A 57671-nucleotide genomic window follows, 5' to 3' on the forward strand; every position below is an offset into this window, starting at 1 on the left:
AAACGCCCGGTTACATTCCGAACCCGGAAGCTAAGCCTTACAGCGCCGATGGTACTGCAGGGGGGACCCTGTGGGAGAGTAGGACGCCGCCGAACGATTATTACGGGAAACCCCGCACCATATGGTGCGGGGTTTTCTGCGTTTAGGGCAGGGAGAATCGCCTCCGGCATCCTCGCCGATCAGAGGCGTCCTGCCGACTTCAAGGACAGGTACGTGTCCGCCAGTGCCGGTGCCAGCTCGTCGGGGGTCGCGTCCACGACCGTGACGCCATGACGACGGAGTTGCTCCGCCGTCCGCGCGCGTTCCGTGTGGGCCTGAGCGGCTGCCGCCGCCTCGTAGACCGCGTCGACGTTTCCGCGTGCCTTGGCCATGCCGGCGATGTACGGGTCCGCCACCGAGGCCAGCAGGACCGTGTGCCGCTGGGTGAGTCGTCCCAGGACGGGAAGCAGGCCCTCCTCGATGGGGGCCGTGTCCAGGGTGGTGAGGAGGACGATCAACGAGCGGCGGGGGGCCGCCCGGAGGGCCGTCGCGGCGAGGCCCCGGGCGTCGGTTTCGACGAGTTCCGGTTCCAGCGTGGCCATGGCGTTGACCAGGGACGGCAGCACGTCGCCCGCCGTGCGGCCCTGGACGAGGGTGCGGACCCGGCGGTCGTAGGCGAGGAGGTCGACGCGGTCGCCGGCGCGGGAGGCCAGGGCGGCCAGGAGCAGGGCCGCGTCCATGGAGGCGTCGAGGCGGGGGGCGTCGCCGACGCGGCCCGCGGAGGTGCGGCCGGTGTCGAGCACCAGGAGGATGTGCCGGTCGCGTTCCGGACGCCAGGTGCGTACCGCCACCGCGGACTGGCGGGCCGTCGCACGCCAGTCGATGGAGCGGGTGTCGTCCCCCGGGACGTATTCCCGCAGGCTGTCGAACTCCGTGCCCTGACCCCGGGTGAGCACGCTGGTGCGGCCGTCCAGTTCGCGCAGGCGGGCCAGCTTGGAGGGCAGGTGCTTGCGGCTGGTGAACGGGGGCAGGACGCGGACCGTCCACGGGACGTTGTGCGTTCCCTGGCGGGCGAACAGGCCGAGTGGGCCGTAGGAGCGGATGGTGACGCGGTCGGCGTGGCGGTCGCCCCGACGTGTGGGGCGCAGGAGAGTCGTGATGCGCCGGCGTTCGCCCGGGGGCACGGTCAGTCGGTGACGGGAGGCCGCGACCTCCGTGCCGGGCTGCCAGCTGCTCGGGGGCCAGGCGTCGCGGACGCGGGCGCGCAGCGGACGTCGAGACGGATTGGTGAGCGTCAGCGTCACGTCCGCGGCGTCGCCGAGGCGTACGGAGGTGTCGCCGGAGCGGATGAGGCCGAGCCGGCGGACGGGAGCGGCCAGGGCGTAGTCGCATGCGCAGGCGAGGGCCAGGGGAGCGTTGACCGCGAGGATGCCCGTCCAGCCGGGTTCCCAGATGCCGACGGGGAGGGAGCCGAGGGCCGCGAGCAGGGCGGCGCGTCCGGTGGGTGCCATCAGCGGGGGACCGGGACGTGGGCGAGGATCGCGTTGATGACCGAGTCGGTCGTGACGCCTTCCATCTCGGCCTCCGGGCGGAGCTGGACGCGGTGGCGCAGTGTGGGCAGGGCGAGCGCCTTGACGTCGTCGGGGATGACGTAGTCCCGGCCGGTCAGCCAGGCCCAGGCGCGGGCCGTGGCGAGCAGGGCGGTGGCTCCGCGGGGGGAGACGCCGAGGGTGAGGGACGGCGACTCGCGGGTGGCACGGCAGATGTCCACGACGTAGGCGGTGATCTCGGGGGAGACGGTCGTCTCTGCGACCGCGCGGCGGGCCGCTTCCAGGTCGGCGGCGTTCGCGACGGGGCGTACGCCGGCGGCGCGCAGGTCGCGCGGGTTGAAGCCCCCGGCATGACGGGTGAGGACGTCGATCTCGTCCTGCCGGGAGGGCAGCGGGATGGTGAGCTTCAGGAGGAAGCGGTCCAGCTGTGCCTCGGGGAGGGGGTAGGTGCCCTCGTACTCGACCGGGTTCTGCGTCGCGGCGACCAGGAAGGGGTCAGGCAGGGGGCGGGGGGTGCCGTCGACCGTGACCTGGCGTTCCTCCATGGCCTCGAGGAGGGACGACTGGGTCTTGGGGGGTGTGCGGTTGATCTCGTCCGCGAGGAGGAGGTTGGTGAAGACCGGGCCGGGCTGGAAGGAGAACTCGGCGGTGCGGGTGTCGTAGACGAGGGAGCCGGTGACGTCGCTCGGCATCAGGTCCGGGGTGAACTGGACGCGCTTGGTGTCGAGCTCCAGGGCGGCGGCGAGGGCGCGGACGAGGAGCGTCTTGGCGACGCCGGGGACGCCTTCGAGGAGGACGTGGCCGCGGCAGAGCAGGGCGACGACGAGGCCGGTCACCGCCGGGTCCTGGCCGACCACGGCCTTGGCGATCTCGGCGCGCAGGGCTTCCAGGGAGGCCCGGGCGGCGGCCGGGTCCCCGGTGTGCGCGGCGTTGTCAGTGGTCGGGTCCATCATGGACGGCGTACCTCTCTTTCGAGGGCGTCGAGTCGGTCGGCGAGGGTGATCAGGCCTGCGTCGTCGCCGGGCGGCGGGCCGAACAGGAGAGCGTGCAGGGACCGCCTGCCGCCGTGCAGGTGGGCGGAGAGTGCGGGGAGCAGGGCCTCGGGCGCGTGCGCCTGGGTGACGGGGACGCCGACGAGGGGGGCGAGGCGCGTGCGGGTGGCGGAGCGGAGAGCGGCGGCGGCGCGGTCGCGGGCGTTCGCCCTGCGGTAGAGGCGGGCGCGGCCTTCGACGGTCTCGGAGGCGCGGATCGCCACGGGGAGTCCTTCGGGCACGAGGGGGCCGAGCCGGCGTGCCCGCCACAGGGCGGCGACGCCGGCCGCGACGAAGAGTTGCAGGGTGCCCCAGAGCCAGCCGGAGGGGAGCAGGTCGAACAGGCCGCGCTCGCCCTCTTCGGCGGCGGAGGTGTCGGCGAGCGAGGGGAGGTACCAGACGAGATGGGGGCGGGAGCCGAGGAGTTGCAGGGCGAGCGAGGCGTTGCCGTGCTCGTCGAGGCGGTCGTTGAAGAGGATGTCGGGAGCGCCGAGGACGACGGTGTCGCCGCTGCCGGTGGGCGCCGGGAAGCGCACCAGGGTCGCGAGGCGTTCGCTGGGGTAGCACTCGTCCGCGTCGACGTGGGTGGTGGTGTAGCGCAGGCCGCCCGTGTCGGCGGTGCCCGCGCGGCGGGCTGCGGGCAGCTCGCAGCCGGGGGAGAGTGTGGAGTCGAGGCTGGTGGCCGGGGCGGCGGTGACCCCGGGGGCGAGCCGTTCGACGGATGCGCTGCCGGACGCGACCAGGACGGTGCGGCCGCCGGAGTCGACGAACGCCGAGTGGAGACCGGACTGCTGACGGGGGGTCAGGCGGTCGGGGCTGGAGACCAGGAGGGTGGTGTCGGGGCCGACGGCGGCCGCCACCTCCTCCAGGGTGGTGACCACGCGCGTGTCCACTCCGCGGTCGGCGAGGAGTTCGGCGACGGCGCGGCTGCCGTAGGGGTCGGCGGAGCGCGGGTCGAGTTCGCCGTGGCGGGCGTCGGAGCGGACGACGGCGATCACGACCGCCGCCACGAGCAGCAGCAGCACCGCCAGGGCGACGCCTCGCGCGCGGGTCCACGCCTGGCGGGCGGTGGGCGAGGCCGACGTGGACGGGAGTGTGGCCTCGGTCGTCATCCGGTGGCTCCCCCGGGGGTGTTGTGGCCCGTGCCGCCGGTGCCGCTGCTCGCGAGCTGCGGTCTGCTGCGTTCCAGGTCGCGGTCGAGTTCGGCGATCAGCAGGTACGCGTGTTCCGTCGCGGCCCGGCCGCCGTATGTGACGTCGTCGAAGCCGCGGGCCGCGGTGTGCAGCCGGGTGGTGTGGTCCGGCAGGACGCGGCCGGCTTCCGCGGCGGCCTCGTCGGCGGTGCGGCCGGGGCGGAGGTCGAGCAGGGCGCGCTCCTCCAGGGCGCGGACGATGGCCCGCATGCGCTCCTGGACGGCCTGGTTCCAGTGGCCCTGGGCTGCGTGCGCCTCGGCCGCGGCGCGGTGGTCGGCGGCGCTGCGCGGGCGGTCGTCGAACAGGGCGGCGGAGGAGGTGGGCCGACGGCGCGGGGTGCCCAGCCGCCACCACAGGGCCGCCAGGACGGCGATCACGGCCGCGATGACGACGACCAGTCCCAAGGTGCCGCCGGGGGCCGCCGTGGAGGCGGTGTCGAGCAGATCGCCGACCCACCTCCAGAAGGCGTTGAGGGCCCGCTGGAACCAACTGGGGTCGTTCTCGTGGTACAGGTTCCTGGACAGTTCGCGCCGGGCCGCCTCCCGTGCGGGGTCGCGCGGGGTGGTGAGGGGCGGCTCGTCGTCGCCCAGCAGCGTGTGCAGGGTCCTGCCGGCGGCCCCGGGCAGTGCCTGTACCGATGTGGTGAGAACTCCCCCCGTGGTGTTCACCGCATCAGCTCCCCGGGGTGGTGCCGGTGCCGTAGCCCTGGATGCCGGCGGCGCGGGCCAGTTCGAGGTCGAGGGCCTCGCGGCGGATGCGCTGGTCGATGTACAGCAGCACGGTGACGCCGGCCGTGATCGGGAACGTGATCATGGAGCCGATCACCGAGCCGATACCGCTGACGACGAGGAACGTCCAGCCGAGGTCGCCGCCGGCGCTGTTGAGGAAGCCGGTGACGCCGTCCCCGCTGAGGGCCGAGGCGAGGAAGGTGAACGGGATGACGATGATCGACGCGACGACGTTCGCGATGATCGTCGCGAGCAGTTGGATGCCGAACACCCGCCACCAGGAGCCGCGCACGAGCTTCGCGGAGCGGCTCATCGCCTTCAGGATGCCCTGCTTCTCGAGCATGAGCGTGGGCGAGGCCAGGGTGAAGCGGACCATCAGCCACACGGCGAGGACACCCGCGCCGATGATGCCCAGGGCGGTCAGCGCGACGCCCGCCTCGGGGCCGGCCGCCGCGGTCACGAGGATGCCGGGCAGCGCGCCGGCGACGACGATGCCGACGGCGATGAGCAGCAGCAGGCAGATCAGGCCGAACAGCTTCAGGACCTGGGGACGGGCGTCGCGCCAGGCCTCGCCCGTCGTGACCGACCTGCCGAGCACCGCGCGGCTGGTGACGGTCGTGAGCAGGGCGGTGGCGGCGACGGTGCCGACCAGGGTGACCAGGAAGACGACCCCGGAGTTGAGCAGGGCCTCGCCCAGGGCGCGGGTCAGCTCGCCGAGGGTGGCGCTGGGGTCGTCGAGGGCCTCGCTGCTGGAGGTGTCCAGCAAGAGCCCCTGCAACAGGACGACCACGATCTCGGTGAGGACCGCGACGGTCAGCGAGATGCCGAGGACCGTGCGCCAGTGGGTGCGCATGGTGGAGACGGCGCCGTCGAGGATCTCGCCCACGCCCAGCGGTCGCAGCGGGATCACACCGGGCTTGGCGGCGGGCGGCGGGCCGCCCCAGCCGCCTCCCCAGGCACCGTGTCCGCCGGGGCTGCCGTAGGCGCCGCCCCAACCGCCGGGGGCGCCCGGGCCACCGGGGGGCTGGGCGCCCCAGCCGGGGCCGGGAGGCGGGGGCGGGGGCGCCTGGCCGGGGCCCGGCGGGGCCGCCGGACCGGTGGGCGCGGACCACTGGCTGGGCGGCGGCTGTTCCTTGGACCACTTCACGCCCGGGTCCTGTGGGGCCCGGCCCTGGTCGCCCTGCTGCTCCGGCTGCTGCGGCCGGTCGGCGGGCTGGTCGGGATCCGGGCGGTCGGCGGGCTGGTCGGGCCTCGGGCGGTCGGCGGGCACGGCAGGGCCGGACGTGCCCGGCTCCTGTCGGTCGGACGGGGCGGATCCGGGCGAGGCCCAGCCCGGAGTGTCGTTCATCGTCGCTCCTTCACGGTGCCCGTCCGCGGTCGCGGCGGCAGGTTGGCTGCCATCGTGCCATGGGGTGGTCTTGGGGGGACGTGCCGAGGTAAGGGCTGCGTACCTTCAATTGTCCGCTCGATAAGGGGCAGACTGACCGCATGGCTGATCAGTACGCGCACAGCGGCGACAACAAGCGGCCGACCGAGATCCCGGCGATCCGCTGGGAAGAGCCGCCGGAGGGCCCCGTCCTGGTCGTGCTCGACCAGACGAGGCTGCCGGCCGAGGAGGTGGAGCTGGTCTGTACGGATGCGTCCGCGCTGGTGGAGGCGATCCGTTCGCTCGCCGTGCGCGGTGCGCCGCTCCTGGGCATCGCGGGGGCGTACGGTGTCGCGCTCGCCGCCGTGCGGGGCTTCGAGGTGGACGACGCCGCGGACGCGTTGGAGAGCGCCCGGCCCACCGCGGTGAACCTCGCCGTCGGGGTGCGCAGGGCGCGCTCCGCCTACCATGTCGCGCTCGCCCGCGGCGGTGACCCGCGGCAGGCGGCCGGGGCTGCGCTGGCCGCGGCGCGGCAGCTGCACCGGGAGGACGCCGAGGCCAGCGCCCGCATGGCGGAGCACGGGCTGGCGCTGCTGGACGAGCTGCTGCCGGGCGGCGGGCATCGGATCCTCACGCACTGCAACACCGGTTCGCTGGTGTCGGGCGGGGAGGGCACGGCGTTCGCGGTGGCACTGGCGGCGCACCGCTCGGGGCGGCTGCGGCGCCTGTGGGTGGACGAGACGCGTCCGCTGTTCCAGGGCGCCCGTCTGACGGCGTGGGAGGCGGCCCGCAGCGGCATGGCGTACACCCTGCTCACCGACAACGCGGCGGGATCGCTGTTCGCGGCGGGCGAGGTGGACGCGGTGCTGATCGGGGCGGACCGCATCGCGGCCGACGGGGCGGTGGCGAACAAGGTCGGCAGCTATCCGCTCGCGGTGCTCGCGCGGTACCACCATGTGCCGTTCATCGTGGTGGCCCCGGTCACGACGGTGGACCCGGAGACTCCGGACGGGGCGTCCATCGAGGTCGAGCAGCGTCCCGGCCACGAGGTCACGGAGGTCACGGCACCCCAGGTCCCGGCTGCCGGGACGGAGGCGGGAGGCGGCATCCCGGTGGCCCCGCTGGGGACGCAGGCGTACAACCCGGCGTTCGACGTGACACCGCCCGAGCTGGTGACGGCGATCGTCACCGAGGAGGGTGCCGTCTCGCCCGTGACGGCTCAGGCCCTGGCCGAGCTGTGCGCCCGGTCGCGCGCGGTGACGAGCGGTTGAGGACGCCGTACCAGTCCTTCCGGGCGGCCTTCGGGTCCGCGGGAGCGGGCGCCGGTGCCCTCCGGCGGGCGGGGCTGCGGGCGAGGGCAGACAGTGACACCCTCGTACGACTATGGTCACGAGGCAGTGACGTGCCTCACCTGCGTCTTCGCCGCTGTTATGAGAATGGGATGATGTCGTTTATGAAGGGACGAGTCCTTGTCGTCGACGACGACTCCGCACTGGCCGAGATGCTCGGCATCGTGCTGCGCGGTGAGGGTTTTGAGCCGTCTTTCGTAGCCGACGGCGACAAGGCGCTGGCCGCCTTCCGTGACACCAAGCCCGATCTGGTGCTGCTGGACCTGATGCTGCCCGGCCGGGACGGCATCGAGGTGTGCCGCCTGATCAGGGGGGAGTCCGGGGTGCCGATCGTGATGCTCACGGCCAAGAGCGACACCGTCGATGTCGTGGTCGGACTGGAGTCCGGCGCCGACGACTACATCGTGAAGCCGTTCAAGCCCAAGGAACTGGTCGCCCGGATCCGGGCGCGGCTGCGCAGGTCGGAGGAGCCTGCCCCCGAGCAGCTCGCCATCGGCGACCTCGTCATCGACGTGGCCGGGCACTCCGTGAAGCGGGACGGGCAGTCCATCGCGCTGACCCCGCTGGAGTTCGACCTGCTGGTCGCGCTGGCCCGCAAGCCCTGGCAGGTGTTCACCCGCGAGGTGCTGCTCGAGCAGGTCTGGGGCTACCGCCACGCCGCCGACACCCGCCTGGTGAACGTGCATGTGCAGCGGCTGCGCTCCAAGGTCGAGAAGGACCCGGAGAAGCCGGAGATCGTGGTGACCGTTCGAGGCGTCGGTTACAAGGCAGGGCCGAGCTGACATGTCCGGGGACAGTGCCGCTTCGGCGCCCGGCCGTTCCGGGGGCCGTCCGAAGCGGCCTGTCGGCCGGAGGACGGCGGGCTCCCGCTGGGGCCGTCTGCTCGAGGACGGACTGCTCCAGGGCGGGGTCCAGGGCAGCCCGGTCATCCGTCTGTTCGTGCGCTGGGTGCGCCGGCCACTGCTGCCCGTCATGCGGCTGTGGCGGCGCAACATCCAGCTCAAGGTCGTCGTCACCACCCTGCTGATGTCGCTGGGCGTTGTCCTGCTGCTGGGCCTGGTTGTCATCACGCAGATGCGCAACGGCCTGCTGGACGCCAAGGTGAAGGCGTCGCAGAGCCAGGCCACGGGCGGGTTCGCGGTGGCCGAGCAGAAGGCCGACGAGGCCGCCAGCGTGACCGGCACCGACGGCACCACCGCGGACGGGCGGCCCTCGCAGAGCGTCATCCAGTGGATGAGCGACCTCGTCGAGTCGCTCTCCAGCGGTGGCCAGGGCGCCTTCGACGTGGTCACGCTGCCCGTGGGCGGCGAGAGCGGCAGCGGGCGCGGCCCCCGCGCCTCGGGACACGTCGATCCGTCGCAGAGCGTGCCGAGCGCCCTGCGCGAGCGGGTCGACACCGACACCGCGGCGGCACAGAGCTACACGCGGATCGTCTACAGCAACGGCCAGGCGTCCCAGCCCGGACTGGTCATCGGCAAGCAGGTCAGCGACCCCAACGGCGACCCGTACCAGCTGTACTACCTCTTCCCGCTCACCCAGGAGGAGAAGTCGCTGAGCCTGGTCAAGGGCACCCTGGCGACGGCCGGGCTGTTCGTCGTGGTCCTCCTCGGGGCGATCGCCTGGCTCGTGGTGCGGCAGGTGGTGACGCCGGTACGGATGGCGGCGGGGGTGGCCGAGCGGCTGTCCGCGGGCCGACTCCAGGAACGTATGAAGGTCACCGGCGAGGACGACATCGCGCGGCTCGGCGAGGCGTTCAACAAGATGGCGCAGAACCTCCAGCTGAAGATCAGTCAGCTGGAGGACCTGTCGCGGATGCAGCGCCGCTTCGTGTCGGACGTGTCGCACGAGCTGCGGACGCCGCTGACCACCGTGCGGATGGCGGCCGACGTCATCCACGAGGCGCGCGAGGACTTCGATCCGGTGACCGCGCGGTCCGCCGAACTGCTCGCCGACCAGTTGGACAGGTTCGAGTCGCTCCTCGCCGATCTGCTGGAGATCAGCCGCTTCGACGCGGGTGCGGCGGCCCTGGAGGCGGAGCCGATCGACCTGCGGGAGGTCGTGCGGCGGGTGGTCAGCGGGGCGGAGCCGCTCGCGGAGCGCAAGGGATCGCACATCAGGGTCGTCGGCGACCAGCAGCCCGTGGTCGCCGAGGCGGACGCGCGGCGCGTGGAGCGGGTGCTGCGCAACCTGGTGGTCAACGCCGTGGAGCACGGAGAGGGCAACGACGTCGTCGTCAAGCTCGCCGCGGCGGGCGGCGCGGTCGCGGTCGCGGTGCGGGACTACGGCGTGGGGCTCAAGCCGGGAGAGGCGACGCGGGTCTTCAGCCGCTTCTGGCGGGCCGACCCGGCACGCGCGCGTACCACCGGTGGGACGGGCCTCGGGCTGTCCATCGCCCTGGAGGACGCGCGGCTGCACGGCGGCTGGCTCCAGGCGTGGGGCGAGCCGGGTGGCGGCTCGCAGTTCCGGCTGACGCTGCCGCGGACCGCGGACGAGCCGCTGAGGGGGTCCCCGATACCGCTGGAGCCCAAGGACTCGCGGCGCAACCGCGGACTCGACGACGCCGGTCTACAGCGCGGCGGCAGCGACGGCGACAAGCGCGCGACGGTACCGGCCCAGCCGGCGGACACGGACACCTCCGCCCGCGCGGCGCGCGACCCGCTGGCCGCGCGGCCGGGGACGGTGCCTCCCACGGCCGATCCGACGGCGCTGCCCGGGAACGGGGCGCGGGTCGTGGCCCGGCCGGGTGCCGACGGACGCGCGGAGTCGTCCCTGGGAACCGGTGCCGGTGCCTCGGGGTTCTCCGGGGCGCCTGCGGCTTCCGGAGCCTCGGGGGCCGCCTCCGGGGCGGGCACGCCCGGCACCGCGCGGGACTCCGGAAGCGGCGGGGCACCCCTGGCCGACGGAGGTGCCGGGCCGAAGAGGGCCGACGAGGCGAACCGGGGTGACGAGGCGAAGTGGGACGAGCGATCCGCTTCGGGGCCGGCACGTGCGCCGCGGGAGCGCCGGGCGGGCGAGGCGGACAGGGAAGGTGAGACGTCGCGTGGGCGGTGAGCGGGTGAGGCGCGGTCGGGGGACGCCGCCCCGGGCGGTGGCGTACGCCACCGCGGGGGCCGTACTGCTGGCCGGGTGCGCCTCCATGCCCGACAACGGGGACCTGCGGAGAGTCGAATCCACGCCGCGCCAGGACGCGCAGGTGCGGGTGTTCGCCATGCCGCCGAGCCAGGACGCGACGCCCACGGAGATCGTGCAGGGCTTTCTCGAGGCGCTGACCAGTGACGATCCCCGTTACAGGACGGCGCGCCAGTATCTGACCCCCCAGGCCGCGAAGACCTGGCGGCCCGAGCTGTCCACCACGGTGCTGGCGGACGGGCCGGGCGCCCAGGCCGGCAGTCCGGGCCGGGAGGAGAGCCACGAGGTGTCCTTCACGCTGACCGGCACGAAGGTCGCCATGGTGGACGCGGAGCAGTCGTACGCGCCCGCCTCCGGGCCGTACAACAAGCTGGTGCACCTCACACAGGACCCGAAGAGCGGGCAGTGGCGCATCGACGGGGTGCCGCAGGGCGTTGTCATGGGCCAGTCGGACTTCCAGCGCAACTACATGTCCGTCAACAAGTACTACTTCGCCTCGAACACGGGGTCGGCGAGCACGGGCGGGCCGCCGACCGCGGTGGCCGATCCGGTCTACGTACGCAGCCATGTGGACCCGACGACCCAGATGGTGCGTTCGCTGCTGAACGGGCCCACCACCTGGCTGGCCCCCGCCGTCCGGTCCGGTTTCCCCGCGGGCACGGCGCTGCGCAAGGGCACCGGGACGCTGACGCCCGACGAGCGGGGCAGGCTGACCGTTCCGCTCAACGACCGGGCGGCCGACGTCGGCACCGACCGGTGCGAGGAGATGGCTGCGCAGCTGCTGTTCACACTGCGTACTCTCAGCCCGGCGGTCGAAGAGGTCGACCTGCGGGCCGACGGCAGGCAGCTGTGCTCGCTCAGCCGCGGCGGCGCCGAGACGGTGGCCTCGCGGGGCTCGATGCACCGCCCGGAGTATCTGTACTTCGTTGATGACAGGGACCGGGTGGTGCGGATCGCCGCGGGCAGCAGCGGCACCGAGCCGGACCCGGTGCCGGGGGCGCTGGGCGACGGCGACAAGGCGCTGCGGTCGGTGGCGGTCGCGCGCGACGAGCGCACCGCGGCCGGGGTCGGCATCGACGGCAGGCTCCTGTACGTCGGGGCTCTGGTGTCGGGCGGCTCGCTCGGGGAGCCCGTGCTGCAGAGCCGGGGCAAGACCGAGGAGGACCGTCTGACCGCGCCCAGTTGGGACGCGCAGGGCGGCCTGTGGGTGGCCGACCGCGATCCCGCCGCTCCCCGGCTGCTCCTCCTCGAGGAGGGTGCGGACGAACCGCTGACCGTGCGGACGCCGGGGCTGGACGGGCGGATCCAGTCCGTCCGGGTGGCTGCCGACGGGGTGCGGATCGCGCTCGTCGTGGAGCAGGGCGACAAGCGCTCGCTGCTGGTCGGGCGCATCGAACGCGGTGGCCCGGACGGGAAGACGGGTGGACGGCCGGCGGTCACCGTGCGCGAACTGCATTCGCCGACTCCGGAGTTGGAGCAGGTGACGGCCATGTCGTGGGCCGGGGACAGCCGGCTCGTGGTGGTCGGGCGCGAAGAGGGGGGCGTGGAGCAGATGCGGTACGTCGAGGTCGACGGCTCCACGCCGGACGTCCCGGCGCCCGCCGCCCTGACCGGCGTGAAGGAGGTCACCGCCGCGGAGCACGACAGCCTGCCGCTGGTGGCCTACTCGGTGGACGGGATCGTGCGGCTGCCCTCGGGCGACCAGTGGCAGAAGCTGACGAAGGGGACGGCGCCGGTGTATCCGGGCTGAGGCCGCGGCCTCACCCCGGCCTCGGTCCCGGCTGCCATACCGGCCTTGGTGGCCTCGGTCCCGGCACCGGTGCCGGGACCGGTCCGGTCCGCGGTCCCCTTCCCCGGTTCTGTCTCCGGCCCTCTCTCGTGCCCGGGTTCCGGCCGGCCCTCTCTCGCCTGCCCGGCCACGGCACCGGTTCCGTGGCCCGTCACGCGTATGAACGGGTTGTCCACAGGGGTTTTCCACAGGGCTGGCCGGGCCGGGCGTGCGCGGGCAGAGTGGGGCCATGCGCGGGTGGTGGCAGGACTTCGGCGACCTGGTGCTGCCGGCCGAGTGCGGTGGGTGCGGCAGACCCCGGACCGTGCTCTGCCCACGTTGCCGTACGGCGCTGGGCGGGGCCGTGCCGCGCCGGGTGCGGCCGGAGCCGGCGCCGGCCGGGCTGCCGGTCGTGCACGCCGCGGCGCGGTACGCGGACGAGGTACGTGCGGTGCTGCTCGCCCACAAGGAACGCGGTGCCCTGGCCCTCTCCGGCCCGCTCGGCGAGGCACTGGCGGGCGCGGTGCGGGCGGGCCTGCGGGAGGCCGGCCGTCTCGGCGCCGGTCCCGCCGGCCCCCGCGGCGCCGTGCTGCTCGTGCCCGTGCCCTCCGCGCGGCGGGCCGTACGGGCGCGCGGGCATGATCCGGGGCGGCGGATCGCCCTGGCCGCGGCCGGTGAACTCCGGCGCTGCGGGGTACCCGCTCGAGTGCTTCCCGCGGTGCGGCAGCGGCGGCGGGTGGCCGACCAGTCGGGGCTCGACTCCCGGCAGCGGCTGGCCAATCTCGCCGGTGCCCTGGCGGTGGCCCCCGGCTGCGGCCGACTGCTCCGCGCGGGCCCGGTGGTGATCGTCGACGACCTGATGACCACGGGGGCCTCGCTGGCCGAGGCCGCGCGGGCGGTGCGGGCGGCGCTGCGGGCCCCGGGGCCGGAAGTGAGCGGTGGTTCGAGCAATTCGGTGCCCGCGCCCGTGTACACGGGTGAGACATGGGAAGGCAGAGGGGAACAGCGGCCGGGGCCAGGGCAGGAGAGGACGGGGCGGCATGCCGGCCGGGCGGGGACGGCGGACGCGTGCGGCGCCGACGAGGGGCCGTTGTGCGCGGCGGTCGTCGCGGCACCGCCGGACACTTTCGAAATAAACGGGCACTGACCGAGAACTTGCGTAGTTGCAGGTAATGAGAGGACCAATTCACCTGAATGGAGGTACGGCGCAGTAGAGGGTGACGCCATCCGTCCGGGCGAGATATGTTCGGTTGTGAGGGAAAGCCGCAGGCCACACCTCTCCAATGCGGATGCCGTGCCGTGGGGTTTTCGCTATCACCCGCGCCGGTGGAGTGGAGATCTCGCCCACGGGGGAGGAGGTGGAAGTCACCGAGTCCGAGGTTCCGGGACTCACCGGAGCCTGGTGCAAAAGGGAGATGCTCCGCCACGAGGCGGAGCGATCCGGGAACGGAGTTCTGCGTGGACATCGTCGTCAAGGGCCGCAAGACCGAGGTGCCCGAGCGGTTCCGGAAGCACGTGGCCGAGAAGCTGAAGCTGGAGAAGATCCAGAAGCTCGATGGCAAGGTGATCAGCCTCGACGTCGAGGTGTCCAAGGAGCCCAACCCCCGACAGGCCGACCGCTCCGACCGAGTGGAGATCACGCTCCGCTCCCGCGGTCCGGTGATCAGGGCGGAGGCGGCGGCGAGCGACCCCTACGCGGCGCTCGACCTGGCAGCGGAAAAGCTGGAAGCCCGGCTGCGCAAGCAGCACGACAAGCGTTTCTCAAGGCGCGGGGCACGGAGGATCTCGGCCGCTGAGGTCCCCGACCACGTCCCCGGCGCGGCGACACTCAACGGCACTGGCGCCCTCTCACTCGAGGAAGAGCGGGATGCAGTCCCCACCAGGAAGATCGGCTCGCTGGAGGTACAGGGTGACGGCCCCCTCGTCGTCCGCGAGAAGACCCATGTGGCCGCTCCCATGACCCTCGACCAGGCGCTTTACGAGATGGAGCTGGTCGGGCACGACTTCTACCTCTTCGTCGACTCCGAGACCAAGGAACCGAGCGTCGTCTACCGACGGCACGCCTACGACTACGGCGTGATCCACCTCAGGACCGACACGATGGTCGCCCAGACGCATTCCCCCGAGGCGGGCGGGACGCTCGGCGGCTGACCGGCCTGCCGGGCGAGAGCTGATCCGGTGCCCCTGGTGCGCGTGTGCGCCCCCAGGGGCACCGGTGTGCGACCCCTTCGCCCCGCAGCTGTCACCCCGGTGACGTCCGGGCATGGAATCATGGCGGCAACGGCTCAATCGGTGGGCCGTTGCCTTGGGTTGGCGATGGCTCAGGACCGCGGGCCGCAGCCTTCAGGGGGAGGAACGATGGCGGACAGCTTGGGACCGATGCGTGACGAGGATGCCGACGGCGGCGTCGTCGGCATGGGCCCGGACGCGGACTCTCCACGCAAGGAGCCGATCAGAGTCCTTGTGGTGGACGATCACGCCCTGTTCCGTCGTGGACTGGAGATCGTGCTCGCGGCCGAGGAGGACATCCAGGTCGTCGGAGAGGCCGGCGACGGCGCCGAGGCCGTGGAGAAGGCGGCCGACCTGCTGCCCGACATCATCCTGATGGACGTGCGGATGCCCAAGCGGGGTGGTATCGAGGCGTGCACCTCCATCAAGGAGGTCGCCCCCAGCGCCAAGATCATCATGCTGACGATCAGCGACGAGGAGGCCGACCTCTACGACGCGATCAAGGCGGGGGCGACCGGTTACCTCCTCAAGGAGATCTCCACGGACGAGGTGGCCACCGCCATTCGCGCGGTGGCCGACGGCCAGTCACAGATCAGCCCGTCCATGGCGTCCAAGCTGCTGACCGAGTTCAAGTCGATGATCCAGCGCACCGACGAGCGCCGTCTGGTGCCCGCTCCCCGGCTGACCGACCGCGAACTCGAAGTCCTCAAGCTGGTGGCCACGGGCATGAACAACCGTGACATCGCCAAGGAGCTGTTCATCTCCGAGAACACCGTGAAGAACCACGTGCGCAACATCCTGGAGAAGCTGCAACTGCACTCCAGGATGGAGGCGGTGGTCTACGCGATGCGGGAGAAGATCCTCGAGATCCGGTGACGGCCCGGTGCTCATGCGAGGGCGCGGGCGAGCTCCAGGACCAGCGGCTCGCGCAGCTCCGGGGCCTCCACCCGCTCCACGCGCACGTTCGTGCAGTCCACCCAGCCCGCCGCCTCCACCAGAGCCCGGGCCACCGCCGGGACCGCCTTCCGGTCGTCCAGTGTGACCTGCCTGGCCACCAGGGTGCGGCCCTCGCGGGCCGGGTCGACCCGGCCCACCAGCCGGCCACCGGCCAGTACGGGCATCGCGAAGTAGCCGTACACCCGCTTCGGTTTGGGGACGTAGGCCTCCAGGCGGTGGGTGAAGCCGAAGATCCGCTCCGTACGGGCCCGTTCCCAGATCAAGGAGTCGAACGGGGAGAGCAGGGTCGTACGGTGACGCCCGCGCGGGGGTGTCGCCAGGGCCGCCGGGTCGGCCCAGGCCGGTTTGGCCCAGCCCGCCACGCCGACCGGGACGAGGCCCGAGTCGGCGATCACCGCGTCGACCTGCTCGCCCTTGAGGCGGTGGTAGTCGGCGATGTCCGCGCGGGTGCCGATGCCGAGTGACTGGCCGGCCAGGCGCACCAGGCGGCGCAGGCACTCGGTGTCGTCCAGCTCGTCGTGCAGCAGCTCAGCCGGGATCGCGCGCTCGGCCAGGTCGTAGACCCGCTTCCAGCCGCGGCGCTCGACGCACACCACCTCGCCGTGCATCAGGGCGCGCTCGACGGCGACCTTGGCACCCGACCAGTCCCACCAGTCACTGGTGCGCTTGGCGCCGCCCAACTCGGTCGCGGTCAGCGGGCCTTCCGCCCGCAGCTGCTTGACGACCTGCTCGTAGACGCCGTCCGGGAGCTCGTGGCCCCACTGCGGGCGGTTGCGGTAGGCGCGCCGGCGGAACGCGAAGTGGGGCCACTCCTCGACGGGGAGGATGCAGGCCGCGTGCGACCAGTACTCGAAGGCGTGCGGCGGCTGGGAGCCGGTCTTCCAGTACGCCTCCTCGACCGTCCTGCGGCCCACGGCGCCGAGGCGGGCGTAGGGGACGAGCTCGTGGGAGCGGGCGAGGACGGAGATGGTGTCGAGCTGCACCGCCCCGAGGTGGCGCAGCACGCCCCGCACGCCCGAGCGGCGGTCGGGGGCGCCGAGGAAGCCCTGGGCCCGCAGGGCGATGCGGCGGGCCTCGTCCGCCGAGAGTTCCGTGTCCGGGCGCGGGAGGGTCGTCATACGTCCGCACGATAGAGGGCGGCACTGACAACGGCGGTCGGGGCGGTGGCCCCCCGGGCCGTCCGGTGGCGGGGTCGCGCACCAGCGGCACGCCACCGCCGCCGCAGACGACGACGGTGTCCTCGCCGAGCAGGGCACGCGGACGTCACGTCCGCGCCGGTACGTACGGTGCCGTCGACGGCAGACCCAGGTCGGACGGGAGCAGGGAGCCGATCCAGCAGTCCCGCAGCACGCCCTTGTTGTTGATCGCGGAGCGCAGGGTGCCCTCGATGGTGAAGCCCGCGCGCTCCGCCACCGCGCGGGAGGCGCGGTTGCCCACCTCCGCGCGCCACTCCACGCGGTCGAGCGACATCGTGGTGAAGGCCCAGCGGACGGCGAGGACGGCGGCCTCGGTGGTGTAGCCGTGGCCGCGGTGCTCCTTGGCGCCCCAGAACCCGATCTCCCCCGCGCCCGGGGACCGCATGGTGATGCCGAGCATGCCCGCGAGCTCCCCGGAGGCGAGGAAGACGCCGAAGGTGAACATCGAACCGTTCGCCCAGCCGTCGGGCACCATCTGCTCGGTGAAGCCCCGCGCGTGCTCGGGCAGGTAGGGAGCGGGGATCGTGGTCCACCGCTGGATGTCCGGATCCTGGCAGGCGGCGAGGACGGCGGCGGTGTCCTGCGAGCCGACCGCGCGCAGCACGAGACGGTCGCCGGTGAGCGTGACGGGTTCCATCGGCCGATTCTGCTCACGGGGTGGGCGACGGCGCCATTCGTTTCGCCGCCCGTGAAGGGACGATCACCCTTCGCGCAATCAACCGGCCGGTCCCGGCACCAACCGAAGGGCCCGGACGTTGGACTCTTCGAAACAGGTGTGGAACAGAAACGCGGCAGCGGACGGTCGCGGTCCCGGCAGGTCTCCCGGCGTGGTGGGGTCCTCGCATACGATGGCCGTTGCTCTGTCTGTGAAATGGCAACCGACCGTCCCAGGCCCGACCGGCAAGGAGACCAACCCCCGTGTCCGTCCTCTCGAAGATCATGCGTGCAGGCGAAGGCAAGATCCTGCGCAAGCTGCACCGCATCGCGGACCAGGTCAACTCCATCGAAGAGGACTTCGCAGACCTCTCCGACGCCGAGCTGCGGGCCCTCACCGATGAGTACAAGCAGCGGTACGCCGACGGTGAGAGCCTGGACGACCTGCTCCCCGAGGCGTACGCCACTGTGCGTGAGGCCGCCAAGCGCGTGCTGGGCCAGCGGCACTACGACGTCCAGATCATGGGTGGCGCCGCGCTGCACATGGGGTACGTGGCCGAGATGAAGACCGGTGAGGGAAAGACCCTCGTCGGCACGCTCCCCGCGTACCTGAACGCCCTGTCCGGTGAGGGCGTCCACATCATCACGGTCAACGACTACCTGGCCGAGCGCGACTCCGAGATGATGGGCCGCGTCCACCGCTTCCTGGGGTTGAGCGTCGGCTGCATCCTCGCCAGCATGACCCCGGCCCAGCGCCGCGAACAGTACGCCTGCGACATCACGTACGGCACGAACAACGAGTTCGGCTTCGACTACCTGCGCGACAACATGGCGTGGTCGAAGGAGGAACTCGTCCAGCGCGGCCACAACTTCGCGATCGTGGACGAGGTCGACTCCATCCTCATCGACGAGGCCCGTACGCCGCTGATCATCTCCGGCCCGGCCGACCAGGCCACCAAGTGGTACGGCGACTTCGCCAAGCTGGTCAAGCGCCTCAAGCGCGGTGAGCCCGGCCAGCCGCTCAAGGGCATCGAGGAGACCGGCGACTACGACGTCGACGAGAAGAAGCGCACCGTCGCCATCCACGAGTCCGGTGTCGCCAAGGTCGAGGACTGGCTGGGCATCGACAACCTCTACGAGTCCGTCAACACCCCGCTCGTGGGCTACCTGAACAACGCCATCAAGGCCAAGGAGCTCTTCAAGCGCGACAAGGACTACGTGATCATCGACGACGAGGTCATGATCGTCGACGAGCACACCGGCCGTATCCTCGCGGGCCGCCGCTACAACGAGGGCATGCACCAGGCGATCGAGGCGAAGGAAGAGGTGCCGATCAAGGACGAGAACCAGACGCTCGCCACGATCACGCTCCAGAACTTCTTCCGCCTCTACAAGCGCCACGACCACGACGGCAAGGAAATGCCGGGCCTGTCCGGCATGACCGGTACGGCGATGACCGAGGCGGCCGAGTTCCACCAGATCTACAAGCTCGGCGTGGTCCCCATTCCGACCAACCGGCCGATGGTCCGCAAGGACCAGTCGGACCTCATCTACCGCACCGAGGTCGCCAAGTTCGAGGCGGTCGTCGACGACATCGAGGAGAAGCACCGCAAGGGCCAGCCGATCCTCGTCGGCACCACCTCGGTGGAGAAGTCCGAGTACCTCTCGCAGCAGCTCAGCAAGCGCGGCATCCAGCACGAGGTGCTGAACGCCAAGCAGCACGAGCGCGAGGCGCAGATCGTCGCCCAGGCCGGCCGCAAGGGCGCCGTCACCGTGGCCACGAACATGGCCGGCCGTGGTACGGACATCAAGCTCGGCGGCAACCCCGAGGACCTCGCCGAGGCGGAGCTGCGTCAGCGCGGCCTCGACCCCGAGGAGCACATCCAGGAGTGGGCGCACGCCCTGCCCGAGGCGCTGGAGCGCGCCGAGGCGGCGGTCAAGGCCGAGAAGGATGAGGTCGAGCGGCTCGGCGGCCTCTACGTGCTCGGCACCGAGCGGCACGAGTCGCGGCGCATCGACAACCAGCTCCGCGGTCGTTCCGGCCGTCAGGGCGACCCGGGCGAGTCCCGCTTCTACCTCTCGCTCGGCGACGACCTGATGCGTCTGTTCAAGGCCCAGATGGTCGAGCGCGTGATGTCGATGGCGAACGTCCCGGACGACGTGCCGATCGAGAACAAGATGGTCACCCGCGCGATCGCCTCCGCGCAGTCGCAGGTCGAGACGCAGAACTTCGAGACCCGTAAGAACGTCCTGAAGTACGACGAGGTCCTCAACCGCCAGCGCGAGGTCATCTACGGCGAGCGGCGCCGCGTCCTGGAGGGCGAGGACCTGCACGAGCAGATCCAGCACTTCATGGACGACACGATCGACGCCTATGTGCAGGCGGAGACCGCCGAAGGCTTCCCCGAGGACTGGGACCTGGACCGGCTGTGGGGCGCGTTCAAACAGCTCTACCCGTGCAAGGTCGGCATCGAGGAGCTGGAGGAGGCGGCCGGCGACCGCGCCGGGCTGACCGCCGAGTTCATCTCCGAGTCCATCAAGGACGACATCCGCGAGCAGTACCAGACGCGTGAGGGGCAGCTCGGCTCCGAGATCATGCGTGAGCTGGAGCGCCGGGTCGTGCTGTCGGTGCTGGACCGCAAGTGGCGCGAGCACCTCTACGAGATGGACTACCTCCAGGAGGGCATCGGCCTGCGCGCCATGGCCCAGAAGGACCCGCTGGTCGAGTACCAGCGCGAGGGCTTCGACATGTTCACCGCGATGATGGACGGCATCAAGGAGGAGTCCGTCGGCTACCTGTTCAACCTGGAGGTCCAGGTCGAGCAGCAGGTCGAGGAGGTCCCGGTCGAGGACGCCAAGCCGGTGGCCGACCTGGAGAAGCAGGACGCGGTGCCCGCGCAGGCGGGTGCGCGCCCGGAGATCCGTGCGAAGGGGCTCGACGTCCCGCAGCGGCGGAACCTGCACTTCTCCGCGCCTACCGTGGACGGCGAGGGCGGCACCATCGAGGGCGAATTCGCCGGTGACGAGGAGCCGGTGCGCTCGGAGGCCGACGGCCTGACGCGCGCGGAGCGCCGCAAGCAGGCGCGGGGTGGGCGTCGCCGCAAGAAGTGAGTCGCTCCGGGAGGAGCGCGACAGCGACGGCCGGGGGCCGGGCACCGTGGGGTGCCCGGCCCCCGGCCGTGTGGCGGCACGTCTCCCGGCTGGGTGCCGGGGGCCGACGGGTCTTCGGGGGACAGGGCGGCCAGGGACTCCGCGCGTGGTGTCAGCGGGGTGGGCCGGCGTGTGGGGCGGGGGTGCCCAGTTCCACGGCGGTGCAGCGCCAGCGCAGGTCCCTGCCGCGTTCCAGGCGGAAGGCCATGGCCCGCAGCCGGTCGCCGGCGCCGATGCGGGCGAACACCTCGATGGCGCCCTCGCGGGGAACGTAGTAGCCGATGTCCCGCACGACCGGGCGGGCGCCCCGGGTGCGCAGGGGCCGGAACTCGGCGAGCCGGACCAACTCGTCGTAGGCCCGGCCGGCCGTGTGCCGCAGCATCGCGTGCACGGGCCGCTGACCGCTCAGGACGGCGAGCAGCAGCTCGGCGAAGTGATCGGTGGGCCGGAAGGGCGGGACGGGACGGCAGGGGGCCGGGGCGGGGGGACGCGGGGCGGCGGCGGGCGCGGTTCCCGCGGTCTGCCCGCCGGTGCTCGACGTGGGGGTACGGGCGGCGTCCCGGCCGGCGCGGGTCGGGATGGCCCGGGAGGCCCGTACGGACGCCCGCTCGGTGGCCGCCGGCGCGGGGGCCTGGGGGCGCCGTGGTGGCGTGGTGCCGCCCGGGCGGCGGGGGTCCCGGCGGGCGGGGGGCCGGGTGGTGGCGCGGTGCTGTGTCCTGGTCATGACCTTGTGCATGGGGACCCCGTTCGACGGGCCCGGGAGTCGTCGCCGGCCGCGAGGGCCAGGGATACCGGGCGGTAACTTCGTGGTTGGGGACCTTGTACGGGGCCGGGCGGAGCGACGGCAAGCAGGGCGGGAGCGCGTCGGTGCCGCCGCAGGATTCACTTATCCGGGTGATCGGCGCGCCCGCGAGCCCGTACCGGCGGGGGCGCACCGGGTGAATCACGGGCCGGCAGTGGACGCGGCGGAGGGGGTGGACGGGAACTCGATGGGGGACCCCCGCACGTATCCTGAAGGCGCTCCGGGTCCGGATCGGTCCAGCAGCCGGCACCGGGAGCGGCGGCACCCGGTGGAGAACCCGAAGGTCCTGAAGACCCCCGAGATCACGAAAGCGGCCGACATGCGCGTCTACGTCCCCCTGACCCTTCCCGGTCTCGCCGCGGCGTACGAGTCGGGCGAGCTGGGGGACGGGCCGTTCCTCGCGTACGCCGTGACGCCCGCGCTGCGCGAGTGGTACCTCTCCGACGACATCGAGGAGCTGGAGTACGCCGCGCTGAGCCGGGCCGCGTTCGCCTCCCTGCGACTGCTGGCGGCGGATGCCGACGCGCCGCGGCGCCGGGTCGTGGTCGCCGCGGACGTGCCCGACAGGGCGGCCTCCGCCGACCCCGGCCGGGGGCTCGACCCGGCCGGGGTCGGTGAAGTGCGGGTGGCCGGGCCCGTACCGCTGGTCAGGGCGGCCGCGGTGCACGTGGACGCGGCGGACGCGGAGACGGACGTTTCGGCGGCGGCCCGGGCGCTGCCCGCGGCGGACGGCGGGGACGACGACGGGCAGTTCGTCGTGGACGGCGCGGAGGACCACGAGCTGCTGTGGTACGCGACCCAGGAGATCCCCAACCTGGTGGGCCGGGAGGGCTGAGCGCGGTCCGGTCGGTCCGGGAGAGCGGTGACGGCGGCCCGTCCCTCTCCTCGATGTCGTCGGCGACGGGTACTTTTCATGGGCATGGGGATGCAGAAGGACGCGCACATCGTCTGGGACTGGAACGGAACGCTGTTCCACGACCTGGACGCGATCATCGGGGCGACGAACGAGGCGTTCGCCGAGCTGGGGCTGGAGCCGATCACGCTGGAGCGGTACCGGGAGCTGTACTGCGTGCCGGTGCCGAAGTTCTACGAGCGGCTGATGGGGCGGCTGCCCAGCGACGCCGAGTGGGAGCTCATGGACGCGACCTTCCACCGGTACTACACCGAGCACCGGGTGCGGTGCGGGCTGGCCGAGGGTGTGGTGGAGCTGCTGGCGCAGTGGTCCTCGGCGGGGCGCAGCCAGTCGATCCTGAGCATGTACGGGCACGACGACCTGGTTCCGCTGGTGCGCGGCTTCGGCATCGAGACGCACTTCGTCCGGGTCGACGGGCGTACCGGGCCCTCCGGGGGGAGCAAGGCGGAGCACATGGTGCGTCACCTCGGCGCGCTGACCGGCGTGGACCCGGCGCGCACGGTGGTGATCGGCGACGCCGCGGACGACGCGCTGGCCGCGCGGCACGTGGGGGCGCAGGCCGTCCTCTACACCGGCGGCTCGCACAGCCGCGGCAGCCTGGAGGCGGTGGGCGTGCCGGTCGTCGACACCCTGGAGGAAGCCGTCGCGGAGGCGGCCCGCCTGGCGGCGTGAGCCGGGCCGGCCCCGGGCCTTCGCCCGTCGGTGTGCCCCGCCCCCAGCGGCAGCGGCATGGGCACTGTGCAGAACGTCAAACTTCCCGCCCCGGTTTTGTACACATACGGCTCATGACGGCGCCCCTGTAAGGAGCGATAGCCTGGTGGCGTGATCAGCGCGATATTTCGCGGGGACATCGGCGTCCCCGTTGTGCGCCCGGAGAGCACGGACGACATCCGTGACCGGGCGGCGGTCGCTGATTTTCGCGGGCGGGACGGGGACCCGAGGGTACCCGGGACGCGGAACACTCACCGGACACACGCGCCGCAGAAGGCGGTGTCGCAGCATCCGGGCGCGTCGACATTGGCCGAGAAGCCCCCGCTCCTCTCCCTTCGCGGCATAGCGTCGGAACGAACCGGACACCCCGCGTCGTGTCACCACACCGCAAGGGAAGAGACCGAACTTCCTTCTACGTCACGCAACGGCGCGCGACAGGAGCCAGAGGACAATGCAGACCAAGCTGGACGAAGCCAAGGCCGAGCTGCTCGAGAGGGCCGCCCGGGTTGCTGAGAACAGCCCGGCCGGGGGGAAACTACCGACCGGGACGACGGACGAGAGCGCCCCCGACCGGGACTCCGTGCTCGCGTTCCTCCAGCGCTACTACCTGCACACCGCCCCGGAGGACCTCACCGACCGTGACCCGGTCGACGTCTTCGGAGCCGCTGTTTCCCACTACCGGCTGGCCGAGAACCGCCCCCAGGGCACGGCCAACGTCCGGGTGCACACCCCGACGGTCGAGGAGAACGGCTGGATGTGCAGCCACTCCGTCGTCGAGGTGGTCACCGACGACATGCCCTTCCTCGTCGACTCCGTCACCAACGAGCTGACCCGTCAGGGCCGCGGCATCCACGTGGTCATCCACCCCCAGTTCGTGGTGCGCCGGGACGTCACCGGAAAACTGATCGAGGTGCTCGCCACCCCGGCCGGCGGCGACCTCCCGCACGACGCCCGCAACCTGCCGCACGACGCGCACGTCGAGTCGTGGATCCACGTCGAGATCGACCGCGAGACCGACCGCGGCGACCTCAAGCAGATCACCGCCGATCTGCTGCGCGTGCTGTCCGACGTCCGCGAGGCCGTCGAGGACTGGGGCAAGATGCGGCAGGCGGCGACCCGGCTGGCCGAGGGGCTGTCCGACGAGCCCGTCCCCGGCGACCTGCCCCTGCAGCAGGTGGAGGAGGCCCGCGAGCTGCTGCACTGGCTGGCCGACGACCACTTCACCTTCCTCGGCTACCGCGAGTACCAGCTGCGTGACGACGACTCCCTGGCCGCCGTCCCCGGCACCGGTCTCGGCATACTGCGCTCCGACCCGCACCACGCCACCGACGAGGGCCACCCGGTCAGCCCGTCCTTCGAGCGGCTGCCCGCCGACGCCCGCGCCAAGGCGCGCGAGCACAAGCTGCTGGTGCTGACCAAGGCCAACAGCCGCGCCACCGTGCACCGGCCGTCGTACCTGGACTACATCGGCGTCAAGAAGTTCGACGCGGACGGCAACGTCATCGGGGAGCGCCGCTTCCTCGGCCTGTTCTCGTCCGCCGCCTACACCGAGTCCGTCCGCCGTGTGCCGGTGATCCGGCGCAAGGTCGAGGAGGTCCTGGAGCGCGCCGGCTTCTCGCCGCACAGCCACGACGGGCGCGACCTGCTCCAAATCCTGGAGACCTATCCGCGCGACGAGCTGTTCCAGACCCCGGCCGGTGAGCTCCAGGCCATCGTCACCTCGGTGCTCTACCTCCAGGAACGCCGCCGGCTGCGGCTGTACCTGCGCCAGGACGAGTACGGGCGCTACTACTCCGCCCTCGTCTACCTCCCGCGCGACCGCTACACGACGGGCGTCCGCCTGCGGATCATCGACATCCTCAAGGAGGAGCTCGGCGGCATCAGCGTCGACTTCACCGCCTGGAACACCGAGTCGATCCTCTCCCGGCTGCACTTCGTGGTGCGCGTCCCGCAGGGCACCGTGCTGCCCGAGCTGTCCGACGCCGACAAGGAGCGCATCGAGGCCCGGCTGGTCGAGGCCACCCGCTCCTGGGCCGACGGGTTCGCCGAGGCACTCAACGCCGAGTTCGGTGAGGAGCGCGCCGCGGAACTGCTGCGCCGCTACAACAACGCCTTCCCCGAGGGGTACAAGGCCGACCACACGCCGCGCGGCGCGGTCGCCGACCTGGTGCGCCTGGAGGAGCTCGGGGAGGAGCGGTCCTTCGCCCTCAGCCTGTACGAGCCGGTGGGCGCGGCCCCCGAGGAGCGCCGCTTCAAGATCTTCCGCAAGGGCGAGGCGGTCTCGCTGTCCGCCGTGCTGCCCGTGCTCCAGCGGCTCGGCGTCGAGGTCGTCGACGAGCGGCCGTACGAGCTGCGCTGCGCGGACCGCAGCGTGGCCTGGATCTACGACTTCGGCCTGCGGATGCCGCGGACGCCGGGCGGCGGCGTGGACTACCTGGGCGACGACGCCCGCGAGCGGTTCCAGGACGCCTTCGCCGCGACCTGGACCGGCAAGGCGGAGAACGACGGCTTCAACGCCCTCGTGCTGAGCGCCGGGCTGACCTGGCGGCAGGCCACCGTGCTGCGCGCGTACGCCAAGTACCTGCGCCAGGCGGGCTCCACCTTCAGCCAGGACTACATGGAGGACACCCTCCGCAACAACGTCCACACCACCCGGCTGCTCGTCTCGCTGTTCGAGGCGCGGATGTCGCCGGACCGGCAGCGCGCCGGGTACGAACTGGTGGACGCCCTGCTGGAGGAGGTCGACGCGGCCCTCGACCAGGTGGCGTCGCTGGACGAGGACCGCATCCTGCGTTCCTTCCTGACCGTGATCAAGGCGACGCTGCGCACGAACTTCTTCCAGGAGACGAGCGGCGGCGAGCCGCACGACTACGTCTCCATGAAGTTCGACCCGCAGGCCATCCCGGACCTCCCGGCGCCGCGCCCGGCGTTCGAGATCTGGGTGTACTCGCCGCGCGTCGAGGGTGTGCACCTGCGCTTCGGCAAGGTCGCCCGCGGCGGTCTGCGCTGGTCCGACCGGCGTGAGGACTTCCGCACCGAGATCCTCGGCCTGGTCAAGGCGCAGATGGTGAAGAACACCGTCATCGTGCCGGTCGGCGCCAAGGGCGGGTTCGTCGCCAAGCAGCTCCCGGACCCGTCCGTGGACCGGGACGCGTGGATGGCGGAGGGCATCGCCGCCTACCGGACGTTCATCTCGGCGCTGCTCGACATCACCGACAACATGGTGGCGGGCGAGGTCGTGCCTCCGGCGGACGTCGTCCGGCACGACGAGGACGACACCTACCTGGTGGTCGCCGCCGACAAGGGCACCGCGACCTTCTCCGACATCGCCAACGAGGTCGCCCAGTCGTACAACTTCTGGCTCGGGGACGCCTTCGCCTCCGGCGGCTCGGCCGGTTACGACCACAAGGGCATGGGCATCACCGCCCGCGGCGCCTGGGAGTCCGTCAAGCGGCACTTCCGCGAGCTGGGTGTGGACACCCAGAGCGAGGACTTCACGGTCGTCGGCATCGGCGACATGTCCGGTGACGTGTTCGGCAACGGCATGCTGCTCAGCGAGCACATCCGCCTGGTCGCCGCCTTCGACCACCGGCACATCTTCATCGACCCGAACCCGGACGCGGCCGTCTCCTACGCCGAGCGCCGCCGGCTGTTCGAGCTGCCCCGCAGCTCCTGGGCCGACTACGACACCGCACTGCTGTCGGCCGGCGGCGGGGTGTTTCCGCGCACCGCCAAGGCCATCACCGTCAATTCCCAGATCCGCGAGGCCCTCGGCATCGAGCCCGGCGTCACCAAGATGACCCCGGCCGACCTGATGAAGGCGATCCTCAGGGCACCGGTGGACCTGCTGTGGAACGGCGGCATCGGCACGTACGTCAAGGCGTCCACCGAGTCCCAAGGCGACGTCGGCGACAAGTCCAACGACGCCATCCGCGTCGACGGCAAGGACCTGCGCGTCAAGGTCGTCGGCGAGGGCGGCAACCTTGGTCTGACCCAGCTCGGCCGGATCGAGTTCGCGCTGCACGGCGGGCGGATCAACACCGACGCCATCGACAACAGCGCCGGCGTGGACACCTCCGACCACGAGGTGAACATCAAGATCCTGCTGAACGGTCTGGTCACGGACGGCGACATGACGGTCAAGCAGCGCAACAAGCTGCTCGCCGAGATGACCGACGAGGTCGGCCGTCTGGTGCTGCGCAACAACTACGCGCAGAACACCGCCATCGCCAATGCCCTCGCCCAGTCCAAGGACATGCTCCACGCCCAGCAGCGCTTCATGAAGCACCTGGTGCGCGAGGGCAGCCTCGACCGGGCGCTGGAGTTCCTGCCGACCGACCGCCAGATCCGCGAACGGCTCGCCTCCGGTCAGGGCCTGACCGGCCCGGAGACGGCCGTGCTGCTGGCGTACACGAAGATCACGGTCGCCGAGGAGCTGCTGCACACCTCGCTGCCCGACGACCCGTACCTGAAGGTGCTGCTGCACGCCTACTTCCCGACGGCGCTGCGCGAGCAGTTCACCGAGCAGATCGACCACCACCCGCTGCGCCGTGAGATCACCACGACCGTGCTGGTCAACGACACGGTCAACACGGGCGGTACGACCTATCTGCACCGGATGCGCGAGGAGACCGGAGCGTCGCTGGAGGAGATCGTCCGGGCGCAGACCGCGGCCCGCGCGATCTTCCGCTCCTCGGTGGTGTGGGACGGCGTCGAGGCCCTCGACAACAAGGTCGCCGCGGACGTCCAGACCCGGATCCGGCTGCACTCGCGCCGGCTGGTGGAGCGCGGCACGCGCTGGCTGCTCAACAACCGGCCGCAGCCGCTGGAGCTGGCCGAGACGGTGGCGTTCTTCGCGGAGCGGGTCGAGCAGGTCTGGTCGCAGCTGCCCAAGCTGCTGCGCGGCGCGGACCTGGACTGGTACCAGCAGATCTACGACGAGCTGACCGGCGCCGGGGTCCCGGACGAGCCGGCCACCCGCGTGGCCGGGTTCTCCTCCGCCTTCCCGACGCTGGACATCGTCTCGGTGGCCGACCACATGGGCAAGGAGCCGCTGGACGTCGCCGAGGTGTACTACGACCTCGCCGACCGGCTCGGCATCACCCAGCTGATGGACCGCATCAGCGAGCTGCCCCGCGCCGACCGCTGGCAGTCCATGGCCCGTGCGGCGATCCGTGAGGACCTGTACGCGGCGCACGCGGCGGTCACCGCGGACGTGCTGGCCGTGGGCAACGGCACCTCGACGCCGCAGCAGCGGTTCAAGGTGTGGGAGCAGAAGAACGCGGCGATCCTCGGCCGGGCCCGTGTCACGCTGGAGGAGATCCAGAGCTCGGACACCTTCGATCTGGCCAACCTGTCGGTCGCGATGCGGACGATGCGCACGCTGCTGCGCACGCACTCGTAGCCGGCAGGGAGCCCGCACGCACACGGGGGCGCCCCGGGCAGGGAGCCCGGGGCGCCCCCGCGTCGCCCGTCCCCCGTTGTGGTGCCTCGGGTGGAACTTCCCGGGGAAGGAGTGGCGGACCCGGCATTTCGGGCTAAGGCTGTGATATGGCCGCCCGCTCCTCGACCGCCGCACCCGCGAGGCCCGGTACCCGACCCGCCGCGCCCCGGCCGTCCGCCGTCGCGGGGGCCGTCGCCGGGCTCGTCGCGGGGCTGGTCCTGGTACTGCTGCTCGTGGTGATCGTCCGCCTTCCGTGGGCCGGTGACCTCGGCATGCACGCGGCGACCCTGCAGCGGCTGCGGCACGACCTGCTCGACCCCGGCGATCCGCTGGTCGACGCGGACACCCCGAGCCCGTACTACTCGCCGTGGACGGTGCTGCTGGGCGCCGTCGCCCGGGTGAGCGGTCTGTCGGTGTTCGTCGTGCTGCGGCTGGCCGCGGTGGTCTCGCTGGGGCTGCTGGTGACGGGCGTGTGGCGGTACACGCGGACGCTGGGCGGGCACCGGGCGGCGCCCGCGCCCGCCCTGCTGAGCCTGCTGTTCCTGTGGGGCACGGCCCGGTTCCTGTGGAGCGGGTTCCTGGGGCTGCACTCGCTCGCGCTGACGGTGTCGTATCCGAGCACCTTCACCCTCGGCCTCGCCTTCCACCTCTGGGCCTGGCTGACGGGGGCGCTGCGGCGGCCGGACGCGGGACGGTGGCAGTGGCTCGGGATGGGGGCGCTGTGGGCGGTGATCCTGCTCTGCCACCAGTTCTCGGGCGTCGTGGCCTCGGTGGGCGCGGTGGCCACGGTGCTCGCCGCGCGGCCCTCCCGGGCGGTGTGGCCGCGGCTGTGCGCCGGGCTGCTGTTGGGTACGGCGGTGCTGTGGGCGTGGCCGTACTACGACTTCTTCGCGCTGCTCGGAGCCGGGAACGACCTGGAGATCGTGCACCGGGTGCTCTACGAGGACCTGTTCGCGCGGTTCGGGCTGGCGCTGCTCGGGGTGGCGGCCCTGGCCGCGCGGTGGTGGCGGGACCGGTGGGACCCGCTGGTGGCGTTCTTCGCGCTGGGCCTGCTGGTCGTCGTGGCCGGGTGGCTGACCGGCCACTACTCGTGGGGGCGCGCCCTGCCCGCCGTGCTCGTCCCGGCGCAGCTGGCGGCGGCCCTGGAGGTGTTCGAGGCGGGGCGGCGGGGGCTGCGCGCCGCGTGGGCGGTGGCCCTCGCCGGGGCGCTGGCGGTGGGGGCGTGGACACAGGCCGGTGCGGTCGGGTACGTGGTCCCGCGCGAGGCGCTGCCGGCGGCGGTCGCCGCCGAGTACCGGCAGCCGTGGACGGGCTACTACTGGATCACGCCGTGGGTGCGGTACGGGGACGTGGTCATGGCCGAGAAACACCCGGCCCGGCAAATCCCCGCGTACGGCCCCTATACGGTCGCCCCCGGCTACCCCGACGTCTTCCTGCCGGACGAGCGGCGCCGGCTGGCGGCCACGCGGGAGTACTTCGCCAAGGGGACACCGGGGAGCGTGCGGCGGGCGGTCGAGCGGCGGTACGGGGTGCGGTGGGTGGTGGACGAGCGGGGCGCGCTGCCCGCCGCCGGCCTGCGGCCGGTGGCCCGGGGGCCGCACGGGCAGGTGCTCTACGCGGTGCCCGGAGGACCGGGGGAGCCGGGATCCCGGGTGCCGTAGCGGTCGTGGGCGGTGTGGCCGGCGCCCGCCGGGGAGCTCAGCGCAGGATGCCGGCCGCCAGGCGGACCGCGCGGCGCACGCGGGGGCGGGCCAGCCGCCGTACCGCAGGGCGGACCAGGTGTGCCGTCACGCCCGCCGGCTCCCAGCGGACCTGGAGACGGCCCGGGCCGTGGCCCTCCGGTTCGACGCTGACGCGGTGCGGGGCGGCGCCGGAGCGGTAGGGGACACGGGCGGTCAGCGCGCGGAAGGACAGCGGCGCCAGCAGCAGTCCCGTGTGGGACAGGCCCTGGTGGGTCAGGCGCAGCAGGGGGTGGCGTGTGCCCTCGAAGCCGTGCAGCGGGAGGCGTGCGGCCGCCAGGTCGAGGCGGACGCGGCCCTCGTGGACGCCGGGGCGGACGGGGGAGAGGCGGAAGGGCACCGTGAGGCGCCTCCGGCCGGGGGCGAGGAGGAGGGTCGCGCGCTGCGGGCCCACCGGCAGCCGCAGGGCCGGGTCGTAGGTGCGCACGGTCAGGTCGAGCGAGGCGCCGGGGCCCCGGGTGATCTCCGTGATCTCGTGCCGGAACTGGGCGCTGAAGAACGGCCGGGTGTCCAGCTCCAGGTCCGACAGGTCCAGTTCGCGGCGGGCGGCGGCGGACTCCGGGACCTGGTCGCCCCAGTGGGGGCGGCCCTGCGCGTCCCGCGTCACCTGCCGTGGGGCCACCCCGTGGCCCAGCCCCCGCGCGGCCAGCCGCGCCTCGTCCAGGCGGCGGTCGCGGACCAGCTGGAGGACGACCCGCTCGGCGCGCGGCAGCCGGGCGTAGGCGCCGGGGGCCAGGGTCTCCAGGTAGGGGTTCACCAGGTCGGCGAAGGCGGTCAGCCAGGCGTCGTCCCGGTGGGGCAGGTCGCCCGCGTACATCCGGAAGTCGTGCTTGAGGAACTTGTGGTCCTTGTCCTCGCGCAGCGACTCGTGCCCGCTGTCGGCCAGGAAGGCGTCGATGAGGCGCTGCACGTGGATGCGGTCGCGGACGTTGTCGAGCTTGTGCCGCTGGTTGGAGATGGACGCCGCGTCCTGGTCCGCGTACGGGGCGACGTACCAGGTGTAGACCGGATCCGGGACGATCGTGAACGTCTTGGCCAGGCAGTACGCCTGGGCCGAGAAGAGCTGGTCCTCGTAGTGGATGCCTTCGGGGAAGCGCAGCTCGTGCCGGTCGAGGAAGGCGCGGGCGTACATCTTGCTCGTCGACAGGTGCTCGAAGAACAGCCTCGGGTCGGCCTCGATGCCGTCGAGCGTGCGGCGCTCCCGCACCAGGTGCGGCATCCAGGTCGACTGCCGGCCGCTGTCCACGCGGACGCGCCGCACCGCGCCCATCGCGAAGTCGATGTCCCGCTCGCGGTGTGCGGCGAGCAGCGAGGCGACCGCGTTCTCGGGGAGCTCGTCGTCGCTGTCGAGGAACATCAGGTACGGGGCCCGTGCGATCTCCATGGCGCGGTTGCGGGGGGCGCTGCACCCGCCGCTGTTGCGCGGCAGGCGCAGACAGCGGATGCGGCTGTCCTGCGCGGCCAGCCGCCGTACCACCTCGGGGGTGCCGTCCGTGGAATGGTCGTCGCTGATGACGATCTCCAGGTTGCGGTGGGTCTGACGGCGCACGCTCTCCACCGCGCGGGGCAGGCGTTCGGCGTCGTTGAAGACGATGACCGTCACGGTGACGTCGGGCGTGCGCCTGCTCATGACGGGATCGCCTCCTGGGGGGTCGGGGCCGGGGTGCGTTCCTCCGGCGGCAGTACCGCAGGCAGCGACGCCTCGTCCTGGCCGAGGAAGACCCGGCGCACCACGCGTTCGGCGGCGCGGCCGTCGTCGTACTCGCAGAACCGGCGCCGGAAGGCGGCCCGTGCCTTCGCCGCGCCCTCGTCGTGCCAGGCGTCGGTGGTGAGGATCTCGGTCAGTTCGTCCTGGGTGCGGGCCACCGGGCCCGGCGCCTCGGCCATCAGGTCGAAGTAGACGCCGCGGGTGGTGCGGTACGTCTCCCAGTCGTCGGCGTGGATCACGATCGGGCGGTCGAGGTTGGCGTAGTCGAACATGATCGACGAGTAGTCCGTGACCAGCGCGTCGGCGGCCAGGCACAGGTCCTCGACCGGGTCGTAGGAGGAGACGTCCACGAGGCGGCCGGTGCGGCGCAGGCCGGTCAGCGGGGAGGCGGCGCCGTCGTAGAAGTAGTGGCCGCGCACCAGCAGCACCGTGTCGTCGCCGAGGCGGTCGGCGAGTGCCGCGAGGTCCAGCCGGGGGGTCCAGCCGGCCTCGTAGTCGCGGTGCGTCGGAGCGTACAGGATCGCCCGGCGGCCCGGGCCGATGCCGAGCCGTTCGCGGACCGCGCGGACGTCGTCGGCACCGGCCGTGTAGTAGACGTCGTTGCGCGGGTAGCCGTGGTCCAGCGAGACGTAGCCGGACGGATAGGCCCGCTCCCACATGCGGGTGGTGTGGCTGTTGGCGGAGACGCTGTAGTCCCACTTGTCGACGCGTTCCAGCAGCGCCTGGAAGTCCAGGCCCTGGGCGGCCGCCGGGTACGCCATCTGGTCCAGGCCCATGCGCTTGAGCGGGGTGCCGTGGTGGGTCTGGACGTGGACCGCGTCCGGGCGTTTGACCACCGCGTTGGGGAAGTTGACGTTGTTGACGAGGTAGGTGGCGGTGGCGAGGACCTCCCAGTAACGGCGGGTGCCGGGCACCACGTGGTCGGTGCCGGGTGGCAGCAGGGCCGCGTTCTCTGCGGTCACCACCCACACCGGACGGACGTGCGGGGCGAGTCGGGCGAGCTTCGCGGCGATCGCGGCCGGATTGCAGGCGACCCCGCGGTTCCAGTAGGCGGCGAACACCGCCAGCTCGGGGTCGACCGGGCTGCGCAGGGCGGCGCGGTACTGACGGTCACGGACCAGGGCGCCGAGCTGCCGCCCGCGGGTGACGGCGGCGGACCTGACGGCGCGGCGGGTGCGGTTGGCTGCCTGGAAGGCGCGGTACTTGGTGTACGCGCCCTCCTCGAGCAGCGAGCGGCGGACCCCGTCGAGGCCGGCGGGGCGCCGGTGGTCCTCGGGGCGGTGCCGTACGGCGGCCAGTGAGGCCCGGCGGAAGAACTCCCGGGCCACCTCCTCCGGCATGCCGCCGCGGGCGAACACCCGCAGGCAGTCGCGGACCATCACCTCGTAGAGCACGGTGTGGGCGGCCCGGCGCTCCCGGGTGAGGCCGAGCAGGTTCTCGTAGCGCTCGACGAGGGCGTAGTGCTGGTCGGGGGTGGGCGGGGGCAGGCTCTCGGGGCGCAGCCGGCGGTCCTCGTAGGCGATGAGCGGCAGGCAGGCGATGCGGTCGGCGAGGAGGAGGGCGGCGAGGGCGGCGTACGGCTCGTCGCCGGAGGTGAGCCGCTCCTCGTGGGTCCGCCAGAAGTCGGCGCGCAGGACACGGGTGCCGAGCAGCGGGGTGGTGCGCAGCAGGGCGCTGCTGTCGTCGAGGGCGAGGTCGGTGCGGCCCGCGCGGGCGAGCAGGGGGCCCTCGGCGGACGGCAGCCCCGAGGTGCGCCAGGTGCTGCGGACGTGGTCCACGAGCAGGACGTCCACGGCGTCGGGGAGTTCGGCGACGCGTTCGGCGACCGTGCGGGGGCCGCCGGGCGGCAGGCCGTCCTTGGCGCGGACGAAGTGCAGCCAGCGGCCCGTGGCACGCGCCGCCCCCGCCGCCCGGGCCGCCGCGTCGGACGTGCCGTCGGGCAGGGGCAGCACCTGGACGAAGGGGACGTGCCGCTCGGCGGTCTCCCGGGCCCAGTCGCCGACGGCGGCGACGACGACCTCGGTGTCCGGGAGGGGACGGGCGGCCAGGGAGTCGAGGAGGCCGGTCAGATGGTCCTGGGTGTTCGGTCCGTGGACGATGACACTGAGCTCGGGCATCACAGGGCTCCTTCGTCTCGTCGTCGCTCCGGGCAACCCTCACCGCCGTGGTGGCATCCCTGGCCATAGTGGCATCAAAACGGATGAAAGGATTGTCGGGCGCGCGAATCCGGCGCCCATCGGGTCACTTCGCCGTGAACTTCTCGTACTCCTTGAGCACGTCGTCCGTCGGCCCGTCCATGCGCAGTTCGCCGCGCTCCAGCCACAGCACCCGGTCGCAGGTGTCGCGGATGGACTTGTTGTTGTGGCTGACCAGGAACACCGTGCCCGCGTGCTTGCGCAGTTCGCGGATGCGTTCCTCGGAGCGCTTCTGGAACCTGCGGTCGCCGGTGGCCAGCGCCTCGTCGATGAGGAGGACGTCGTGGTCCTTGGCGGCGGCGATGGAGAAGCGCAGCCGGGCCGCCATGCCGGAGGAATAGGTGCGCATCGGCAGGCTGATGAAGTCGCCCTTGTCGTTGATGCCCGAGAAGTCGACGATCTCCTGGTACCGCTCCTTGATCTGCTCGCGGGACATCCCCATCGCGAGCCCGCCGAGGTGGACGTTGCGCTCGCCGGTCAGGTCGTTCATCAGGGCGGCGTTGACGCCGAGCAGGGACGGCTGGCCGTCGGTGAGGATGCGGCCGTTCTCCACCGGGAGCAGCCCGGCCACCGCCTTCAGCAGGGTCGACTTGCCCGAGCCGTTCGTGCCGATGAGCCCGATGGCCTCACCCCGGTGGGCGATGAAGGACACGTTGCGCACTGCGTGCACCCGGCGCACGCCGGCCGCCTTCTCGGCCTGCTTGCGGCGCAGGATGCGGTTGAGGGCGGCGGTGGCGGAGCCGCGGCCGGCGCCGGTGCCGTTGACCCGGTACACGATGTCGACGCGGTCGGCGATGACGGTGGGGGTCTTCTCGTCGGTGGTGTCAGCCACGGCCGTAGGTCTCCTCAGCCTTCCAGAAGTAGATGAAGCCGCCGACTCCGGCGAGCAGGGCCCAGCCCGTCGCGATCAGCCAGACATGGGCCGGGAGCCGACTCGCGTCGAAGCTGTCGATCAGGGCGAAGCGCATCAGGTCGATGTGAACGGCCGCCGGGTTGACCTGGAGCAGCGGCCCCACCCAGGACGGCAGGCCGTCGTGCCCGCCGAGGGTCTGGTCGATGCTCCACATCACGCCGGACGCGTACATCCAGGTGCGCAGCACGAACGGCATCAGCTGGGCGATGTCGGGGGTCGCGGCGCCCAGCCGGGCCAGGGCCATCGAGACACCGGCGTTGAAGGTGAACTGGAGCACCAGGGCCGGGACCGCCAGCAGCCAGGACGGCGCCACCGGCACGCCGAAGACGAGCAGGATCACGACCAGGGCGGCCATGGAGAACAGCAGTTGCTGGAGCTGCTGGAGGCAGAACGACAGCGGGAGCGCGGCCCGCGGGAAGTGCAGGGCGCGGACCAGGCCGAGGTTCCCGGAGATCGCGCGGGTGCCGGCCATCAGCGAACTCTGCGTGAACGTCCACACGAACACGCCCGTGACCAGGAACGGGACGTAGTCCGGGACGCCGTCCTTGGTCTGGAGCAGCACGCCGAAGATGAAGTAGTACACCGCCGCGTTGAGCAGAGGCGTCATCACCTGCCAGAGCTGGCCCAGCTTGGCCTGGCTGTACTGGGCCGTGAGCTTGGCGGTGGCGAAGGCGGTGATGAAGTGCCGGCGCGCCCACAACTGGCGGACGTAGGCGGGCAGCGAGGGGCGGGCGCCGCTGACCGAGAGGCCGTGGCGGGCGGCGAGGACCGTGAGGTCGTCCTCGGCCGGGCGGACCGGTGCGGGGGGCGGTGTGTGGAGGACCTGACTCACATCCGCTGCTTTCGCTAGGTGGAGGGGTGGCGGGTGCGGGCACGGCCCGCCGTCGGCGCGCGTGCGCACGCTGCACGCGGACTCACCGCACCGCGCCGCCGCCGCGTGCCGCCGGCCGCGAGCCACGAGAGACCGCACGACGCCACATACGTCGGGACGGGACCGTATCGTCGCAACGTGAGCGTAGGTCGAACTACGACGGAACGCAACCGTTCCGTCGTAACGGCCTGGCCGCCTATGCTGGGGCGCATGACGACGAACGCCGACGAGCCCCGGCCGCGTCCGCGGCGCCGGGCCCCCGCCGGGGCCGCCGTACTGCGCGAGGACGTGACGGAGGCGATCCGGGCGGCCGTCTTCGAGGAACTCGCGGCCGTCGGGTACGCGCGGATGTCCATCGAGGGGATCGCGCGCCGTGCGGGGGTCGGCAAGACCGCGGTGTACCGGCGCTGGCGGTCCAAGCTGCACCTCGTGCTCGACCTGGTCTCCGCCCTCGCCGTGCAGGGCCTGCCCACGCCGGACACCGGCTCCCTGGAGGGCGACCTGCGGCTGCTCTACGAGGTCAGCTCACGCGCCCTGCGCCACCCCGTCGCCTCCCAGGTCCTGCCCGACCTCCAGGCCGAGGCGGCCCGCAACCCCGACATCGCCGAGGCCCTGCAGAAGGCACTGCGGGAGGGGCAGGACTCCGTCGCCAAGGGCATCGTCGCCGCGGCCGAACAGCGGGGCGAGCTGCGCGCCGGCATCGACCACGACCTGGCCCTCGACCTGGTGTCGGGCCCGTTGTACTGGCGTTCCGTGGTGATCCGCAGCCCGAAACTGCCCCAGGGCTACCTGGCCGCCCTGACGAAGGCCACGGCGGGGGCGCTCAGGGCGCTGTGAGCCCCAGGCTCCGGTCCTTCTCCCCCTAGTCGGCCAACCGCCGTGCCCGGTACGTCAGTTCCCCGGCGTCCAGCACCCGGTCCCCGTGTCCCGGCAGGGGCACGTGCAGGGCGTCCGTCCAGCGCTCCGGTACCGCCGAGGCCCCGTACACCGCTCCCGCCGGTCCTCCCGTCACCGCCCCCACCGTGTCGGTGTCGCCGCCGAGGTCGACGGCGCGCGCACGGCGTCCCTCGTAACCGGTCGTGGTGCGCAGGGGCCCAGAGGGCGGAGCCCGGACAGGGCCAGACCGCACCGTTGAACTCCGTGGCGCGGTCGGGGTGCCAGGACGGGGCGAGCACGGTCGCGTAGCGCTCGCGGTGGCCGGGGTGCACCGCCCGTAGGGCGTCCTCGACGGCGGCGAGGGGGTCGTCCCCGGCCAGGGCCACGCGCAGCAGTTCGTGGTGGACGGCGGTGCCCTCCCAGTCGCGCGGTCGCCGTGGGTGAGCGCTGCCAGGCGGCGGGCGGCGTCCATGGTGGCCGCCCGGCCCCGGGGCGCGAAGTACCCGGCGGACGTGGCGTCCCGCGTCAACGCCCCTTCGCCCGCCGCCCGTCGGTCGGCCCGGAAGGGCAGCGCGGCGGCCACGTCCACGGGTCGCCGCGCTGCTCGGCACGGCTTCCGTCTGCAGGCCGATGTCCTTCGGGTCGGCCGCGGCCCAGCGCTGGAACCGGCGGAACGCGTCGGCGGGTTCGAGGCGGCCGCACGCCGGCAGCGACTCGGCGACCAGGACCGCCACCTGCGTGTCGTCGGTCGCCTCGCCCGGCTCCCAGCCGCCGCCCCCGCACATCTCACCGCCCCTGCCCGGCCGCGGGAACCGTGCCGAGAAGGCTCCCTCGGATCCGAACTCGAGGGGCGCGCCGAGCGCGTCGCCCACGGCCGACCCGACGACGGCGCCCACGGCCCGCTCAGCACCACCCGGGGAATGCGCATCATGCGCACTCATGCGCCCACGGTAGCCACGCGCCGCCTCCGGCCGTGCCGGAGCAGGCGCCGGACCCTCGCGCCGAGCACCGAGACGGCGCCGCGCGGGCCGGGCGCCACGCGCAGGGCCAGGGCGCCGGAGTGGGTGGCGTAGGGCCGGACGAGGACCACGCCGTGGCGCCGGCTGGGCACGGCACGGCGGCGCAGCAGGCCCGGGCCGGAGAGCGCGTGGGCGGTGACCTCGCTCCGGCTGCCGTCCCGGAAGGTCAGCCGCAGCCGCAGGTCCCAGGTGGCCGTGCCGAGCGCGGCCAGGCGGTCCGGCGGCACGGTCGTGACGGCCTGCCAGGAGCCCGCACCGGAGGGGGTCAGGGGCACGGTGCGGCGCAGGACGGTGCCGTGACCGTCCCGCCCCGCCCGCACCGCGCCGGGGCTGCCGTCCCGCCCCGCGGTCACCGCGCCGCCGTCCCGGAGCCGCCACTCCACCGTCACGCCGTCGGGGCCCGCCTCCGCCACCCGGCCGTACAGCTCATGCAGGCGCAGGTGCAGCCGGGTGCCCCCCGCGCGGGGGTGCAGCCGCGCGTCGACGGCGAGCGGGAGCAGCGGGACCGGGCGGGTCAGCAGGGGCTCCAGGGTGACGCCGGGAAGGTCCGCCGACCAGACCGGAGTGCCGTCCGCCGCGCGGGCGTACGGCGGGCTCAGCCGCGCCGGACGCGCCGCGAGCTCCTGGAGGCGGGCCAGGTCGCGCGGCTCGGGCGAGGACAGCACGACCCGTCCGATCAGCGCACCGGGGGCGACCGGGTCGCGCTCCCAGTCGGCCGCGTCGTACGCGCCGAGGAACTGCCGGGTGTGTGCCCACCACGCGCGCCGGTAGCCCTCGTCGCGCAGGCGCAGCTCGCGGGCGTACATCCGCAGCTCGTGGTCGAGGAACTTGCCGCGTGCCTCCCGCGCCAGCCGTTTCCGCCCGGCGGTCAGCAGGATGTCGTGGGCCGTCCGGCACGCATGGGTGCGGGCGCGCCAGTTGGCGACGTCCGCGCGGTCCAGCGAGATCGACAGCCGCTCGGCGGACCGGCGCACGTGCCAGACGTAGACCCGGTCCGGGACCAGCGCGACGCGCGGGGACGCCGCCCACACGCGTGCGGTGAAGACGAGGTCCTCGTAGGGGAAGCGGCCGTCGGGGAAGCGGATGCCGTGCTCGCGCAGGAACCCGGTGCGGTACAGCTTGTTCACGCAGACCGTGTCGTACACCAGGCGCGGACACCGCTCCGGGCGGTCGAACACGGCGTATGCGGCGTACAGGTCGCCCTCCCATGGCACCTCGCGTCCCGACGGCAGCTCGCGCCGCACGCACAGACCGCCCGTGACGTGGGCGTCCGCGCCGACCGCGGCCGTGAGCAGCGCGTCCACCGCACCGGGCGGGAGCACGTCGTCGCTGTCCAGGAACATCACGTACGGCGCGGTCACCGCGTCGAGCCCGGTGTTGCGCGGGGTGCCGCAGCCGCCGCTGTTCACCGGCCGCCGGATCACCCTCAGGCGCGGCTCGGTCGCGGCGAGCCGGTCGAGCAGGCCGGGGCTGCCGTCCGCCGAGCAGTCGTCGACGGCGACGACCTCGCGCACGGCGGGGCCCTGGGCGAGCGCCGAGCGCACGGCGTCGGTCACGTGCGCGGCGTCGTCGTGGCCGATGACGACGACGGCGACCTGGGCGGGGGAAGCGTTCATGGCCGTCCCTGCACGGGGTTCGCGGCGGCTGGGGGAGCATCGTAATCCGGGTGAATGACGCGGACCTGTTGACACACCATCAAATGGCACGATCCTACGATCAACGCCACAGAATCAAATGTGTGATCATCGGACGGATGAAGCGGGTGGGCGCGGCGCGGGCCCGCGGGGTGGCCGTGGGGGTTCCCGTCGTCGTGATGCTCGCCGTGGGGCTGTGGGGGCTCGACCGGGGCGGCATGTGGGGCGACGAGAGCGTCACCTTCCTGGTCGCGCAGCGCACGGTGCCGCAGATCTGGCGGCTGCTGCACGAGGTGGACGCGGTGCACGGCTTCTACTACCTCCTCATGCGCCCGGTCCTCGCCGTCCACCCAGGCGAGGTCGCCCTGCGGCTGCCCTCGGTGGGCGCGGCCTGCGCGACGACCGGCCTGGTGGCGGCGCTCGGTGTGCGGCTGGCCGGGCCCCGGGTCGGCCTGTGGGCCGGTCTCCTGTACGCCGTCACCCCGCTGACCGGCCACTACGCCCAGGAAGGGCGCTCGTACGCGCTCGTGGCGGCGGGGGCGGCCGGGGCGACGCTGGTGCTGGTCCGGGCGGTCGACCGGACGGTGACGCGGTCGCGGTGGTGGCTGTACGGGGGTGTCGTCACCACGACGTGTCTGCTGCACGAACTGGCGGTGCTGCTGCTGTGCGCCCACGCGGTGACGCTGGCGGCCCTGCGGGCGCCGCGGCCGGTGTGGGCCGGCTGGGGGCGGGCCGCGGCGGTGGCGGTGCTCCTCCTGCTGCCGCTGGTGTGGGTGTCGCACGGGCAGGCGGCGCAGGTGGGGTGGCTGGCGGAGCCGGGGTGGGACAGTGCGCGGCGGCTGGCGCACCGTCTCTTCGTGGGTCCGGCCGGGGCGGTCCTGTGGGTGTCGGTGCTGCTGACGGCGCTCGCACTGACGCGCCGACGGGTCGCGGCGGTCGCGCTCCCGCTGCTGGTGCTGCCGCCCGGCCTCCTGATGGCCGTCTCCCAGGTCCGGCCGCTTTACCACGACCGCTACGTCCTGTACGCCGTCGCGGGCGCACCGCTGCTGGTGGCGGCGGGGGCCGGCGTGGTGGCCGACGCGGTGGGGCGGCTGGGGGCACGGCGGGTGGCCGGCGGGAGGGGAGAGCGGTGTGCGGGCGCGGGGCAGCCGTGTGTGGGTGGGGCGCCGGGGGATCGGTGCGGCGGTGGTCCGGTCGGCGCGCACGGGTGGCGAGCGGGCGGCCCCGCTGACATGCGGCCCGGCGGAGCGGGAGCCGGTTGGCGCCCCGGGGAGCCGGTGCGGGACCGATGCGCGCAGGCGGGGGAGCCGTGCGACGGCGGGGCGTCGGGGCGGCGGCGGAGGGCGGCTCCTGCGGTGCGGCGCCGCGCCGGCGGGCGCCCGCGCGGCGGGCGACGGCCTCTCTCCCCACCCGTCGGCGCCCTCCTCGCCCTCCTCGGCGTCCTGGGGATCGCGCTGGCCTTCCTGCACCACCTCCCCCTCCACCGTCAGGACCGCTCCCCGGCCCACCGCCCCGACGACCTGGCCGCCGTCGCCGCGCTCGCCGGGCGGCAGATCCGGCCCGGTGACCCCGTGCTGTTCCTCCCGTCGGCCGGGCGGCTGGCGGCGCTGGCCTATCCGCGGGGTTTCCGGTCGGGGCGGGACATCGCGCTGGGGGAGTCCGGGCCGCGGTCGGGCACCCTGTGGGGTCGTGAGACGGCCCCCACCGAGCTGCGGCGCCGGCTCGCCTCCGTGGACCGCGTCTGGGTGGTGGCCGAGCCGTACGCGCTGCGGCCGGGCTGGTCGCCGAGCGATCCGGCCGAACGCGCCAAGCTCGCGGTGCTGCACCGGCAGTTCGTCCCCGCGGAGCAGCACTCCGGCCGCGGTGTCGTCCTGCGGCTCTACGTCCGCGGTACGGCCGCTACGGGTGGGCCGGATCCTGCGCCGACCGTGCGGCAGCGTCCAGCGCGGTGGTGAGCTCGTCCAGGCGGGTCCGCAGCTCCCGGATCCCGTCGAGGTCGAAGCCGGTCGCGGTGGTGATCCGGCGCGGCACCTGGCGGGCCCGCTCGCGCAGGGCGGCGCCCTCGTCGGTCAGGCGCACCTCCACCGAGCGCTCGTCGCGCGCACTGCGCTCCCGGCGCACCAGCCCGGCCGCCTCGAGCCGCTTGAGCAGCGGGGACAGCGTGCCCGAGTCGAGCCGCAGCTGCTCGCCGAGCCTCTTCACGGGCAGCGTGCCCCGCTCCCACAGCACCAGCATCACCAGGTACTGCGGGTAGGTGAGCCCGAGGTCCTTGAGGAGGACGCGGTAGACACCGTTGAAGGCGCGGGACGCGGCGTGCAGCGAGAAGCAGATCTGCTGGTCCAGCCGGAGCCAGTCGTCGCCGGACCCCTGCGGCGGGGCGGGGACGGGGGTCGGGGTCGGAGTCATGTTCCCAGGGTAGCTCTTGTGAGCCATTTGGTTGTACACAATTTAATTGTGTGCTCTACTGGTGGGTGTCGGCGGCCGGATCACGGGGCCGGCCGCCCGGTCACGACTCGAGAGGGAAGGTTTTCCATGGACGCGCTCTACACCGCTGTCGCCACCGCCACCCACGGCCGCGAGGGCCGCGCCGTCACCTCCGACGGCAAGCTGGACGTCGCCCTCGCCGCACCCGCGGAACTCGGCGGCAGCGGCCGGGGCACCAACCCGGAGCAGCTCTTCGCCGCCGGTTACGCGGCCTGCTTCGGCAGCGCGCTCGGCCTGGTCGGCCGCGCCGCGAAGGTCGACGTCAGCGACGCCGCCGTGACCGCCGAGGTCGGCATAGGCAAGGAGGGCGAGGGCTTCGGGCTCGCGGTCACGCTGCGCGTGGAGCTGCCCGACACCGTGGACGGGGCGACCGGCCGCAAGCTGATCGAGCAGGCCCACCAGGTCTGCCCCTACTCCAACGCCACCCGCGGCAACATCCCGGTCGACATCGTCGTCGAGTAAGCCCTGCGGCCCGCCTGGCCGCCTCATCTCCCGACCCGCGCCAGCACCTCCCCCGTCTCCCTGCTCCACGCCACCACCACCGCCTCCTCGGGGACCGGATGCCAGCGTGTGAGCAGTAGCCAGCGCACGTCGTAGCGGCGGACGACGGCGGCACGCTCGGCGCGGGTCGAACCGGGCGCGAGATACGCGCGCACGTCGGCGACCCGGCGCGCCCGCCGCCGCTCGTCGAGCGCCGGGTCCGGCCAGATCGGCGCGGCGAGGTTCGGCCCGTACCCGGCGAGGGCGTGACCGGCGAAGTAGCCGTCGGTGATGACCACCTCGCCGCGGCCGATGTACCGCGCCGCCCAGTCGTACGCCGGCCAGCGCGTCGGCTGTCGGAAACCCACCGGGTCCACCGACGGCGGCACCACCGCCCCGGCGTGCACGGTGAGGAACCCCGCGCACGCCCCGGCCGCCGCCGCCCCGCCCAGCACCCGGCGCGCCCGCCGCCACGGCCGGGGCGCCGCCAGTTCCACCGCGAGCGCGAACTGGGCCGGCACCAGCACGGCCCACAGTGCCCTGCCGTAGGTGTAGTGGCCGCTGATCCAGCCGTACGCCACCACCAGGCACTCCAGGACGAACATCAGCACCAGCGGATCGCGCGCCGACCGCCGGGCCCTGATCACCAGCGCCGGCACCCCGAGCAGCAATCCCAGCCAGGAGTTCTCCCCCATCCCCTCGTACAGCCGCCGGTGCATCGCGTCCATGCCGCTGTCGCCCACCAGCGTCAGGACGTCGTAGTACGGCCACGGCAGCGCCACCGCCGCCGCGCACGCCCCGGTGAGCGCCCACCGGGCCGCGACCGGCCCGCACCAGCTGCGCTGCCGCGCGGCCACGAGCGCCACCGCCCCCGTCAGGGCGGACGCGGCCGTCACCGGATGGGTGAGCAGGATCAGCGCGTACAGCACCCCCAGCCCCGCGTACCCCCACCAGCCGGACAGCCCGCTCGGCCCGACGAACCGGACCGGCGCTCCCGCCGCGCCCTGCGGGGAAGCACCCGCGAGGGCGAGGGTCCACGCCCAGGCCAGCAACGTCAGCCCGATCGCGAGCGTGGACGGGTAGCCGAGGCTCGTGGTGAGCGACAGCAGCCCCGGGTAACCGCTCCAGATGATCCGCGCGGTGCCCCACAGCAGCGTCATGGAGAACAGCGCCGGCACCGGCGCCCACGGGCGCGGGGTGAGCACCCGGACGAAGCGGCCGACGCCGATCAGCAGCAGGAGCAGGTGCACGGGCCCGGCGAGGGTCAGGACCTCCCAGCCGGACAGCCCCGTCAGCCGGGCCAGGGCGCCCTGGAGGACGGCGTAGGGGCCGTAGTACGGGCTGCCCGTGCCCGGCAGGTCCGCCATCGTGTGGGCCGGGTGCAGCAGATCGTCCTTGAGGCGTTCGACGACCGCCGCGTGCTGCCCCGCGTCGCAGCACAGCGGTCTGCGCCAGTACGTCAGCGTCAGCACCAGCCAGAACAGGCTGCCGAGGACCAGGTAGGGGCCGGCCCGCCGGGCACGGCGGCCGCGCAGTGCCGTCGCACCGCGTGCGGCGCGCCGGACGAGGAGCCCGGCGCTCACAGGACTGCGGAAGGAGGGAACGTTCTGGGCATGAGGTCACTGGTTCCCGCCCACGACGGCACCGTGACGGCGCGTCACCTCAACGGGCGAGCCGGCACCTCGACCGAGCCGGGCACCTCGACGGCCGAGCCGGCACCTCGACCGGTGAACTGGTCACCCGCGCCCCCGCACAGCTCCCGCTGCGCCTCGGGCGGCCAGCGCGGGAAGCGGAACCGGGTGCGCTCGACGGCGCCCGTCAGATTCCGCCAGAACCGCCCGGGAGTGAGGGGCGCGCGGACCGACTCCCGCAGTTCGGCCAGCCGCCCGCACTCCAGGGCCGCGCGGGCCGCCGAGAGTGCCTCCGGTGAGGTCCGCGCCCGCGCCAGGTCGGCGGCGGACGGCTTGCGCACCGCCCAGTCCGCGAACACCCAGTGGTTGCGCAGGAACTTCTCGTGGCCGGGCCAGCTCCAGCGCTCCAGCTCCAGGTGCGCGCCCACCGGGCTCGCCAGCCCCCAGGCGTCGTTGACGTAGGCGTCCAGCGGCGCCGCCGCCCCCGTCACGCCGAGATGCCGGCCCACGATCACCACGTGGTACGGGGCGTCCGCGCGCACCGGCGCCGCGTGCAGCCGCCGCCGCCCGTCGAAGTACAGCAGCGTGGGCCGCGGCCCGTGCACCGCCCCGTCCAGCATGCGGCGCCCCTCGGGCAGCGCGGGCCAGTTGTTCACCCAGGTGGAGGTGCGCACCGGGTTGTGGTCGCCGAGTCCCTGCACGTCGGAGCCGCGCACGTTGAACGACATCGGCGTGCTGCGCACGTCGAACGGCACCCTGAGCGGGCTCACCACCGTGCCCAGCCACACCAGCAGCAGGGCGCCCGCCGCCGCGGTCACCCGGGTCGCCGGGACGACCAGGACCGGCAGCAGCACCAGCAGCAGCGCGGGCAGGACCATGCGCGCGTGCATGTAGTCACCGCCGACCCGCATCACGTAGGCCGCCAGCAGCAGACCCGCCGCCACGGGCGCCGCCAGCACCGCGAGCGAGGCCCGCTCGGGGACCCGCTCCGCCCGCAGCCGACGGGTGCGCCGCACCACGAGGACGAAAAGCGCCGTCAGCACGGCGAGCGCCGGCCACACCCAGTACGGGCCCAGCGTCTCCTGCACATAGCCCGCCCCCCGGCCCCAGTCGCTCGCGCCCGCCTCCTTGGCGATGGCGGGCAGCGGCACCAGCACCCCGTAGTAACCCGCCCGGAACACCTCGTACCCGAGGGGCAGCGCACCCGCCGAGACGAGCAGAACGGCGGCGTGCCGGCGCGCGGGGCGCAGCACGTACCCCTGGGCGGCCAGGAAGCACACCGCGGCCACCGCCAGGTCGGGCCGGACCAGCGGGCCCAGCCCGAACACGAACGCCGCCGCGCACGCCGCACCCACACCCTGCCCGCGCCGGACGCCGGTCAGCAGCCACCACGACAGACCGGTCCAGAATGTGCCGAGCCCGCTCTCCAGCCCGGAGGTCATGTACGACCAGAACGGCGGCACGGCCAGCAGCACGCACACCCCCGCCGGCACCGGCAGCCGCGCCCCCCGGTGCAGCCGGCAGGCGCCGTGCAGGGCGAACGCGAACCCGGCCGTGCTCAGCAGCAGTCCCACCCCGACCGCGAGGAACGCCGGGTCCTCCCCCGTGACGCCGGTGACCAGCGCCAGCAGCCACTGCCACAGCGTCCCGGTCGAACTCTCCGCCCGTTCCCCGACGTTGAACACCGGCCCGTTGCCCGCCAGGATCTGCCGCACCGGGCGCAGATAGATCAGCCCGTCGTCGCAGATCCACCGGCGCCGGTACCCCAGTACGAACAGCGCCGCCGTGGGCGCGGCGACCAGCGCCGCCCGCCACAGCCGCGGCGGGCCGGGCAGCCGCCGAGCGGTCCGCGGAAGCCCGGCGAGCGGACCGCGCTGACCTGGGACGGAGCGGACCGCGCCGGGGGTCGTGGGTGTCGTCATCGCTCGATCAGCGCCTTCACCCCGTCGGCGGTGTCCGGCGCCCGGCGGGCGGCGGACAGCAGGGTGCCGCCGAGCTCGCCGAGCATCAGCAGCCGCACCACCCGCTCGGCGGCGTGCCCGTCGTCGAACTCGCAGAACCGTTCCCGGAACGCCGACCGCAACCGGGCCGACTCCTCGTCCCGCCACGTCCCGGAGGCGAACAGCCCCGCCAGTTCCCGGTAGGAGCGCGAGACGTGGCCCGGCGCCTCGGCGGTGATGTCGAAGTAGGCGCCCCGGCTCGCGGCGAACGCGCCCCAGTCGTCGGCGTGGACCACGATCGGCCGGTCGAGGTTGGCGTAGTCGAACATCAGGGCCGAGTAGTCGGTGACCAGCGCGTCGGAGGCCAGCATCAGGTCCGCCACGTGCGGTTCGTCCGTCGCGTCCACCAGCACGCCCCGGCGGTGCAGATCGGACAGGCCCAGCCCGCGCGCGATGCCCGCGGCCAGCGAGGGGTGCAGCCGGACCACCAGGGTGTGGCCCGCGCCCAGGTCCGCGGCGAACCGGGCCAGGTCGATCCGGTCCACATGACCGCCCCGGCGGTAGTCGCGGCGGGTGGGCGCGTAGAGCACCACGGTGTCACCGGCGGGGATGCCGAGCCGCTCGCGGACCGCCGCGCCGCGGGCCGGGTCCGCGCCGACCAGCACGTCGTTGCGGGGGCTGCCGGTGCGCAGCGAGGTGAAGTGGCACGGGTAGGCGCGGCTCCACACCAGCTCGGAGTGGCGGTTGGCGACCAGGCTGTAGTCCCATCGGTCGGCGCGGCGCAGCATCTGCGGCACGCTGAACCCGTACCGGGCCCCGGGCTTGTCACGCAGGTCCGCCCCCATGTACTTGAGCGGGGTGCCCTGGTGGGTGTGGACGTGGACGCTGCCGGGCCGCTTGACCAGGGTGCCCGGCCAGTTGACGTCGTTCACCCAGTACGTGGCCCGGGCCATCACGGCGTGGTAGCGCGCCGACCCCGGGGTCACATGGTCGGTGCCGGGCGGCAGGGAGCCCACCGCGTCCGGCCGGACCACCCACACGCCGTGGATGTGCGGGGCGAGTTCCCGGGCCTTGGCGTAGACGGCGGCCGGGTCCCCGGTCATGCCGCCGTGATGGGCCGCGGAGTAGACGGCCAGACGGGGGTCGAGCGGACGCCGGGACTGGGCGGTGTACCAGGCGCGCCGCGCGCCCCGCGCCGCCTTCCCCAGCAGGCGCCGCCCCCCGTCCGCACCGCTCCCGCCCGCCGCGCGCAGGCCACGCAGGGCCGCGTACGACGCGTAGGGCGCCGTGGCCGGCAGCCGCATCTCGGTGCCCCTGCGGCCCTGCGGCGGGGTGAAGCCCGCGGGTACGCGGCGGCGGTGGAAGGCGCGGATCTCCCGGTAGAACTCCGGGCGGTCCGCGGGGCTCACCCGGTCCTCCTGCTCGAGCACGAACAGCATGTGGTCCAGGGCCCGCTCGAACAGCAGCGGGCGCGCCCAGTCGAGGTCGGCGCGCCCCTCGAGGAAGGCGAACAGCCCCTCGTACTGCGGGAAGATGTCGAAGTGCCGGCGCCCCGGTGTCCGGGTGATCGCCCCCTGCCGGCGCTGCCGGTACTCCACGCCGATCCGGTCCAGGCAGGCGATGCGGTCCGCCAGCACCATCGACCGGTAGGTGACCGGCGCGTCCTCGTACAGCCCGGGCGCGTACCGCAGGTCCTGCTCCAGCAGGAAGGCCCGCCGGTACGCCTTGTTCCAGGCCACCAGGAACAGGTGCAGGTACTGCGGGCTCTCACGGATCCGGATGGTGTCCAGCCCCGCGGCGGCGAGCAGACCGGCCGAGGTGCTCGGGCCGCCCCTTCCCCACCAGTTCGTGCGCACGTGGTCGAAGACCAGGATGTCCGGGTCGCCCGTCAGCCGCAGCCGCTCGCCGACGGCGGCCAGCAGGCCCGGCGTGTAGAGGTCGTCGCTGTCGAGGAAGAGCACGTACTCGCCGCGCGCCTGCTCCAGCCCGGCGTTGCGGGCCCGGCCGAGCCCCACGTTCTCCGGCAGGTGCAGCACCCGCAGGCGGGGGTCCCGGGCCGCGTACGCGTCGAGGATCGCGCCGCAGTCGTCCGGCGAGCGGTCGTCGACGGCGATCACCTCGATGTCGCGGTACGACTGCCCGAGCACCGAGTCCAGGCACTCGTGCAGGTACCCCTGCACCTTGTAGACGGGCACGACGATGCTGAAGCGGGGCACGGGTCAACTCCTCACGAGGGCGGGTGCCGGGGCCGGGGTGCGCTCGGCGAGCGGGATCACGGGCGGCACCCGCTCCGGGGGCTCGCCCAGCAGCACCCGGCGGACGACGCGCTCGGCGGCCCGGCCGTCGTCGAACTCGCAGAACCGTTCCCGGAACGCGGCCCGCAGGGCGGCGGCCGAGGCGTCCGCGTAGGAGCCGTCGCGCAGGACCGCCGTCAGTTCACCGGGGGTGCGCGCCACCCGGCCCGGCGGCGTCTCCATCAGGTCGAAGTACACGCCCCGCGTCTCGCGGTAGACGTCCCAGTCGTCGGCGTACACGACGATCGGGCGGTCCAGGTTGGCGTAGTCGAACATGATCGACGAGTAGTCGGTGATCAGCGCGTCCGCGGCCAGGCACACGTCCTCGGTGGAGCGGTGGTGGGTGACGTCGATGATCCGGCCGCGATCGCCGGTCGCGCCCCGGTCGTAGAAGTAGTGGGCGCGCAGCAGGATCACGAACTCCTCGCCGATCGCGTCGGCCAGCGCCCGCAGGTCGAGGCGGGACTCGAAGCCGGTGGCGTGGTCGCGGTGCGTGGGCGCGTACAGCAGGGCCTTCCTGCCCTCGGGAACGCCCAGTTCGCGGCGGACGCGGGCCACGTCGTCGGCGGTGGCCGTGTAGTAGACGTCGTTGCGCGGATAGCCGTACTCGAGGGTCTCGTGCGCGCCGGGGAAGGCCCGCTCCCACATCCGGGTGGAGTGGCGGTTGGAGGAGAGGTTGTAGTCCCAGCGGTCCATGCGCTCCAGCAGCTTGGTGAAGCTGCCGGTGGCCGCCGCCACGACCGGGTACGTGGCCTGGTCGACGCCCATCGTCTTCAGCGGGGTGCCGTGCTGGGTCTGCAGGTGCACACTGCCGGGGCGCTTGACCACGGCACCCGCGAAGTTGGCGTTGTTGATCAGATAGGTGGCGCGGGCCACCACGCTCCAGTACTTCCGGCTGCCGATGACCGCGAACTCGATGCCGTCCGGCACGGTGTGCGCCTGGTCCGCCTCCACCAGGAACACCGACCGGACGTGCGGGGCGAGTTCGCGGGCCGCCGCGTGGATCGCCGCCGGGTTGCAGGCGTAGCCGCGGCCCCAGTAGGCGCAGTACACGGCCAGGTCGGGATCCAGCGGGCGGCGCAGCTCGCGGCGGTACAGCAGGCGGGTGCGCAGCCCCCGGGGCCGCGGCACCGCCGAGACGGCCCGCGTCACCGACCGGTTGGCGCCGCGCAGGGTGCTGAACGCGGCGTACGACCCGCCGGCCAGCACCCGGTGCTGCACGCCTAGGCTGCCGCCCGGGGGCCGGTGGCCGGCGGGGCGGTGACGGCGGTACAGGGAACCGGCCCGGCGGAAGAAGGCGCGGCGGCCCGAGGGCAGCCGGTGGGAATGGGCGGCCGTCTTCAGCACCGCGGCGAAGAGCTGGTCGAACAGCGGGCCGGACCGCTCGGCGGACAGGTCCCGGGCGGCGGCGCGGGTGAGCACCCGTTCCACCTGCTCCAGCAGGTCGTGGTGGTGCTCACCGGGCACGTTCAGTCGGCTGCCCTGCCGGCGCAGCAGATGCCGCACGACGACCGAGCGCAGCACCGCCACCCGGCCGGCGCTCAGCATGACCGCTCCGCCCCACCCCACGTCCGTGAAGTGCCCCTCGGGAAAAGCGAGGTCGTGCTCGGTCACGAAGGCGCGCCGGTAGGCGGCGCTCCAGGCGGGGAGCTGAACGCCGGTGAGGTGCGGGGCGGCGTCCGGGGGGAAGGCGCCGTCCGGGGTCTTTCCCAGCAGGGACGCGGCCGGATTGGTCGGCTCGCCCTCCCACCAGGGCGTGCGCTCGTGCTCGAAGTGCAGCACGTCCACGTCGCCCGTCGCGGCCAGCCGCGCGTCGAGGGCGGCCAGCGCTCCGGGCACCAGGACGTCGTCGCCGTCGAGGAACAGCAGGTACGTCCCGGCCGCCGCCGCCATTCCGGCGTTGCGCGCCCCGGCGAGACCGGCCGACGGCGGCGACTGCACGGCGGCCACCCGGGAGTCCCGCCCGGCGTACCGGGCGACGACGTCCGCCGCGGGCGAACCCGGTGCGTCACCGACCGGGATCAGCTCGAAGTCGCCGAAGGACTGGGCGAGGACCGAGTCCAGTGCCTGGGACAGCCGACCCGCGACCCCATGGGACGGGACGACGATGCTGAAGCGGGGCATGGTGCTCTTTCCGTAGGGGTACTCGGGGCGACCGCGGCGTCGGGGCGGGCGGGGCGCCGGCCGGGCCGGCCCGCCGGTCGCCGGGCCGGCGGCCGGGTCGGGGTGGGCCGCGACGGACCGGGGGGCATGCGAACTCCCGAGGAGGTCAGGCGCGGTGGGCCGCGGACACGGGGACGGCGGGCTGCTGCGGCACCGACGTCACCGGCGGGCACGCGGACCGGCCGGCGGCCGACCGCGCCGGACGGCGCTCGTCCAGCGGCACGACGGGCGGCACCGGGCCGGTCTCCCCGAGCACGACCCGGCGGACCACCCGCTCGGCGACCCGGCCGTCGTCGTACGGGCAGAACCGGGCGCGGAACACGGCCCGCAGCTGGGTCGCGCGGGGACCGCACCAGTGACCGCCGAAGAAGATGTCGACCAGCTCGTCCTCGCTGCGCGCGATCGCGCCCGGCGGACAGGACCGCACGTCGAAGTAGACGCCGCGGGCCGCCTCGTACGCCTCCCGGTCGCCGGTGTGCAGCACGATCGGCCGGTCCAGGCCCGCGTAGTCGAACATCAGCGAGGCGTAGTCCGTGACCAGGGCGTCCGAGGCGAGGCACAGCGACGCCAGGCTCGGATGGCCGGTGACGTCGAGGACCCGGCCCGAGGCGCCGGCCGGCCACCGGGCCGCCCCCTCGGGACCTCGGGCCAGCACCACGAATCGCGGGCCCAGCCGGCGCGCCACCCGCTCCAGGTCCAGCAGCGGTCGCTGGGTGCGCCGGTAGTCGCGGGGGGCCGGGACGTACAGGATCGCCACCGCGTCCTCGGGGACGCCCAGTGTCTCCCGCAGCCGGGCCACGTCGGCGTCCGTCGCCGTGTGCAGGGCGTCCGTGCCCGGCGCGCCGTACTCGAGGGTGGTGTAGCGGCCGGGGAACGCCCGCTCCCAGGTCAGGGTGGAATGGCGGTTGGCGGAGACCACGAAGTCCCACTGGTCCACGTCCTGCAGGAGCCGCGCGAAGTCCGTCTCCCGGGCCGCCGCCGGGTGTTCCTGGAGGTCCAGTCCGGTGTGCCCCAGGGGAGTGCCGTGCAGGGTCCGCACGAGGACCTGCCCCCGGCGTTTGACCGGGCGGGGTTCGAAGCCGGTGTCGCTCACCAGGTACTTCGATCGGGCGAGCGCGCTCCAGTAGGCGGTGGTGCCGGGGGCCAGGCGCCGCGTACCCGGCGGAACGGTGTGGTGGTCCCCGGGGCGGGCGACCCACGCGGTGCGGATGTGCGGGGCGACCTCGCGGAACGCGGACTCCAGCGCGCCCGGGCCGCCGCCGTGACCGCGCCCGGCGCCGGCGGTGAACACGGCGCGGTCGGCGCGCAGGGGCAGCAGGCGCTGGAACCGGTAGTGCAGCCGCAGGGCGGCGGACCGCAGGGCGCGCGCCAGCCGGCCCGCACCCCGCGTCGCGCGGCGGCGCAGGGCGGTGGCCAGCCGGAGTGCCTGGTAGGTGCGGTGCAGCCCGAGCCGGATCAGGGTGTGGTGGACCCGCATGCGGGGGGAGACCGGTGCCCCGGGGCTGCGGTGCCGGCGGTAGTGGCCGCGGGCCCGGCGCAGGAACGCGGCGTGCGAGCCGCGCGGCAGCCGGTCCCGCCGGGTGTACACGGTCACCAGGTGGTCGAGCATGCGGCGGAACAGCACCGGGCGCCAGTGCGCCAGTTCGGGGCGTCGGTCGAGGAACGCGAAGACCCGGTCGTACTGGTCGAACACGTCGAAGTGCCGCGAGCTGGTGGTGCGCAGGATGCCGCCGGTGCGCCGCTGCCGGTAGTGCACGCACACCCGGTCCAGCGTCGCGATCGACCCGGCCGTCATCAGCACCGGGTAAGTCCACGGCGTGTCCTCGTAGTAGCCGGACGGGAAGAGGAAGCCCTCGCGCTCGACGAAGTCCCGCCGGTACGCCTTGTTCCAGGCCACCATCAGCAGCCCCAGCAGCCCCGGCCGGTCCTCCAGCCGGAACGGCGCCGGGCCCCGCTCGCCGAGCAGCGCCGCCGCCCTGTTGCGCACCGTCTCGCCCGACCAGTACGTGCGCGCGTAGTCGTACACCAGGACGTCCGGCTCGTCGGTCTCCTTCAGCCGGTCCGCGAGGCGGAGCAGCGCGTCCGCGGTGAGGGTGTCGTCGCCGTCCAGGAACACCAGGTAGTCGCCCGTCGCCAGCGCGATCCCGGCGTTGCGGGCGGGGCCCAGGCCCGCGTTCCACGGCAGGTGCACGGGCCGCACCCGCGGATCACGAGAGGCGAACTCGTCGATGATCTCGCCGCAGGAGTCCGGCGAGCAGTCGTCGACGGCGATCAGTTCCAGGTCGGGGAACGACTGGGACAGCACCGATTCCAGGCACTCGTGCAGGTACGCCTGGACCTGGTACGCGGGGACAATGACACTGAACCTGGGCAAGGGACATCCATCGGTCGGCGCGGGCGTTCGGCCCGGGAACGGCCGCTGGGCCGACTTGGTTACGCCGTCCGTGGCATCCGGGGGAAGTTTGTCACCCGAAAAGGCGGACCTGGTGCAGGTCCGCCCCTTCCGGTGGCTCCGTTGTGGTGGCTACTTCACCGCGCCCGCCATCACACCGGAGACGAACTGCCGCTGGAACGCGAAGAACACGATCAGCGGGACCACCATCGAGATGAACGCGCCCGGTGCCAGCACGTCGATGTTGTTGCCGAACTGCCGTACCTGGGTCTGCAGCGCGACCGTGATCGGCTGGCTCCCGGAGTCCGTGAAGATCAGCGCGACCAGCATGTCGTTCCACACCCACAGGAACTGGAAGATGCCCAGGCTGGCGATCGCCGGCCCGCCCAGCGGCATCACGACCCGCAGGAACAGGCGCAGTTCGCCGGCCCCGTCGAGCCGGGCCGCCTCGAGCAGCTCCCTCGGGATCTCCGCGAAGAAGTTCCGCAGCAGGAACACCGCGAACGGCAGTCCGAAGCCGACGTGGAAGAGGACCACGCCGACCAGCGAGCCGAAGATCCCCAGGTTGCCGAAGAGCTCGGCGATCGGGATCAGCGCCACCTGCACCGGCACCACCAGCAGCCCGACCACGCCCAGGAACCACCAGTCCCGGCCCGGGAACTCCATCCAGGCGAACGCGTACCCGGCGAGCGAACCGATCACCACCACCAGCACGGTCGCCGGGACGGTGATGTACACCGTGTTCAGCAGCGAGCCGGTGATGTCGTCGTTCCCCAGCAGCGTCTCGTAGGCGCCGAAGGTGAGCTTCGAGGGCTCGGTGAACACCGTCCACCAGCCGCTGGCGGCCATGTCCTGCGGGGTGCGCAGACTGGCCAGCAGCAGGCCGATCGTGGGCACCAGCCAGAACAGGCCGACGACGACCAGGAACACGCGCACCGCGCCGCCGCTCACCGCCCCGGCGAGCCGCGCGCCGAGGGACCTCCTGGCCCGGACGGTGCCCGCGGGCGGCGGGGCCGCCGCCTCGGTGAGACTGCCGGCGTCCGCACTCATCGCCGCACCTCCCGCCTGAGCCTGCGGATGTTGAACCACATCACCGGGATCACCAGCAGCAGCAGGAACACCGCGATCGCGCTGGCGATGCCCGGCTGGTCCTCGGAGAAGCCCTTGCGGTACAGCTCCAGCGCGAGGACGTTCGCGTCGTCCTGCGAGGAGCCCGGGGCGATGATGAAGACCAGGTCGAAGATCTTCAGCACGTTGATCATCAGGGTGACGGTGACCACCGCGAGCACCGGCGCCAGCAGCGGCACCGTGACCCGCCGGAACACCTGCCACTCGTTGGCCCCGTCGACCCGCGCGGCCTCCAGGAGTTCCCGCGGCACCCCCGCGAGTCCGGCCGCGATCAGCACCATCGCGAAGCCCGCCCACATCCAGATGTACGAGCCGATGATGGCGGGCGTGACCAGCGACGGACCGAGCCAGTCCAGGCCGTTGTACGGCTCCTTGAAGTTGCTCGCCGGCAGCCGCAGCTGCGCCCCGTCGGCCTTCGCGGACAGGGAGAAGGCGCCGTCGTCCCCGGCCGTGGCCGTCTCCACCACCCTGCCGTCCTTGACGGCCTCGATCCTCATCCCGGCGTAGCCCAGTTCGGCGGCGTCGACGCCGTTCAGCGTGCCGACGCCCTTGCCGCGGGTGAAGTCCTGCCAGGTCGTGCCGGTGATCCGGTCCGGCTCCGGCTCCGGCCTCGCGGCCGGTGCCGCCTCGTCCGGCATCACGCCGGGGGCGACGCCGACCAGCGGCAGCGTCACGGTGTCACCGGTGCTCACCGTGCCCTTGGTGACGAACGCGCCCCCGCCGGCCGGCTCCAGCGGCGACTTGCGGCCCGGGTGCGCCTTGGGGAACGCCGAGGACTGGGCGAAGGTGTCGTGCACCCCCACCCACACCGCGTTGGCGACGCCCTTGTCCGGGTCCTGGTCGTACACCAGGCGGAAGATGATGCCCGCCGCCAGCATCGAGATCGCCATCGGCATGAAGACGACCAGCTTGAACGCCGTGCCCCAGCGCACCCGTTCGGTCAGCACCGCGAAGATCAGACCGAGCGCGGTCGCCACCGTCGGCGCGAACACCACCCAGACGACGTTGTTCTTCAGGGCGGTGCGGATGCCGTCGTCGGTGAACAGCGCCCGGTAGTTGTCGAGTCCGGCGAAGCCGTCGCCCGACTGGTCGTAGAAGCTGCGGACGACGGAGTACCCGATCGGGTAGACCACGAGCGCCCCGAGCAGCAGCAGCGCGGGCAGCAGGAACAGTGCCGCCACGGTCCTGCGGGTGCCGGTGACGCTCTTGCGCGACCTGGGAGCGGCAGGGGCCGGAGGGACCCCTGCCGCCGTGTCCGACGCCATGACCGGATCAGTTCCCGTACGCCGCGGCCGCGTCGGCCTCCAGCCGCTGCTGGGTGCCCGCGACGTCCTTCGGGTTCTTCAGGAAGTCCTGCAGCGCCTTCCACTCGCCCTTGCCCGGCGTGCCGCCGAAGGCCTGCGGGGCCTGGTCGGACATGTCGAAGCGGAAGTCGTCGCCGGCGTCGACGAGTGCCTTGGCCATCCTCTGCTGCACCGGGTTCGGGTACGCGGAGTTCGGCACGTTCTTGTTCGGCGACAGGTAACCGCCGAGCTTCGCCTGGATGCTCGCCGCCTCCGGGGAGGCGAGGAAGGTGGCCAGGGCCTGCGCGGCCTTGGAGTCCTTCAGGATCACCGCCGCGTCGCCGCCGGACACCACGGGCGCGGTGTCGCCGACCGGCGGGAACGGGAACACCTTGGCGTCCGTGCCGACCTTCGCCTCGGTCTCGCCGATGTTGACCTGCACGAAGTCACCCTCGTAGACCATGGCGGCCTTGGGCTGGTCGCCGCCGGTGAAGGTCTGGGTCACCGAGGCCGGGAACTCCGTCTGGAGGGCGCCGTTCGCACCGCCCGCGAGGTAGTCCTTCTTGCCCCAGATCTCCGCCAGCGTGGTCAGCGCGTCCTTCACGGACGGGTCGGTCCACTTGATCTCGTGCTGGGCGAGCTGGTCGTACTTCTCCGGGCCGGCCTGGGAGAGATACACGTTCTCGAACCAGTCGGTCAGCGTCCAGCCGTCGGCACCGCCGACCGAGAACGGGGTGACACCGGAGTCGTAGACCGTCTGCGCGGTGGTGAGCAGCTCGTCCCAGGTCTTGGGCTCGCTCGCGCCGGCGTTCTCGAAGACCTGGGCGTTGTACCAGATCAGCGACTTGTTGGCGGCCTTGTAGTAGACGCCGTACTGCTTGCCGCCGACCTTGCCGATGTCCTGCCAGCCCTGCGAGTAGTTCTTCGCCAGCTCCTTGGTGGCCTCGGCGCCGAGCGGCTTGGCCCAGCCCTTGTCGACGGCCTGCTTGATGGCGCCGGGCTGTGGCAGCAGCGCCACGTCCGGCGGGGCGCCGCCGGCGATCTTCGAGCCGAGGAAGTTGATGATCGGGTCCTGGGCGGGGACGAACGTCACCTTGGCACCGGTGCGCTTCTCGAACTCCGCGAGGACCTTCTTGAAGTTGGCCTGTTCGACGCCGGTCCAGACGGCGGCGACCTCCAGGCTCTCGCCGTTCAGCTTGGGGAGGGTGACCGTGGCGCCGGTCTGGTTGCCGCCGCCGTCGTTGTCGTCGCTGCCGCCGTCGTCGTCGCCTCCGCACGCGGTGAGCGAGAGCGCGAGCACACCCGCGACGAAGGCCGCGGAGGCCCTCGCGGCTCTGCGGGTGCGGAAAGTTGCCGAGGGGTTGTCGGGCGACCTGCGTATCCGGATGATCCTGCTCGTCCTGCGCATCACTGCCCCGTTCTTCGTACTCGTCGAACGTCGAGCGCTGTCCCGTGCGCTCTGGTCTACGCCCGGGGGGTCGAGGGCGGCAAGAGCGCGTCGCGTGTCAAGCGGGAGATCGTGACCGCGTCGTGACTCCGCGGGCGACCGGGGGCCGACGGGGGCAAATCCGTGTGGTGGCAGGGAAGTTGTTGGTGGGGCGTGGGTGAGTGGAGGGGCCCGGGTGACGGGTGACACCGGGCCCTGCGGGGGCGGGATCCCGGCGTCCGGTCACGGCGGCGTCGGCGGGTTCCGCGCCGCGGAGTCCGCCGGGCGACGCCGCAGCGCTACAGGAGGGACGGGACCTTGGCTGCCGAGACCTCTCGGGCGGCCCGTTCCAGGGCGCTGGCCAGGAGGGCCAGGTCGGTCGGGCCGTTGCCGAGTTCGCGGACCGGGCGGCGGGTCGGAGGGTCGCCCATGCGGTGCCACTCCAGGGGGACGACCGTCGGGCGCAGCGTCGCCGTGCGCGGGATGCGGCCCGTGACCCGGCCGCCCTGAACCGGCGTCACCCGCCCGCCCCGCTGCATGAGTCGGCCGCGCCCCGGCGCCGGCTCGTCCGGGCCCGCCGCCGGCGCGTCCAGCGCGACCCGCAGGGACGCCCGCCGCACCGGCTCCGTCTCGGCCGTACGGGCACACGGGCCGGTGGCCGTCACCAGGTGCACGCCCAACCGCGCACCGTCGCGGGCCACGGCCTCCAGGGCGCGCATCACCGATCCGGCCGCGGGCCTGCCCGGCGACCCGAGCGCCGGGGAGACCAGCGCGTCCAGGTCGTCCACCACCACGACCAGCCGGGGCAGTGGCGGCGCGGCCTCCGTCTTGCGCCGGGCCGCCCCCGGCCGCAGGCGCAGCGTCGAACTGGGCGGACTCTCCAGGTCGCCGTCGTGGTCGCCGGTGCCCGGCGCGGGGCGCGACGCGGCCGTGCGCTGGGCGATCATGCGGTCGGACAGCTCGCGCCCGGTGTGCCACTCCGCGAAGTCGGACCGGCCGAGCAGTTCCGCGCGCCGCTTCAGCTCCGCGCTCAGCGACTGGGCGAACTCCCGCATGCGGACGGGGTCGTTCGCACCGAGGTGGGTGGTGACGTGCGGTACGTCCGTGCACACGCGCAGACCGTCGCCGTGCCCGGGGCCCGGCGAGGTGCCGCCCCGGCCGTCGACCAGGACGACGGCCAGTCGGTCGGGGCGCTCGGCGGCGGCCAGCGAGGCGACGACCGCTCGCAGCAGTTCCGTACGGCCGCTGCCGGGTGGTCCCTCGACCAGCAGGTGCGGACCGTCGGCGGCGAGATCCGCGACGACCGGACCGCGCGGCCCGGCGCCCAGCACGGCGGTCACGCGCCCG

The 57671-nt window shown here is 73.3% G+C and carries 38 protein-coding genes, 1 rRNA gene and 1 pseudogene (1 of these 40 running past the window's edge); 16 read left to right on the forward strand and 24 right to left on the reverse strand.

Annotated features, from left to right (window positions below; genetic code table 11):
- A 5S ribosomal RNA gene (gene rrf / locus ACFYOV_RS14255) occupies window positions 1-95 on the forward strand; the annotation flags it as partial.
- A gap of 84 nt (window positions 96-179) precedes the next feature.
- Here rrf and ACFYOV_RS14260 read toward each other — a convergent pair.
- Genes ACFYOV_RS14260 through ACFYOV_RS14280 form a run of 5 tightly spaced genes read right to left on the reverse strand, consistent with a single transcriptional unit; the run spans window position 180 to window position 5829 of the window.
- Window positions 180-1490, reverse strand: coding sequence for a DUF58 domain-containing protein (locus ACFYOV_RS14260; protein ID WP_389087120.1), 1311 nt, complete (start codon window positions 1488-1490; stop codon window positions 180-182).
- Window positions 1490-2479 carry an AAA family ATPase gene (locus ACFYOV_RS14265; RefSeq protein WP_389087123.1) on the reverse strand — a complete coding sequence of 330 codons (990 nt, stop codon included), beginning with the start codon at window positions 2477-2479 and terminating at the stop codon, window positions 1490-1492. The genes ACFYOV_RS14260 and ACFYOV_RS14265 overlap by 1 nt, the downstream gene beginning before the upstream one ends.
- Complete coding sequence (locus tag ACFYOV_RS14270; RefSeq protein ID WP_389087125.1) at window positions 2479-3672, reverse strand: DUF4350 domain-containing protein; 1194 nt, start codon at window positions 3670-3672, stop codon at window positions 2479-2481. The genes ACFYOV_RS14265 and ACFYOV_RS14270 overlap by 1 nt, the downstream gene beginning before the upstream one ends.
- Window positions 3669-4421 (reverse strand): DUF4129 domain-containing protein, encoded by a 753-nt coding sequence (locus tag ACFYOV_RS14275; RefSeq protein ID WP_389087128.1) that lies wholly within the window; start codon window positions 4419-4421, stop codon window positions 3669-3671. The genes ACFYOV_RS14270 and ACFYOV_RS14275 overlap by 4 nt, the downstream gene beginning before the upstream one ends.
- A 4-nt stretch (window positions 4422-4425) precedes the next feature.
- Window positions 4426-5829, reverse strand: coding sequence for a glycerophosphoryl diester phosphodiesterase membrane domain-containing protein (locus ACFYOV_RS14280; protein ID WP_389087130.1), 1404 nt, complete (start codon window positions 5827-5829; stop codon window positions 4426-4428).
- Window positions 5830-5969: 140 nt separating this feature from the next.
- Here ACFYOV_RS14280 and mtnA point away from each other — a divergent pair, with 140 nt between their 5' ends.
- From mtnA to ACFYOV_RS14315, 7 genes are all read left to right on the forward strand, one after another.
- A complete protein-coding gene (mtnA, locus tag ACFYOV_RS14285) occupies window positions 5970-7118 on the forward strand; it encodes an S-methyl-5-thioribose-1-phosphate isomerase (RefSeq protein ID WP_389087133.1) in 1149 nt (382 codons plus the stop codon).
- Window positions 7119-7288: 170 nt separating this feature from the next.
- Window positions 7289-7978: a two-component system response regulator MtrA gene (gene mtrA / locus ACFYOV_RS14290; RefSeq protein ID WP_389087135.1), complete on the forward strand. Its 690-nt coding sequence runs from the start codon at window positions 7289-7291 to the stop codon at window positions 7976-7978.
- Window position 7979: 1 nt separating this feature from the next.
- Window positions 7980-10247, forward strand: a complete 2268-nt coding sequence (mtrB, locus tag ACFYOV_RS14295; RefSeq protein ID WP_389087138.1) for an MtrAB system histidine kinase MtrB — start codon at window positions 7980-7982, stop codon at window positions 10245-10247.
- Window positions 10237-12075, forward strand: coding sequence for an LpqB family beta-propeller domain-containing protein (locus tag ACFYOV_RS14300; protein WP_389087140.1), 1839 nt, complete (start codon window positions 10237-10239; stop codon window positions 12073-12075). The genes mtrB and ACFYOV_RS14300 overlap by 11 nt, the downstream gene beginning before the upstream one ends.
- Window positions 12076-12343: 268 nt before the next feature.
- Entirely contained in the window at window positions 12344-13240 is an 897-nt protein-coding gene (locus ACFYOV_RS14305) for a ComF family protein (protein ID WP_389087143.1), read from the forward strand.
- Window positions 13241-13551: 311 nt separating this feature from the next.
- Window positions 13552-14244 (forward strand): ribosome hibernation-promoting factor, HPF/YfiA family, encoded by a 693-nt coding sequence (gene hpf, locus ACFYOV_RS14310; RefSeq protein ID WP_389087145.1) that lies wholly within the window; start codon window positions 13552-13554, stop codon window positions 14242-14244.
- Window positions 14245-14451: 207 nt separating this feature from the next.
- Window positions 14452-15198: a response regulator gene (locus ACFYOV_RS14315; protein WP_389087148.1), complete on the forward strand. Its 747-nt coding sequence runs from the start codon at window positions 14452-14454 to the stop codon at window positions 15196-15198.
- Window positions 15199-15209: 11 nt separating this feature from the next.
- Here ACFYOV_RS14315 and ACFYOV_RS14320 read toward each other — a convergent pair whose 3' ends face one another.
- Entirely contained in the window at window positions 15210-16397 is a 1188-nt protein-coding gene (locus ACFYOV_RS14320) for a winged helix-turn-helix domain-containing protein (RefSeq protein WP_389087150.1), read from the reverse strand.
- Between the two features lie 145 nt (window positions 16398-16542).
- Window positions 16543-17112, reverse strand: a complete 570-nt coding sequence (locus ACFYOV_RS14325) for a GNAT family N-acetyltransferase (RefSeq protein ID WP_389087152.1) — start codon at window positions 17110-17112, stop codon at window positions 16543-16545.
- Window positions 17113-17393: 281 nt separating this feature from the next.
- Between ACFYOV_RS14325 and secA the strand changes: the two genes are divergently transcribed.
- Entirely contained in the window at window positions 17394-20240 is a 2847-nt protein-coding gene (secA, locus tag ACFYOV_RS14330) for a preprotein translocase subunit SecA (RefSeq protein ID WP_389087156.1), read from the forward strand.
- A gap of 151 nt (window positions 20241-20391) precedes the next feature.
- Here the strand turns inward: secA and ACFYOV_RS14335 are convergent, their stop codons facing one another.
- A complete protein-coding gene (locus ACFYOV_RS14335; RefSeq protein ID WP_389087157.1) occupies window positions 20392-21015 on the reverse strand; it encodes an Rv3235 family protein in 624 nt (207 codons plus the stop codon).
- Window positions 21016-21400: 385 nt separating this feature from the next.
- Here ACFYOV_RS14335 and ACFYOV_RS14340 point away from each other — a divergent pair, with 385 nt between their 5' ends.
- From ACFYOV_RS14340 to ACFYOV_RS14355, 4 genes are all read left to right on the forward strand, one after another.
- Entirely contained in the window at window positions 21401-21916 is a 516-nt protein-coding gene (locus ACFYOV_RS14340) for a DUF6912 family protein (RefSeq protein ID WP_389087904.1), read from the forward strand.
- An 84-nt stretch (window positions 21917-22000) separates the two neighbouring features.
- Window positions 22001-22666 carry an HAD family hydrolase gene (locus ACFYOV_RS14345; RefSeq protein WP_389087160.1) on the forward strand — a complete coding sequence of 222 codons (666 nt, stop codon included), beginning with the start codon at window positions 22001-22003 and terminating at the stop codon, window positions 22664-22666.
- A 490-nt stretch (window positions 22667-23156) separates the two neighbouring features.
- Window positions 23157-28109, forward strand: a complete 4953-nt coding sequence (locus ACFYOV_RS14350) for an NAD-glutamate dehydrogenase (RefSeq protein WP_389087162.1) — start codon at window positions 23157-23159, stop codon at window positions 28107-28109.
- A 146-nt stretch (window positions 28110-28255) separates the two neighbouring features.
- Window positions 28256-29809 (forward strand): hypothetical protein, encoded by a 1554-nt coding sequence (locus ACFYOV_RS14355; protein WP_389087165.1) that lies wholly within the window; start codon window positions 28256-28258, stop codon window positions 29807-29809.
- A 37-nt stretch (window positions 29810-29846) separates the two neighbouring features.
- On the opposite strand, the gene ACFYOV_RS14360 is transcribed toward ACFYOV_RS14355, so the two are convergent.
- From ACFYOV_RS14360 to ACFYOV_RS14375, 4 genes are all read right to left on the reverse strand, one after another.
- Window positions 29847-31517: a glycosyltransferase family 2 protein gene (locus ACFYOV_RS14360; protein WP_389087168.1), complete on the reverse strand. Its 1671-nt coding sequence runs from the start codon at window positions 31515-31517 to the stop codon at window positions 29847-29849.
- Window positions 31514-33712 (reverse strand): CDP-glycerol glycerophosphotransferase family protein, encoded by a 2199-nt coding sequence (locus ACFYOV_RS14365; RefSeq protein WP_389087170.1) that lies wholly within the window; start codon window positions 33710-33712, stop codon window positions 31514-31516. Before ACFYOV_RS14365 ends, ACFYOV_RS14360 begins: the two co-directional genes overlap by 4 nt.
- Window positions 33713-33836: 124 nt before the next feature.
- The gene (locus tag ACFYOV_RS14370; RefSeq protein ID WP_389087172.1) at window positions 33837-34622 is read right to left on the reverse strand and encodes an ABC transporter ATP-binding protein; all 786 of its coding nucleotides are present in this window, start codon (window positions 34620-34622) and stop codon (window positions 33837-33839) included.
- A complete protein-coding gene (locus tag ACFYOV_RS14375; protein WP_389087175.1) occupies window positions 34615-35535 on the reverse strand; it encodes an ABC transporter permease in 921 nt (306 codons plus the stop codon). Before ACFYOV_RS14375 ends, ACFYOV_RS14370 begins: the two co-directional genes overlap by 8 nt.
- Before the next feature lie 237 nt (window positions 35536-35772).
- Between ACFYOV_RS14375 and ACFYOV_RS14380 the strand changes: the two genes are divergently transcribed.
- The gene (locus ACFYOV_RS14380; protein WP_389087177.1) at window positions 35773-36411 is read left to right on the forward strand and encodes a TetR/AcrR family transcriptional regulator; all 639 of its coding nucleotides are present in this window, start codon (window positions 35773-35775) and stop codon (window positions 36409-36411) included.
- Between the two features lie 25 nt (window positions 36412-36436).
- Here the strand turns inward: ACFYOV_RS14380 and ACFYOV_RS14385 are convergent.
- Window positions 36437-37391, reverse strand: a pseudogene (locus tag ACFYOV_RS14385) (ADP-ribosylglycohydrolase family protein).
- A complete protein-coding gene (locus ACFYOV_RS14390; RefSeq protein ID WP_389087180.1) occupies window positions 37388-39085 on the reverse strand; it encodes a glycosyltransferase family 2 protein in 1698 nt (565 codons plus the stop codon). Before ACFYOV_RS14390 ends, ACFYOV_RS14385 begins: the two are co-directional and overlap by 4 nt.
- 197 nt (window positions 39086-39282) lie before the next feature.
- Between ACFYOV_RS14390 and ACFYOV_RS14395 the strand changes: the two genes are divergently transcribed.
- Window positions 39283-41058: a hypothetical protein gene (locus tag ACFYOV_RS14395; protein ID WP_389087906.1), complete on the forward strand. Its 1776-nt coding sequence runs from the start codon at window positions 39283-39285 to the stop codon at window positions 41056-41058.
- On the opposite strand, the gene ACFYOV_RS14400 is transcribed toward ACFYOV_RS14395, so the two are convergent.
- Entirely contained in the window at window positions 41003-41509 is a 507-nt protein-coding gene (locus ACFYOV_RS14400) for a MarR family winged helix-turn-helix transcriptional regulator (protein WP_389087182.1), read from the reverse strand. The genes ACFYOV_RS14395 and ACFYOV_RS14400 overlap by 56 nt on opposite strands.
- A 126-nt stretch (window positions 41510-41635) precedes the next feature.
- Here ACFYOV_RS14400 and ACFYOV_RS14405 point away from each other — a divergent pair, with 126 nt between their 5' ends.
- The gene (locus tag ACFYOV_RS14405) at window positions 41636-42049 is read left to right on the forward strand and encodes an organic hydroperoxide resistance protein (protein ID WP_389087185.1); all 414 of its coding nucleotides are present in this window, start codon (window positions 41636-41638) and stop codon (window positions 42047-42049) included.
- Window positions 42050-42072: 23 nt separating this feature from the next.
- Here ACFYOV_RS14405 and ACFYOV_RS14410 read toward each other — a convergent pair whose 3' ends face one another.
- From ACFYOV_RS14410 to ACFYOV_RS14450, 9 genes are all read right to left on the reverse strand, one after another.
- Window positions 42073-43650, reverse strand: a complete 1578-nt coding sequence (locus tag ACFYOV_RS14410; protein WP_389087187.1) for a hypothetical protein — start codon at window positions 43648-43650, stop codon at window positions 42073-42075.
- A gap of 74 nt (window positions 43651-43724) precedes the next feature.
- Entirely contained in the window at window positions 43725-45620 is a 1896-nt protein-coding gene (locus ACFYOV_RS14415; RefSeq protein ID WP_389087190.1) for a hypothetical protein, read from the reverse strand.
- Complete coding sequence (locus tag ACFYOV_RS14420; RefSeq protein WP_389087192.1) at window positions 45617-47854, reverse strand: CDP-glycerol glycerophosphotransferase family protein; 2238 nt, start codon at window positions 47852-47854, stop codon at window positions 45617-45619. The genes ACFYOV_RS14415 and ACFYOV_RS14420 overlap by 4 nt, the downstream gene beginning before the upstream one ends.
- Window positions 47855-47857: 3 nt before the next feature.
- Complete coding sequence (locus ACFYOV_RS14425; RefSeq protein WP_389087195.1) at window positions 47858-50056, reverse strand: CDP-glycerol glycerophosphotransferase family protein; 2199 nt, start codon at window positions 50054-50056, stop codon at window positions 47858-47860.
- Between the two features lie 145 nt (window positions 50057-50201).
- Entirely contained in the window at window positions 50202-52469 is a 2268-nt protein-coding gene (locus tag ACFYOV_RS14430; protein WP_389087197.1) for a CDP-glycerol glycerophosphotransferase family protein, read from the reverse strand.
- Window positions 52470-52619: 150 nt separating this feature from the next.
- Window positions 52620-53537 carry a carbohydrate ABC transporter permease gene (locus tag ACFYOV_RS14435; protein ID WP_389087200.1) on the reverse strand — a complete coding sequence of 306 codons (918 nt, stop codon included), beginning with the start codon at window positions 53535-53537 and terminating at the stop codon, window positions 52620-52622.
- On the reverse strand, window positions 53534-54880 hold the full coding sequence (locus ACFYOV_RS14440; RefSeq protein WP_389087202.1) for a carbohydrate ABC transporter permease: 1347 nt from the start codon (window positions 54878-54880) through the stop codon (window positions 53534-53536). The genes ACFYOV_RS14435 and ACFYOV_RS14440 overlap by 4 nt, the downstream gene beginning before the upstream one ends.
- A gap of 7 nt (window positions 54881-54887) precedes the next feature.
- The gene (locus ACFYOV_RS14445) at window positions 54888-56306 is read right to left on the reverse strand and encodes an ABC transporter substrate-binding protein (RefSeq protein ID WP_389087205.1); all 1419 of its coding nucleotides are present in this window, start codon (window positions 56304-56306) and stop codon (window positions 54888-54890) included.
- 317 nt (window positions 56307-56623) lie between these two features.
- Window positions 56624-57671, reverse strand: partial view of an FHA domain-containing protein gene (locus tag ACFYOV_RS14450; RefSeq protein WP_389087908.1) — the final stretch only. The gene runs 2609 nt beyond the window's last position; 1048 of the gene's 3657 nt are visible here — the last part of the coding sequence; the start codon falls outside the window, past its right edge; it ends in the stop codon at window positions 56624-56626.

Source organism: Streptomyces sp. NPDC005931 (genome assembly GCF_042871235.1).
Lineage (GTDB): Bacteria > Actinomycetota > Actinomycetes > Streptomycetales > Streptomycetaceae > Streptomyces.

Bases quoted from the DNA above. Each gene is read 5' to 3' on its own strand.
- ACFYOV_RS14280 (WP_389087130.1), bottom strand. From the start codon at position 5,829: ATGAACGACACTCCGGGCTGGGCCTCGCCCGGATCCGCCCCGTCCGAC.
- ACFYOV_RS14315 (WP_389087148.1), top strand. From the start codon at position 14,452: ATGGCGGACAGCTTGGGACCGATGCGTGACGAGGATGCCGACGGCGGC.
- ACFYOV_RS14350 (WP_389087162.1), top strand. From the start codon at position 23,157: ATGCAGACCAAGCTGGACGAAGCCAAGGCCGAGCTGCTCGAGAGGGCC.
- ACFYOV_RS14340 (WP_389087904.1), top strand. From the start codon at position 21,401: ATGCGCGTCTACGTCCCCCTGACCCTTCCCGGTCTCGCCGCGGCGTAC.
- ACFYOV_RS14390 (WP_389087180.1), bottom strand. From the start codon at position 39,085: ATGAACGCTTCCCCCGCCCAGGTCGCCGTCGTCGTCATCGGCCACGAC.
- ACFYOV_RS14365 (WP_389087170.1), bottom strand. From the start codon at position 33,712: ATGCCCGAGCTCAGTGTCATCGTCCACGGACCGAACACCCAGGACCAT.
- ACFYOV_RS14265 (WP_389087123.1), bottom strand. From the start codon at position 2,479: ATGGACCCGACCACTGACAACGCCGCGCACACCGGGGACCCGGCCGCC.
- mtrB (WP_389087138.1), top strand. From the start codon at position 7,980: ATGTCCGGGGACAGTGCCGCTTCGGCGCCCGGCCGTTCCGGGGGCCGT.
- ACFYOV_RS14360 (WP_389087168.1), bottom strand. From the start codon at position 31,517: ATGAGCAGGCGCACGCCCGACGTCACCGTGACGGTCATCGTCTTCAAC.
- ACFYOV_RS14270 (WP_389087125.1), bottom strand. From the start codon at position 3,672: ATGACGACCGAGGCCACACTCCCGTCCACGTCGGCCTCGCCCACCGCC.
- ACFYOV_RS14320 (WP_389087150.1), bottom strand. From the start codon at position 16,397: ATGACGACCCTCCCGCGCCCGGACACGGAACTCTCGGCGGACGAGGCC.
- ACFYOV_RS14395 (WP_389087906.1), top strand. From the start codon at position 39,283: ATGCTCGCCGTGGGGCTGTGGGGGCTCGACCGGGGCGGCATGTGGGGC.
- ACFYOV_RS14260 (WP_389087120.1), bottom strand. From the start codon at position 1,490: ATGGCACCCACCGGACGCGCCGCCCTGCTCGCGGCCCTCGGCTCCCTC.
- ACFYOV_RS14415 (WP_389087190.1), bottom strand. From the start codon at position 45,620: ATGACGACACCCACGACCCCCGGCGCGGTCCGCTCCGTCCCAGGTCAG.
- mtnA (WP_389087133.1), top strand. From the start codon at position 5,970: ATGGCTGATCAGTACGCGCACAGCGGCGACAACAAGCGGCCGACCGAG.
- ACFYOV_RS14380 (WP_389087177.1), top strand. From the start codon at position 35,773: ATGCTGGGGCGCATGACGACGAACGCCGACGAGCCCCGGCCGCGTCCG.
- ACFYOV_RS14435 (WP_389087200.1), bottom strand. From the start codon at position 53,537: ATGAGTGCGGACGCCGGCAGTCTCACCGAGGCGGCGGCCCCGCCGCCC.
- mtrA (WP_389087135.1), top strand. From the start codon at position 7,289: ATGATGTCGTTTATGAAGGGACGAGTCCTTGTCGTCGACGACGACTCC.
- ACFYOV_RS14440 (WP_389087202.1), bottom strand. From the start codon at position 54,880: ATGGCGTCGGACACGGCGGCAGGGGTCCCTCCGGCCCCTGCCGCTCCC.
- ACFYOV_RS14335 (WP_389087157.1), bottom strand. From the start codon at position 21,015: ATGCACAAGGTCATGACCAGGACACAGCACCGCGCCACCACCCGGCCC.
- ACFYOV_RS14325 (WP_389087152.1), bottom strand. From the start codon at position 17,112: ATGGAACCCGTCACGCTCACCGGCGACCGTCTCGTGCTGCGCGCGGTC.
- ACFYOV_RS14400 (WP_389087182.1), bottom strand. From the start codon at position 41,509: ATGACTCCGACCCCGACCCCCGTCCCCGCCCCGCCGCAGGGGTCCGGC.
- ACFYOV_RS14425 (WP_389087195.1), bottom strand. From the start codon at position 50,056: ATGCCCCGCTTCAGCATCGTCGTCCCGTCCCATGGGGTCGCGGGTCGG.
- ACFYOV_RS14355 (WP_389087165.1), top strand. From the start codon at position 28,256: ATGGCCGCCCGCTCCTCGACCGCCGCACCCGCGAGGCCCGGTACCCGA.
- ACFYOV_RS14405 (WP_389087185.1), top strand. From the start codon at position 41,636: ATGGACGCGCTCTACACCGCTGTCGCCACCGCCACCCACGGCCGCGAG.
- ACFYOV_RS14305 (WP_389087143.1), top strand. From the start codon at position 12,344: ATGCGCGGGTGGTGGCAGGACTTCGGCGACCTGGTGCTGCCGGCCGAG.
- ACFYOV_RS14345 (WP_389087160.1), top strand. From the start codon at position 22,001: ATGGGGATGCAGAAGGACGCGCACATCGTCTGGGACTGGAACGGAACG.
- ACFYOV_RS14445 (WP_389087205.1), bottom strand. From the start codon at position 56,306: ATGCGCAGGACGAGCAGGATCATCCGGATACGCAGGTCGCCCGACAAC.